General features: G+C 34.7%; 59 protein-coding genes and 2 pseudogenes (1 of these 61 running past the window's edge). 55 read left to right on the top strand and 6 right to left on the bottom strand.

Annotated features, from left to right (window positions below; translation table 11 throughout):
• The 8 genes from ATZ99_RS03750 to galU all read left to right on the top strand — a co-directional run.
• On the top strand, positions 1–1315 hold the 3' portion of the coding sequence (locus tag ATZ99_RS03750) for a sugar transferase (protein WP_068747907.1). Its footprint begins 74 nt before the window's first position; only the last 1315 of its 1389 coding nucleotides appear in the window; its start codon lies off the left edge, out of view; it ends in the stop codon at positions 1313–1315.
• 259 nt (positions 1316–1574) lie between these two features.
• Positions 1575–2723 carry a UDP-galactopyranose mutase gene (gene glf / locus ATZ99_RS03745; RefSeq protein WP_068747906.1) on the top strand — a complete coding sequence of 383 codons (1149 nt, stop codon included), beginning with the start codon at positions 1575–1577 and terminating at the stop codon, positions 2721–2723.
• A gap of 21 nt (positions 2724–2744) precedes the next feature.
• Positions 2745–3941 (top strand): O-antigen ligase family protein, encoded by a 1197-nt coding sequence (locus tag ATZ99_RS03740; protein ID WP_068747905.1) that lies wholly within the window; start codon positions 2745–2747, stop codon positions 3939–3941.
• A 44-nt stretch (positions 3942–3985) separates the two neighbouring features.
• Positions 3986–4972 (top strand): glycosyltransferase, encoded by a 987-nt coding sequence (locus ATZ99_RS03735; protein ID WP_068747904.1) that lies wholly within the window; start codon positions 3986–3988, stop codon positions 4970–4972.
• 43 nt (positions 4973–5015) lie between these two features.
• Complete coding sequence (locus tag ATZ99_RS03730; RefSeq protein ID WP_068747903.1) at positions 5016–5912, top strand: glycosyltransferase family 2 protein; 897 nt, start codon at positions 5016–5018, stop codon at positions 5910–5912.
• Between the two features lie 38 nt (positions 5913–5950).
• A complete protein-coding gene (locus ATZ99_RS03725; protein ID WP_068747902.1) occupies positions 5951–7069 on the top strand; it encodes a glycosyltransferase family 4 protein in 1119 nt (372 codons plus the stop codon).
• A gap of 18 nt (positions 7070–7087) precedes the next feature.
• Positions 7088–8602, top strand: coding sequence for a murein biosynthesis integral membrane protein MurJ (gene murJ, locus ATZ99_RS03720; RefSeq protein ID WP_083947328.1), 1515 nt, complete (start codon positions 7088–7090; stop codon positions 8600–8602).
• Positions 8599–9465 carry a UTP--glucose-1-phosphate uridylyltransferase GalU gene (galU, locus tag ATZ99_RS03715; protein WP_068747901.1) on the top strand — a complete coding sequence of 289 codons (867 nt, stop codon included), beginning with the start codon at positions 8599–8601 and terminating at the stop codon, positions 9463–9465. Before murJ ends, galU begins: the two co-directional genes overlap by 4 nt.
• Before the next feature lie 17 nt (positions 9466–9482).
• Here galU and ATZ99_RS03710 read toward each other — a convergent pair whose 3' ends face one another.
• Both ATZ99_RS03710 and ATZ99_RS03705 read right to left on the bottom strand, forming a co-directional pair.
• A complete protein-coding gene (locus ATZ99_RS03710; RefSeq protein ID WP_068747900.1) occupies positions 9483–9896 on the bottom strand; it encodes a putative toxin-antitoxin system toxin component, PIN family in 414 nt (137 codons plus the stop codon).
• Complete coding sequence (locus ATZ99_RS03705) at positions 9880–10113, bottom strand: type II toxin-antitoxin system Phd/YefM family antitoxin (RefSeq protein ID WP_068747899.1); 234 nt, start codon at positions 10111–10113, stop codon at positions 9880–9882. Before ATZ99_RS03705 ends, ATZ99_RS03710 begins: the two co-directional genes overlap by 17 nt.
• Before the next feature lie 489 nt (positions 10114–10602).
• Between ATZ99_RS03705 and ATZ99_RS03700 the strand changes: the two genes are divergently transcribed.
• The 25 genes and pseudogenes from ATZ99_RS03700 (at position 10603) to ATZ99_RS03590 (ending at position 31973) form a co-directional block, all read left to right on the top strand.
• Positions 10603–12057: an ATP-binding protein gene (locus ATZ99_RS03700; protein ID WP_068747898.1), complete on the top strand. Its 1455-nt coding sequence runs from the start codon at positions 10603–10605 to the stop codon at positions 12055–12057.
• A 229-nt stretch (positions 12058–12286) separates the two neighbouring features.
• The gene (locus tag ATZ99_RS03695; RefSeq protein ID WP_068747897.1) at positions 12287–12589 is read left to right on the top strand and encodes a hypothetical protein; all 303 of its coding nucleotides are present in this window, start codon (positions 12287–12289) and stop codon (positions 12587–12589) included.
• Between the two features lie 67 nt (positions 12590–12656).
• Positions 12657–13187 carry a nitrilase-related carbon-nitrogen hydrolase gene (locus ATZ99_RS03690; protein ID WP_068747896.1) on the top strand — a complete coding sequence of 177 codons (531 nt, stop codon included), beginning with the start codon at positions 12657–12659 and terminating at the stop codon, positions 13185–13187.
• A gap of 17 nt (positions 13188–13204) precedes the next feature.
• Positions 13205–13987 carry a mandelate racemase/muconate lactonizing enzyme family protein gene (locus ATZ99_RS03685; protein ID WP_068747895.1) on the top strand — a complete coding sequence of 261 codons (783 nt, stop codon included), beginning with the start codon at positions 13205–13207 and terminating at the stop codon, positions 13985–13987.
• A 4-nt stretch (positions 13988–13991) separates the two neighbouring features.
• Positions 13992–15161, top strand: a complete 1170-nt coding sequence (locus tag ATZ99_RS03680) for a M20 metallopeptidase family protein (RefSeq protein ID WP_068747894.1) — start codon at positions 13992–13994, stop codon at positions 15159–15161.
• Between the two features lie 191 nt (positions 15162–15352).
• Complete coding sequence (locus ATZ99_RS11795) at positions 15353–15520, top strand: hypothetical protein (RefSeq protein WP_157074700.1); 168 nt, start codon at positions 15353–15355, stop codon at positions 15518–15520.
• A 74-nt stretch (positions 15521–15594) separates the two neighbouring features.
• Positions 15595–15837, top strand: a complete 243-nt coding sequence (locus ATZ99_RS03675; protein WP_068747893.1) for a hypothetical protein — start codon at positions 15595–15597, stop codon at positions 15835–15837.
• 8 nt (positions 15838–15845) lie between these two features.
• On the top strand, positions 15846–16640 hold the full coding sequence (locus ATZ99_RS12190; protein WP_342669106.1) for a sigma 54-interacting transcriptional regulator: 795 nt from the start codon (positions 15846–15848) through the stop codon (positions 16638–16640).
• 45 nt (positions 16641–16685) lie between these two features.
• Positions 16686–17528 carry a MurR/RpiR family transcriptional regulator gene (locus ATZ99_RS03665; RefSeq protein ID WP_068747891.1) on the top strand — a complete coding sequence of 281 codons (843 nt, stop codon included), beginning with the start codon at positions 16686–16688 and terminating at the stop codon, positions 17526–17528.
• Between the two features lie 28 nt (positions 17529–17556).
• Complete coding sequence (locus ATZ99_RS03660; RefSeq protein WP_068747890.1) at positions 17557–18654, top strand: 2-hydroxyacid dehydrogenase; 1098 nt, start codon at positions 17557–17559, stop codon at positions 18652–18654.
• Positions 18651–19484: a class II fructose-bisphosphate aldolase gene (locus tag ATZ99_RS03655; RefSeq protein ID WP_068747889.1), complete on the top strand. Its 834-nt coding sequence runs from the start codon at positions 18651–18653 to the stop codon at positions 19482–19484. Before ATZ99_RS03660 ends, ATZ99_RS03655 begins: the two co-directional genes overlap by 4 nt.
• Positions 19485–19619: 135 nt before the next feature.
• Positions 19620–20984, top strand: a complete 1365-nt coding sequence (locus ATZ99_RS03650; RefSeq protein WP_068747888.1) for a GntP family permease — start codon at positions 19620–19622, stop codon at positions 20982–20984.
• Positions 20985–21020: 36 nt separating this feature from the next.
• Positions 21021–22529 (top strand): FGGY-family carbohydrate kinase, encoded by a 1509-nt coding sequence (locus tag ATZ99_RS03645; RefSeq protein WP_068747887.1) that lies wholly within the window; start codon positions 21021–21023, stop codon positions 22527–22529.
• 220 nt (positions 22530–22749) lie between these two features.
• Positions 22750–23787 (top strand): TRAP transporter substrate-binding protein, encoded by a 1038-nt coding sequence (locus ATZ99_RS03640; protein ID WP_068747886.1) that lies wholly within the window; start codon positions 22750–22752, stop codon positions 23785–23787.
• Between the two features lie 73 nt (positions 23788–23860).
• Positions 23861–24346: a TRAP transporter small permease gene (locus ATZ99_RS03635; RefSeq protein WP_068747885.1), complete on the top strand. Its 486-nt coding sequence runs from the start codon at positions 23861–23863 to the stop codon at positions 24344–24346.
• A 3-nt stretch (positions 24347–24349) separates the two neighbouring features.
• Positions 24350–25636, top strand: a complete 1287-nt coding sequence (locus ATZ99_RS03630; RefSeq protein WP_068747884.1) for a TRAP transporter large permease — start codon at positions 24350–24352, stop codon at positions 25634–25636.
• Between the two features lie 14 nt (positions 25637–25650).
• Positions 25651–26898, top strand: a complete 1248-nt coding sequence (locus tag ATZ99_RS03625; protein ID WP_068747883.1) for a nickel pincer cofactor-dependent isomerase, group 22 — start codon at positions 25651–25653, stop codon at positions 26896–26898.
• Between the two features lie 27 nt (positions 26899–26925).
• Positions 26926–27297 carry a hypothetical protein gene (locus tag ATZ99_RS03620; protein WP_245641301.1) on the top strand — a complete coding sequence of 124 codons (372 nt, stop codon included), beginning with the start codon at positions 26926–26928 and terminating at the stop codon, positions 27295–27297.
• 17 nt (positions 27298–27314) lie between these two features.
• The gene (locus tag ATZ99_RS03615) at positions 27315–28337 is read left to right on the top strand and encodes a hypothetical protein (RefSeq protein WP_068747881.1); all 1023 of its coding nucleotides are present in this window, start codon (positions 27315–27317) and stop codon (positions 28335–28337) included.
• 22 nt (positions 28338–28359) lie between these two features.
• On the top strand, positions 28360–28725 hold the full coding sequence (locus ATZ99_RS03610) for a hypothetical protein (RefSeq protein ID WP_068747880.1): 366 nt from the start codon (positions 28360–28362) through the stop codon (positions 28723–28725).
• Complete coding sequence (locus ATZ99_RS03605; RefSeq protein WP_068747879.1) at positions 28715–29230, top strand: molybdopterin-binding protein; 516 nt, start codon at positions 28715–28717, stop codon at positions 29228–29230. Before ATZ99_RS03610 ends, ATZ99_RS03605 begins: the two co-directional genes overlap by 11 nt.
• Before the next feature lie 7 nt (positions 29231–29237).
• Positions 29238–29828 (top strand): hypothetical protein, encoded by a 591-nt coding sequence (locus tag ATZ99_RS03600; RefSeq protein WP_068747878.1) that lies wholly within the window; start codon positions 29238–29240, stop codon positions 29826–29828.
• Positions 29829–29853: 25 nt separating this feature from the next.
• Positions 29854–31299 (top strand): sigma 54-interacting transcriptional regulator, encoded by a 1446-nt coding sequence (locus tag ATZ99_RS03595; RefSeq protein ID WP_245641297.1) that lies wholly within the window; start codon positions 29854–29856, stop codon positions 31297–31299.
• Between the two features lie 136 nt (positions 31300–31435).
• Positions 31436–31534 (top strand): annotated as a pseudogene (gene larC, locus ATZ99_RS11560) (nickel insertion protein); the annotation flags it as partial.
• 172 nt (positions 31535–31706) lie between these two features.
• The gene (locus ATZ99_RS03590; protein WP_068747877.1) at positions 31707–31973 is read left to right on the top strand and encodes a hypothetical protein; all 267 of its coding nucleotides are present in this window, start codon (positions 31707–31709) and stop codon (positions 31971–31973) included.
• 198 nt (positions 31974–32171) lie between these two features.
• On the opposite strand, the gene ATZ99_RS03585 is transcribed toward ATZ99_RS03590, so the two are convergent.
• Positions 32172–32585 (bottom strand): type II toxin-antitoxin system VapC family toxin, encoded by a 414-nt coding sequence (locus ATZ99_RS03585; RefSeq protein WP_068747876.1) that lies wholly within the window; start codon positions 32583–32585, stop codon positions 32172–32174.
• A gap of 132 nt (positions 32586–32717) precedes the next feature.
• On the opposite strand from ATZ99_RS03585, the gene ATZ99_RS03580 reads away from it, so the two are divergent.
• From ATZ99_RS03580 to ATZ99_RS12365, 7 genes and pseudogenes are all read left to right on the top strand, one after another.
• Entirely contained in the window at positions 32718–32873 is a 156-nt protein-coding gene (locus ATZ99_RS03580) for a hypothetical protein (RefSeq protein WP_157074699.1), read from the top strand.
• Positions 32870–34738 (top strand): transporter substrate-binding domain-containing protein, encoded by a 1869-nt coding sequence (locus ATZ99_RS03575; protein ID WP_342669105.1) that lies wholly within the window; start codon positions 32870–32872, stop codon positions 34736–34738. Before ATZ99_RS03580 ends, ATZ99_RS03575 begins: the two co-directional genes overlap by 4 nt.
• Entirely contained in the window at positions 34728–36086 is a 1359-nt protein-coding gene (locus tag ATZ99_RS03570) for a sigma-54-dependent transcriptional regulator (protein ID WP_068747873.1), read from the top strand. Before ATZ99_RS03575 ends, ATZ99_RS03570 begins: the two co-directional genes overlap by 11 nt.
• Before the next feature lie 154 nt (positions 36087–36240).
• Positions 36241–37692, top strand: a complete 1452-nt coding sequence (locus ATZ99_RS03565; protein WP_068747872.1) for a Na+/H+ antiporter NhaC family protein — start codon at positions 36241–36243, stop codon at positions 37690–37692.
• Between the two features lie 69 nt (positions 37693–37761).
• Complete coding sequence (gene ortA, locus ATZ99_RS03560) at positions 37762–38085, top strand: 2-amino-4-oxopentanoate thiolase subunit OrtA (protein ID WP_068747871.1); 324 nt, start codon at positions 37762–37764, stop codon at positions 38083–38085.
• Positions 38078–39493 (top strand): 2-amino-4-oxopentanoate thiolase subunit OrtB, encoded by a 1416-nt coding sequence (gene ortB, locus ATZ99_RS03555; protein WP_068747870.1) that lies wholly within the window; start codon positions 38078–38080, stop codon positions 39491–39493. The genes ortA and ortB overlap by 8 nt, the downstream gene beginning before the upstream one ends.
• A 336-nt stretch (positions 39494–39829) precedes the next feature.
• A pseudogene (locus tag ATZ99_RS12365) lies at positions 39830–40782 on the top strand (sodium/glutamate symporter).
• 134 nt (positions 40783–40916) lie between these two features.
• Here ATZ99_RS12365 and ATZ99_RS03540 read toward each other — a convergent pair.
• Positions 40917–42305, bottom strand: a complete 1389-nt coding sequence (locus ATZ99_RS03540) for an ATP-binding protein (protein ID WP_222927064.1) — start codon at positions 42303–42305, stop codon at positions 40917–40919.
• A gap of 135 nt (positions 42306–42440) precedes the next feature.
• On the opposite strand from ATZ99_RS03540, the gene ATZ99_RS03535 reads away from it, so the two are divergent.
• From ATZ99_RS03535 to ATZ99_RS03510, 6 genes are all read left to right on the top strand, one after another.
• Entirely contained in the window at positions 42441–42833 is a 393-nt protein-coding gene (locus ATZ99_RS03535) for a HEPN domain-containing protein (protein WP_068747866.1), read from the top strand.
• Positions 42787–43146, top strand: coding sequence for a nucleotidyltransferase domain-containing protein (locus tag ATZ99_RS03530; RefSeq protein ID WP_068747865.1), 360 nt, complete (start codon positions 42787–42789; stop codon positions 43144–43146). Before ATZ99_RS03535 ends, ATZ99_RS03530 begins: the two co-directional genes overlap by 47 nt.
• Positions 43147–43437: 291 nt before the next feature.
• Entirely contained in the window at positions 43438–44478 is a 1041-nt protein-coding gene (gene gap / locus ATZ99_RS03525; RefSeq protein ID WP_068747864.1) for a type I glyceraldehyde-3-phosphate dehydrogenase, read from the top strand.
• Between the two features lie 143 nt (positions 44479–44621).
• Positions 44622–45002, top strand: a complete 381-nt coding sequence (locus tag ATZ99_RS03520; protein ID WP_068747863.1) for a helix-turn-helix transcriptional regulator — start codon at positions 44622–44624, stop codon at positions 45000–45002.
• Positions 45003–45006: 4 nt separating this feature from the next.
• Positions 45007–45486, top strand: coding sequence for a permease (locus tag ATZ99_RS03515; RefSeq protein WP_068748029.1), 480 nt, complete (start codon positions 45007–45009; stop codon positions 45484–45486).
• A complete protein-coding gene (locus ATZ99_RS03510; RefSeq protein ID WP_068747862.1) occupies positions 45483–46022 on the top strand; it encodes a permease in 540 nt (179 codons plus the stop codon). Before ATZ99_RS03515 ends, ATZ99_RS03510 begins: the two co-directional genes overlap by 4 nt.
• Positions 46023–46027: 5 nt before the next feature.
• On the opposite strand, the gene ATZ99_RS03505 is transcribed toward ATZ99_RS03510, so the two are convergent.
• Positions 46028–47656: an HD domain-containing phosphohydrolase gene (locus ATZ99_RS03505; RefSeq protein WP_068747861.1), complete on the bottom strand. Its 1629-nt coding sequence runs from the start codon at positions 47654–47656 to the stop codon at positions 46028–46030.
• Positions 47657–47881: 225 nt separating this feature from the next.
• Between ATZ99_RS03505 and ATZ99_RS03500 the strand changes: the two genes are divergently transcribed.
• On the top strand, positions 47882–49894 hold the full coding sequence (locus ATZ99_RS03500; protein ID WP_068747860.1) for a methyl-accepting chemotaxis protein: 2013 nt from the start codon (positions 47882–47884) through the stop codon (positions 49892–49894).
• A 22-nt stretch (positions 49895–49916) separates the two neighbouring features.
• Here ATZ99_RS03500 and ATZ99_RS03495 read toward each other — a convergent pair whose 3' ends face one another.
• Entirely contained in the window at positions 49917–50873 is a 957-nt protein-coding gene (locus ATZ99_RS03495) for an aldo/keto reductase (RefSeq protein ID WP_068747859.1), read from the bottom strand.
• A 213-nt stretch (positions 50874–51086) separates the two neighbouring features.
• Here ATZ99_RS03495 and ATZ99_RS03490 point away from each other — a divergent pair, with 213 nt between their 5' ends.
• The 8 genes from ATZ99_RS03490 to ATZ99_RS03455 all read left to right on the top strand — a co-directional run bounded on the left by ATZ99_RS03490 (position 51087) and on the right by ATZ99_RS03455 (position 57531).
• Complete coding sequence (locus tag ATZ99_RS03490; protein WP_068747858.1) at positions 51087–51929, top strand: PRD domain-containing protein; 843 nt, start codon at positions 51087–51089, stop codon at positions 51927–51929.
• A 208-nt stretch (positions 51930–52137) separates the two neighbouring features.
• On the top strand, positions 52138–53514 hold the full coding sequence (gene nagE, locus ATZ99_RS03485) for an N-acetylglucosamine-specific PTS transporter subunit IIBC (protein WP_068747857.1): 1377 nt from the start codon (positions 52138–52140) through the stop codon (positions 53512–53514).
• An 18-nt stretch (positions 53515–53532) separates the two neighbouring features.
• The gene (locus ATZ99_RS03480; RefSeq protein ID WP_068747856.1) at positions 53533–54030 is read left to right on the top strand and encodes a PTS sugar transporter subunit IIA; all 498 of its coding nucleotides are present in this window, start codon (positions 53533–53535) and stop codon (positions 54028–54030) included.
• Complete coding sequence (locus ATZ99_RS03475) at positions 54027–54977, top strand: DUF7916 family protein (RefSeq protein WP_068747855.1); 951 nt, start codon at positions 54027–54029, stop codon at positions 54975–54977. Before ATZ99_RS03480 ends, ATZ99_RS03475 begins: the two co-directional genes overlap by 4 nt.
• 63 nt (positions 54978–55040) lie before the next feature.
• Positions 55041–56024, top strand: a complete 984-nt coding sequence (gene galE, locus ATZ99_RS03470; RefSeq protein WP_068747854.1) for a UDP-glucose 4-epimerase GalE — start codon at positions 55041–55043, stop codon at positions 56022–56024.
• A gap of 97 nt (positions 56025–56121) precedes the next feature.
• Complete coding sequence (locus ATZ99_RS03465; protein WP_157074698.1) at positions 56122–56577, top strand: hypothetical protein; 456 nt, start codon at positions 56122–56124, stop codon at positions 56575–56577.
• A 24-nt stretch (positions 56578–56601) separates the two neighbouring features.
• A complete protein-coding gene (locus tag ATZ99_RS03460) occupies positions 56602–57069 on the top strand; it encodes a hypothetical protein (RefSeq protein ID WP_068747852.1) in 468 nt (155 codons plus the stop codon).
• A gap of 15 nt (positions 57070–57084) precedes the next feature.
• Positions 57085–57531, top strand: a complete 447-nt coding sequence (locus ATZ99_RS03455; protein ID WP_068747851.1) for a hypothetical protein — start codon at positions 57085–57087, stop codon at positions 57529–57531.
• Positions 57532–57671 lie beyond the last annotated feature (140 nt).

Genomic DNA, 57671 nt, shown 5'->3' with positions numbered 1-57671 from the left:
TTACATAATAATATTTTCTCTATTCAAATATAAATTTACGATAGTAAACTACTCTGCATTCCTTAAAGTAATTCCCGTAATATTAGTTTCAGGATTTGCCATTTTCTACACCTACGACCTATTTAATTTGGAAAGAAAAAAGGGGATAGAGATTTTTGTATCCCTTTTCATATCCCTTATTATAGTAAACATCGTAGGCATGGCTTCGAGCTACTTTTTGCACGCTTTTGCTTTCCCGAGGAGCGTATTTGCCTTTGGCTTTTTCCTCCAGCTTTTTACAATATTTGTAGAGAAAATAGTCATTCAGCGGATATTGAAAAAATTAAACTGTTCGGAAAAGGCAATACTTTTAAGCAAAGAAGAGGAAGCGAAAAAATTATTAAATAGTTTACTAAAAATCGACGAAAGCTGGATAGATTGCAGGTACGCTGCAACTGGCGATAATATGGGGCCAATTTCGGATTTAATTAAAGATGCTGATGCTATATTGATGGATTCAAGAAATATGTTTAATTATAGAGAAGAAATAACGAAAGCCGCATTTGAAGGCAAAAAAATAATAGTTATACCCGGTATATATGAGCTATTGCTGTCAAAGAGTAAAATAACTAACTACGACGATGTGATAACCTTTGAAATTCCCGGATGGAATATGTCCAATGGAATGAAGATTGTAAAGCGTTTTATAGATATTTTGTCGTCAATTGCTGTATTGATAATAACCTCACCTTTAATTCTTTTATCCGCAGTGGCTATAAAACTTACATCCGAAGGGCCTGTTTTATTCGTCCAGGAGAGGGTAGGGGAAAAGGGCAGGGTCTTTAAACTTTACAAATTCAGGACCATGATAAAGGATGCGGAAAAATACACCGGGCCCGTAATAGCAAAAGCGGATGACCCGAGAATTACGAAGGTAGGGAAAATACTTCGTGCCTTGAGGATAGACGAGCTTCCCCAGCTTATAAATGTGTTAAAAGGGGATATGAGCCTTATAGGCCCGAGGCCCGAAAGGCCCGAGTTTGTAGAAAAGTTTTCAAAAGAAAATCCCTTCTACAAATACAGGCATTTATTGAAACCTGGGATAACCGGCCTTGCACAGGTTTTGGGAAATTACGATACGGAGTTTGAAAACAAATTGAGGCTTGATTTATATTACATTTTAAATTATTCGTTAATGCTTGATTTGAAGATAATATTTCTCACCATAAAAACCGTTCTCTTAGGTGAGGGAGTTGTAAAAAAGGAAGTTAAAGATATAGAGAAAAAGTTAAACGAAATAATGATTTCCTATGAAGCTGCAAGCTATAAGGATTGAGAAGAGAAAGAAAAATATAAAATACCTAATTTTTTATCAATTGAATGGTTCTTAAGATATTAATTTATATAAGACATTTTTTATTTTAGTATTATTAAAGTTTATTAATTGTAGTTATGCCATAAAGTAGATTTAATAATAAAATTGTTTTTTCGAATAAATTTTTTATTAAATAATTAAAGAGAATTTTTTCAAATTGGGATATTCAATGCTTCAAGATTTTTTAAAATAAATTTACTTTTTACAAGGAGGGTAAAAATTGTTTAACTATATAATAATAGGATCAGGTTTTGCAGGTTCTGTTATAGCAGAAAGAATAGCAAATGTCTTAAATCAAAATGTATTAATAATAGAAAAACGAAACCACATTGGTGGGAATTGTTATGATTACAAAGATGAAAATAACATAATTATTCATAAATACGGTCCTCATTTATTCCATACTGATTACAAAGAAGTATTTAATTATTTATCAAACTTTACTGATTGGCAACTTTTTCAACATAAAGTGTTAGCTTTTATTGATGGTAAAAAAGTTCCAATACCTTTTAATCTTAGTTCTCTTTATGAGGTTTTTCCAAAAACTTTAGCTGAAAAATTGGAGATTAAATTGCTTGGTAGATATAACTATAATTCTAAAGTTCCTATTTTAGACCTTTTAAAAGAAGAAGACCAGGATTTAAGATTTTTAGCAAATTACATATATGAAAAGGTATTTAAAAACTATACAGCAAAGCAATGGGAATTAAAACCAGAAGAATTAGATCCTCAAGTAACTGCAAGAGTTCCCATTTGTATAAGTAGAGATAATAGATATTTTACTGATAAATACCAAGCAGTGCCTAAAGAAGGATATACGAAGATATTTGAAAGAATGCTAAATCACCCTAATATAAAAATTATGCTAAATACAGATTTTAAAGAAGTGTTGAGTATAGACTTTGAGACCAAAAAGATTTATTTTATAGGAATAGAGTTTAAAGGAAAGCTAATTTTTACTGGAATGATAGATGAATTATTTAACTTTAGATATGGATACCTACCTTATAGAAGCTTAGATTTAAAATTTGAAACCGTTGATAAAGAATACTACCAGGAAGCACCAGTAGTAAACTATCCAAATGATTACGATTTCACAAGAATCACAGAATTTAAACACATACACCCAACAAAATCAGAAAAAACAATAATATTAAAAGAATACCCTAAAGCCTATCAGCCAAATAGAGATATACCATACTATCCAGTATTTACAAAAGAAAATCAAGAACTTTATAACAGATACAAAGAAGAAGCAGAGAAATTTAATAAATTAATAATCATCGGTAGGCTTGCGGAGTATAGATACTATGATATGGATGATATAATAAAAAGAGCTTTAGATTTTTTTGATTATATGATAAAGTAAATTTTAATTTGGGTGATTTAATTGAATATAATAAGTGAATTTTATCTAAAAAAGTTAATATTATTAAATACATTTTCTTTGGCTTTTGTTTTTTTTGAACCCTCATTATTTGAATATACTTTCTTGATTATATTTTTGTTACTAATATTTGATAAATATAATTTCTATAAATTTTATGAAATGGTTAAGAAAAATAAAAATTTTATTATATTCATTTTATTATATAATTTAAATTTTTTATTGAACTTAAGAAATTCAGATTTTAGATTTTTATTAATAACTAATTTTATGTTTTTAGTGTATATTATTTATACATATTTTTCTAATTATTTAAATTGCAAAAAGGCAATATTAGAATATTTTAATATAAGCGCTTTATGCAATGCTTTTTTAGCATTATTAATTTATGTATTATTAATGTTTTCTTATATAAATAATAATTCTTTGTTAACATTTGGTGGTAGAATAAAATTGTTTTTTAAAGATCCTAACGTTTTTGCATCATATATGTTAATTAGTTTTTTTCTATGTATAGAAAAAAGTTTAAAATACAAACTAAAAAAGTATTTTTATTTTACAATAATTATTTTTATAACAATTTTTATTACATTTAGCAGAGCTACCTTTTTATCTCTAATTTTTGGATTAATAATGGTATTTTTTAATTCTCATTATAAAAATAAAAAAGATATAATTAAATATTATTTAATATTTTTCATCATTATTATATTCATATCAATAGCTACTAATTGGGGCAATAATTATATTTTAAAATGTAATGTAGGGAGATTAATTCCTTTTTTAAAGCCTAATGAAAATAATACTTTATTACAAACATATGATAGTTATGGAAGATTTTATTCTTGGAGAGCGGGGTTAATATTATTAAAAAATAATTATCTATTAGGATATGGGCCAGGAAGTTATGAAAAACTTTCTGTAGATATACAAAAAAAAATTAACACAAAAATTATTACTCCTTCTGCTCATAATACTTTTTTAAGAATATTGGTAGAAAATGGTTTGATATTATTTTTAGTATTTTTATTTTTAATCTATATTCATATAAAAAATAGTTATTACAGAGGAGAAATAAATTATATTATTATTATTTCTCTTCTTATAAATATGTTATTTATCGATGGCCTCCATTTTCGTCATTTTTGGATTTTGTTGGCTCTGACAGAAAAGAATTATAGTAAAGATATTAAATTTTAAAAATGTATATTTAATATACATAATATTTTAGGATGGAGGATTTTATGGGGAAAATAGGAATTGTAGTTGTAACTTATAATAGAAAAGAATTATTAGTAAAATTTTTAGAATCAATTAATAAGCAATCATATAAACCAAATTTGGTTATTATAGTGGATAATAATTCAACTGATGGGACTAAAGATCTTTTAATAGAAAAGGGGTTCTTAAAAAATTATAAAGAAAATGGTTATAAATACTATGATGAATTAATAGAAACAAATAATGATGTTGAATATGAATTTTTTAAAGTAAAATATATTAAATTAAAATGTAACCTTGGGGGTTCATATGGATTTTATTTGGGAATAAAAATAGCTATTTGCGAAGGTATTGATTATATATGGGTATTTGATGATGATTGTGAATTAGAAAAAAATGCATTAAATGAAATCGTTAAATATATTAAAAGTAATGATAATAAAAAATATATTTATAGTAGTATTGCTGTAGATAAAAAGAACAATAATTTAATATGTTGGCCTACTATTTCAAAAAACAGAAAAAAAGTAATAACAACTGTTGAAGAGTGGTTTGAAGAATTTGGGGAATATCCTTATTCAATATTTATTGGAGGTTGTTTCCCTAAAGAAGCCATTTTAGAATGTGGTCTACCAGTTAATGATTATTTTATATATTGCGATGATACTGAATATTACTTAAGAATGAATAAAAAAGGATGGAAATTTATTGGTGTAAAAGAAAGTATAGTCTTTCATCCTATTGGGAAGTTAAAATATAAAAAATTATTAAATAAATATATTATTATCCCCGAAGCTCCTCCTTGGAAGTTTTATTATTCTATAAGGAATAGTATATTGAATAGAAAAATTTACTGGAAATATAGTTTTTTATCTATAATTATTTTTATAATGAAAAATATCTTTTTCAGGCCAAATAATAATAAGGCTTATTGGAAAGCTTTGTTATTTGGTATAAGGGATGGACTATTTAATATAAAAGGTAAACAACATCAAAATTATTCATTATAAATAAATATTACTAATGTAAAACAAAGGTTTAGGGTGAAAAGAGATGAAAAATTATAATCGTGAGCCTCTTGTAACTATTGGTATTCCATTTTATAATCCAGGTTATTTTATCATAGATGCTATAAGATCTGTTTTTGCTCAAACTTATAACAATTGGGAACTTTTTCTTATTGATGATGGATCTACTGATGGTATAATTGACATTATATCAAAAATTAAAGACCCCCGTGTACATATTTTAAGTGATGGTAAAAATAAAGGACTTATAGAGAGACTTAATCAAATTATTCAAATTAGCTCAGGGGAATATATTGCAAGAATGGATGCAGATGATATTATGCATCCAGAGCGTATAGCTAAACAAGTTGCTTTTTTAGAAAGCAACCCTAATATAGATGTAATAGATACCGGGGCTATAATATTAAATAAACAAGGATTACCTATTGGTGTAAAAGGACTTGAAGAGGAACCTTTTAGTATTGTAAAAATATTCAAATGGGGAACTTTTTTACATGCCTCTATAATGGGAAAAAGAGATTGGTTTCGAAATAATTTATATGATATTAACTATCATAGGGCTGAAGATAGAGAATTATTTATAAGGACTCTTACATTTTCAAATTTTGCGCATATTCCAGAACCTTTATATTTTTATAGATTTGAAGGTAATGTTCGTTTAAAAGCTTATCTGCAAAGTTATAAATCAGAACGGAAAGTATTATTAAAATATGGACCAAAAATGATTGGGTTAAATTACACTATATATTTATATGCAAGATCATTACTAAAGTCTTTTGTTCTAGTATTTCTGAGTTTATTGAATAAAGAAAATTTAATTAATAAAAATAAGTATCAACCTTTATGTGAAATTATACATAATAATATAAAAGAAATTTTAGAGAAAATACATAATACTGAAATTCCAGGAATAAATGAGTAATAATTATTTTTATAAATCATTATAAAAATGGTGATTTCATGAATAAAATCTTATTCATAGCTACCGTAGAAAATCATATAGTGAGTTTTCATATCCCCTTTATTAAATATTTTCAGAAAAAGGGTTATGAGGTTCATGTGGCTACTAAATTAGGGCAGAGGCACGAAGAATTAAAAGGAGCAGGGGTTATATTACATAATGTGAATTTTGAGCGTTCGCCTTATTCTCTAAGCAATATAAAGGCTCTTACTCAATTAAAAACGATAATGAGAAAAAATAAATTTTCTTTGGTGCATGTACATACTCCTGTAGGTGCATTTTTGGGAAGACTGGCAGCTAAAATTACGAATACTAAGCCTGTTCTTTATACGGCTCATGGTTTTCATTTTTATAAAGGTGCTCCTTTTAAAAATTGGATGATTTATTATAACATGGAGAAAATAGCAGCCTATTGGACGGATGGAATTATTACAATGAATGATGAAGATTATGAAATTGCTCAAAAATTACATATAAAAAATAAAGAAAATGTTTTTAAAGTTCATGGTGTAGGGGTAGAACTGGACAAATATTATAAAGATGAAACGGTAAGATTTGAAACAAGGAAAAAGCTTGGATTGAATAAAGATGACATTTGCATTTTAACCGTGGCAGAATTAATAAAAAATAAAAATCATAAACAATTAATTGATGCGATGAAAATAATAAATAAAAATAATGTTTTTGTTTTTTTTGCTGGAAATGGGGAGTATGAAAAAGTATTAAAAAAATATGCGAGTGAAAATAACTTAGATTATAAAATTAAATTTTTAGGATATAGAAAGGATATTCCGGAATTGCTTTCTGCTTCGGATATTTTTTGTTTGATGTCTTATAGAGAAGGACTCCCTAGATGCATTATGGAAGCCATGGCTGCAGGAAAGCCTGTAGTTGCTACAAATGTAAGAGGCAATAGAGATTTAGTAAAAAATGGCATAAATGGGTTTCTTGTCCCGGTTAATGATGTGAATTCCACTGCTGAAGCTATAAATAAGTTAATTTCCGATGAAAATTTAAGAAAAAAAATGGGAGTAGAGGGAAGAAAAATTATTCAGGATTATTCGATTGAAAATGTATTAAAGGAAATGGATAAAATTTATACAAAATTTATAGATTAACCTTCGAGGTGTCAACCATTGCAAAAAACCGCCTTTATATTAATGATTATATCAATACTATCCAAATTTCTTGGTTTTGCAAGGGAAACGGTGCTGTCGTATTTTTACGGGGCGTCGAATATAAGCGATGCTTATTTGATATCCCTTACCATCCCTGCGGTGGTTTTTTCTTTTTTGGGCGGTGCCCTTGGAACGAGCTATATTCCTTTAATGGGAAGTATTATTAAGGAAAAAGGGGAAAGGGAGTCCTTAAGGTTTACGAATAACATTGTAAATTTTGTTATATTAATCGCTACGGTTTTGGTATTATTTGTTTTATCCTTTACCGAGCTGGTTGTAAGGCTTTTTGCTTCGGGTTTCAAAGATGAAACTTTTAAGATGGCGGTAGCTTTTACAAGGATAGCAGTATTCGGGGTTTATTTTACCGGGCTTACGTATATTTTTAGCAGTTTTTTGCAGATTAAAGGAAATTTTGTAATCCCTGCCCTTGTGGGATTTCCTTACAGTATATTAGTTATTTTATCCATTTTTTTGAGTAAAAAATTAAATTATCTATATATTTTATCCTTCGGAAGCGTCCTTGCCATTGCATCTCAATTTATATTGGTATTTATTTTTTCATTGAAAAAGGGGTTTTTTTATAGATTTTTTTTGGATTTTAAGGATGAATATTTAAAAAAGATAATAAACCTTGCCTTACCGGTGATGCTTGGTACATCGGTAGGCCAGTTAAATGTGTTAATAGACAGGACCATTGCATCGGGAATAGTGGTGGGTGGTATTTCGGCTTTGAATTATGCCAACAGGTTAAACGGCTTTATACAGGATATTTTTGCAAATTCCATTTCTACTGTAATGTACCATTTGATTACGAAGATGGCGGCATTGGAGGATGTAAAGGGGTTTAAGAGGGTTATAGGGGAGAATATAAATTTGATAAATGTTTTCCTGGTACCTGCCACCGTCGGGCTTTTTATTTTTTCCGTTCCCATAACAAAGCTTGTTTACGGCAGGGGAGCCTTTGATGGAAGGGCATTGGTTTTAACCTCCGGGGCATTGCTTTTTTACTCTTTGGGGATGACCGGGGTTGGTGCAGGGACCATTCTTTCCAGGGCTTTTTATTCCCTGCAGGATACGAGAACCCCGATGATAAATTCGGTACATGCGGTGATTTTGAATATAATATTAAATATTACCCTTTCTAAGTTTATGGGGATAAGCGGTATAGCCCTTGCTACGAGTATTTCTAATCTTTTTTGCACCGGGCTTTTGTTTTTAAGTTTGAAAAAGAAGATAGGTCCTTACGGAATGAAGGATATGGTATATACTTTTTTAAAGGTGGTTTTTGCTTCCTTAGTTATGGGGGTAATTGCAAGGTTATTTTATATAAAATTTTACGTTATGCTGGGCGGGGTTTTTTCGCTTTTATCTGCCATTTTTGTCGGGGCGGCTGTGTATTTTATAATTATCCTTTTCATGAGGATAAAAGAGATAGATTTTATCTTATCAAAGGTGAGGGGGTATTTTAGGTGAAGATAAAAAAAGCGGTTATTCCTGCTGCGGGGCTTGGGACCAGGTTTTTGCCTGCAACCAAGGCTCAGCCAAAGGAAATGCTTCCAATTATAGACAAGCCCACGATACAGTATATTGTGGAGGAAGCGGTAAATTCGGGGATTGAAGAGATATTGATAATAACAGGGAGAAATAAAAGGGCAATTGAGGACCACTTTGACAAAAATGTGGAGCTTGAGCTGGAATTAAAGAAAAAGGGAAACGGCGAGCTTTTAAAACTCGTTGAGGATATATCAAACCTTGCGGATATCCACTACATAAGGCAAAAGGAGCCGAGGGGGCTCGGGCATGCGATTTACTGCGCAAAGGCTTTTGTAGGGAATGAACCCTTTGCGGTGCTTTTAGGAGATGATGTGATAGATTCAGATGTGCCGGTATTAAAGCAGATGATAAAGGTATATGAAAAGTATAACTGCAGCATTATAGGGGTGCAGGAGGTAAAAAGGGAAGATGTGTCAAAATACGGGATAATAGATGCAAAGCCCATAGATGAAAGGATTTATAAAGTAGAAAATTTGGTGGAAAAGCCTCCAGTAGAGGAGGCGCCTTCGAATCTGGCGATACTCGGGAGGTATATAATTACCCCGAAGATATTTGAGATCCTTGAAAATACCAAGCCCGGCAGGGGCGGGGAGATACAGCTCACCGATGCCCTAAAGGGGCTTTTGGACTATGAGGTTATTTACGCTTACAATTTTGAAGGCAAAAGATACGATGTGGGGGATAAGATGGGATACCTTGCGGCAACGGTAGAGTTTGCGCTAAAAAGAGAGGATTTAAACGGGGAATTCAGGAATTATTTAATTAATTTGCTTGAAAAGTAAAAGCCCGCTTACGCGGGCTATTTTTCATATAGTTTTAAAAACTCATCGGGAGTTATTGCTTTATTAGTTAGTTTTAAAAATCTTTCATCTCTTGTTACTATATAATCGGCTTTTATTTTTTTTGCACACTGTAACTGAAGCGCATCTTCAAGGTCGTTGAACTCTGAAAATCTAAGCGCTTTTTCTATGTCTTTTTTTGCGATGCTTACCGGCTTTGCAATTTCCATTAAGGTGTTTATTGCTTCTATACAAATTTCATGAGAGAGTTCTTTTCTTAAAAAGTAATAAATATCGGTAATGGCAAAAGAGGCTATGAAAGCCTCTATTTTTTCTTCTTCGGATAATTTAAAAATTTTATAGGCTGCCTCATCGAAAGGCTTTCTTTTTAACAGAAGGTCGAGGACTAAATTTGTGTCAATCATTATTTTCATATTTTTTTATCCTTTCATTTCGGATCTGCTTTATAGTGAGATCTTTATCTTTGAAATTTTTTAGGAGTCCATATAAAAAATCGGTTTTATTTTTTTGATTTATTGGGATGAGTTTGGCTATTTCTTTGCCATTTTTGGTGATTATAATAGGTTCTTTTTCGACAAGCTTCAAATACTTACCTGCTCGCATTTTAAATTCAGATGAGGTTACTCTCATCAATCACACCTCCAATTTTGACTAATATTATTATATGCAAATTGACTGTTTTTATCAATAATATAATAACCATTACATATAGTCTGATTTATACTATTTTATTTTCGTTAAAATTGATTATAATTAACGTGATTTACGGTAATTAGTTAGAAAGATATATCTTTGCTTTAATTCATCAAATATAATAAATATTGCTACTATGAGTGTAGATAAAACTTAAAAAAAGCAAAGAAATACCATAAAATAAGTTATTGACATTCGTGTTGGACTTAATGCCCCTGCTTTTACTTGGAGTAGGTGCATCTTTTGCTAAACCTCTTTCACATAAATAGTTAAAAATTTTTATAAGCTGCAACATTAAAGGCTACATTTTAGCAAATATATAAAATATATTTTATAAAATAAGTAAAAAAATGATAAGTATATTTTATATTTTTATTGTAAAAATTATAAATACGGTTATAATATATATATAGGAGGTGCATAATATTGGCTATTGTAACTCCTGATAACATACTTAAATTGCTTTACTCATATAACCCGTGGTGGCGAAATGGAAAGATACCCGGAGATTTTGTAAAGCCTGTAAAAAGGATAGCATATTATGAAGCTATGAAGATGTTTGTACATCCCGAATTAAGGCGGTTTGTAATTCTTTCGGGGGCGAGGCGCGTAGGGAAGACTACGATACTTTATCAAATTATAGAAACATTATTGAAAAAAGGGATCGAACCAAGAAAAATAATATATATTTCCTTTGATCATCCGCTTTTAAAGTTTTGTAGTTTAGACGATATAATTGAAATTTATGAAACAAATATATCATCATCTGAAGATGCTTATCTATTTTTTGACGAGATTCAATATGCTCCAGACTGGGGGAATTGGTTAAAGGTATATTATGACACAAAACCTAATTGGAGAGTTGTTGCGACAGGTTCTGCAAGCCCTGTATTGGTTCAAGGTGCCAGTGAAAGCGGTGTAGGAAGGTGGACCGTCCTTCATGTTCCCACGCTTTCTTTTTATGAGTATTGTGAACTTTTAAATATTGAGAGTAAGCTTACCGAGATTGTAAATGACATATTAGAATTAAATAGGCTAAGCAAGTATGAGATAAATAATATTATGAATGCTGTTTCTCCGCTGCAAAGGTATTTCAATCGTTATTTAATTGTTGGAGGATTCCCTGAATTAGCTTTGTCCAAAGATGATTTTTTTGCTCAAAGGATTTTGAGGGAGGATGTAGTTGATAAAGTTTTGAAGCGGGATATACCATCCTTATTTAATATTCGCAATGCTTCGGTATTGGAAAAGGTATTTTTATATCTTTGCTTTAATTCATCAAATATAATAAATATATCTACTATGAGCAAGGAGCTTGACAATATACCTTCAGCAACTTTATCTAATTATATAGAGTATTTAGAAAGAGCGAATCTTATATATATTAGTTATCCGGTTAGCCTTGACGGAAAGCAAATATTAAAAGCAAAACCAAAAATTTATATTGCTGACGCTGCGATAAGAAGCGCAGTTTTAATGCTTGATAATGTGCTGTTTGAACCGGAAGAGATGGGAATAATGGTTGAAACCACGGTTTATAAGCACTTAGTTTCTTATTATAACCGAGTAAGGGCGAAGATTGGATATTATAGAAAGACAGGGGGCACTCAAAAGGAAGTGGATGCCGTTGTCGAGCTTCCCCAGGGGAAGGTTCTTTTTGAGGTGAAATATAGAGAAAATCCCGTGATTAAGGAAAGCGATGCGATTATAGAAATGTCTAAGAATAGTAGTGAAGCAGTCGGATCATTTATAATTACCAAAAAGGCGGAAGATTACGGAAAGTTACCTGTAGACGCTAAAGTCCCAGTTATGCGCATACCTGCTTTTGCATTTTTATATATTTTGGGTTATTTGGAAAAAATAAAGTTTGCGTGTAATTAGTTTTGTAGTTTCTCCTAAAGGAGCGTATCCAATATGGGCATTAATGCTAAATGCGATGCGAACTGCACATAAGAAAATGTTTAAATGTTTTCTTAAAAAGAGGCTATTAAGCCTCTTTTTTTCTTTTGATGATTTCAAAATTTTATAGGTTATATATCGAAAGATTTAAGGCATATTTAAACTGTTGAAAAAAAAACCTTTAATAGATGTTGGTGGACCGAAACTGTTTATGATTATAAGCACTTTAGTCGGTGTGTTTGGAGTAACGGGTGCAGCGGTAGCTCAGGAAAAAGTTATTCATGAACTATTTTTACCGATTGTAAATCAGCTTAATTTCCCCATGCATCTATGGGCTTTGGTACTTTTGGTCGGGTCTCAAATTACATTTTTCGCATATCCTACCGGTGATATGGTCGGACAGATGGGACTTGCTAGGTCTAAAGATTTAAAGAGCATGATGAAAAATGGTATTTTAATAACCATATTTACAGTACTTTATGTTGTAATAAGAGCTTTCTTATATAAGTTTTAATTTAACTCTATAGCCCTGCCGAGAATATCGTGCAGGGCTATATAACCTAAAAATAGGAGGGTTATTCATGTTTAAGTTGGGAATTCTGCAGTTTGCTATCGAATATAAAAATCCGGAAGCTAATAGAGAAAAAGTAAAGGAATTAATATCAAAAGCAAGTAAGTTTAACCCTGATATATTGGTTTTACCTGAAACGTGGACTACAGGTTATTCGGAAGAGGTTTTTGATAATATAATGGATTATGCGGAAAAGGAAGATGGCCCTTCAGTTACATTGCTAAAGAATTTGGCAAAGGAAAGCGGAGTATATATAGTTGGAGGTTCGCTGCCGGAATTTGATGGGGAAAATACGTATAACACAATATTTTTCATAGATAAAAAAGGTGAAATTATAGGCAAATACAGGAAAATGCATCTTTATAGTGCGATGAGAGAGGATAAAGGTTTTAAAAACGGAAGTGAAATGCCGGTATTTTCAACCGAGTTTGGGAAAATAGCGTTGATGACGTGCTATGATATAAGGTTCCCTGAATTAAGCAGGACATATGCAGTTAGAGGAGCACAGATCATTATAACCGCCAGAATATTTTCGATATAGAAAAGATACACGAAATTATGGATCAAGCCATATACGGTAATTATGCCGCCAAAGCCTGTGTTTATGAATTGTTGGGAGGAAAGGTTAGAGATGATATTGAACTAACCTGGGTAGTAGGAATAAAAGAAGATTTAAAAGATGCCGTAAAAGAAGCGGAATATTATGTTAATATGGGTTATAAGGTTATAAAATTAAAAGTGGGCAATTCACCCGAGAAAGATTATCAATTGGTTGAAACTATAAGAAATTATTTTGGAGATAGAATTAAAATAAGGCTTGATGCAAATCAAGGATACGATTATCCAACCTCTCTAAAACTTTTTCAAGAATTAGAGAAATTTAATATAGAAAGCATAGAACAGCCTGTTAAAAGATGGGATATAGAAGGATTAAGGAAATTTAGAGAAAAATTAAAGACTCCGATAATGGCAGATGAGGCAGTATCCAATTTCCATGATGTGTATAATGTTGTTTCAAATAATGCTGCGGATATAGTAAATATAAAAGTTGGTAAAGTAGGTGGGCTTTTGCCTGCAAAAAAAATCAGCAATGTGATAGAATCTGCTGAATTAAGGGCAACTGCCGGGAGCAATTTGGAGTTAGGAATTGGTATAGCTGCAAGCATACATTTTGTTGCAAGTTCAAAGGTTTTATCCTATCCTCATGATTTATATATTGGCATAGATTTACATGAAAATGATATAATTAAGAGAGGATTTAATTTTGTAGATGGCAAAGTAAAATGCCCTGAACTTCCCGGATTAGGAGTGGAAGTGGATACAGAGATTTTTAGGAGTTGAAAAAATGATTAAATGTAAAATCATAGAAGATAATTTAAACAAGATATTACCTAATATAATAAATCTTAGAAAAGAAATTCATCAAAACCCGGAATTAGGATACCAGGAATATAAAACCACAGGATTAATTGTAGAATTTCTTAAAAATCTTGGAATTACAGTTGAAACTAAGTATTCAGAAACAGGTGCTGTAGGGTTGTTAAAAGTACCGGGGGCAGTTAAAACATTAGCAATTAGAGCAGATATCGATGCTTTACCTATTCAAGAAGAAACAGGAGCACAGTTTGCTTCAAAAAATGACGGAGTTATGCATGCCTGCGGACATGATGTACATAGTGCTGTAGTGATGGGTGTTGCAAACTTATTATCAAATTTAAAGGATTATTTAAAATTAAATATAAAATTCATTTTTCAACCTGCTGAAGAATGTAGCCCTGAGGGTGGAGCTAAATTAATGATTGAAAATGGGGTTTTAGACGATGTTGATGCTATTTTAGGGTTGCATGTATGGCCTGACTTACCTGTTGGTACAATAGGGACAATACTAGGAAATGCAATGGCGGCTTCAGATAGAATAAAAATATTGATTGAGGGAAAATCTTCTCATGCTGCCGAACCCCAAAATGGTATAGATTCTCTTTTTATTGCAGGACAGGTAATTAATTTAATAAGTTCTTTCAGGGCTAAATATATAGATCCTTATGAAAATGTGATTATGACTATTGGATCAATTCAATCTGAAGGTAGATATAATATTGTATGCCCCAAAATATTTATGGATGGGACTATAAGAACATTAAGTGAAAATACAAGAGTTTATATTAAAGAAAAATTACCAGTAGTAATAACTAATTTAGTAAAAAGTTTTGATGGAAATTGTAAGGTAGATATAATTAAAGGTTATGACGTATTAAAAAATGATCCAGTAATGACAGAAAAATTTGTAGAAACTTCGAAGGAAATATTAGGGATTAATAATGTTTTGACTGATATTAGACCTACTATGATTTCAGAGGATTTTTCATTTTATGCAAAAAGGATTCCTGCAGTATACTTTTTCCTTGGATGTGAAAGTAAAATACCCTTACACTCAAGCCGATTTTTACCAAATGAAAAATGTATACCTGTGGGGATAAAGGCTATATCTAACTTCGTTTTAAATGGGAATATATAAATACGATTTGACTTAATTATTTTGAGTAAATAGTTGCCTGGGGATAATATGCCCTGGGTATTTTTTATATATATTAACTTGCTGATACAATATATGTGTATATATATGTTCTAAAAAATAAGCATTATAGAAAAAATAAACCAATATTGTAAAATAGAAAATAATAATTATGGAAATAGGTGGTGTTTAATATGTTAACAAAACCCCCGGTAAAAGAAACAATAAAACACGTTGCAAAATCAATAGCTGCTGTTTTGGATGTGGAAATTTTAGTTGTGGACAAAAATTTTAATATTGTAGGAGGTACTGCCGAACATCAAGGTAGTTATAGAATATACAATAATCAGGTTTATCAATAGTTTTTAAAACATGCCAACCGATAGTTATAGAAAATCCGGGTTATCATGAGTTATGTAGGAAATGCAATTTATTTATGAAATGTTCAGAAACTGCTGAGATTGATTATCCTATTGTACTAAAAAATGAAGCTATAGGCATAATAAGCATTGTAGGTCTTACGATAAAACATAAAGAAATGATGCTCTCACGCAAAAATGATTATTTAGCATTTTTAAAAGGTATGAGCGAGTTAATATCAAGTAAAGTTTTAGAGGTGTTAGCATCTGAAGAAATGAATATGATTGCTCAAAAACTTTCACATATTAGAATTCAGTAAATGAGGGCATTATAGCGGTAGATAAAGAAGGGAATGTCACTCATATAAATAAAACAGCAGAAAAAATTTTAAAAATATCCAAGGATAAAATAATAGATAAGAATATTAATTTAGTTATTCCATCGGAACCAATTGTGGAAATTATAAAAGATAATATTGTTTATAAGGACCGGGAATTTCATATACAAACTGTTGATGGGAATATGATTCATTGTTATATATCTATAAATCCCATCGTAGAAAGTGAAAAGGATAATATTTTAGGAGCAATTGTAAGTGTAAAAGACGGACGTGATATGAGAAAATTTATCAGCAATATAATTGGAAGTTATGATAAAGAAGTAAGATTTTCGGATATTATTGGTGAAAGTAAGGTAATGGTTAATGTAAAACAACAGGCGATTAGAGCGGCAGAAAGTTTTTCCACGGTTTTGATATATGGCGAAAGTGGAACGGGGAAAGAACTTTTTGCTAGAGCGATTCACTCTGAAAGCCCAATGAGAAAAGGACCTTTTATTGCGATAAATTGTGCAGCAATTCCCGAGACACTTTTAGAAAGTGAATTATTTGGTTATGAAGGAGGAGCATTTTCTGGAGCAAAAAAAGAAGGCAAACCTGGCAAATTTGAATTAGCAGATGGAGGTACAATTTTTTTAGATGAAATAGGTGATATGTCGTTATATTTGCAAGCAAAACTTCTTAGAGTATTGCAGGATAAAAGCCCGCTTTTAAAGCGAATTTTTAGTTTTGAAAATTTTTTTATGGAAAGGAGGAATTTTAAAATATTTACAGAATATATATAGTAAAAAAATTACTATCAAATATAAAAGAAAGGAGAAAATTTACTATTGAGCATATTAGCTGAAATAAGGACAAAATATAATATACTTTCACCTACCCAGAAAAAAATTGCTGATGTTATTTTAAACAGCGGTGATAAAGTGGTTTTAATGTCTATCAGCGAACTTGCCGAAAAATGTGAAACCAGCGAAACAACAATAATGAGATTTTTAAGGAAAATGGGTTATGATTCTTATCAGGTATTCAGGGTAAGAATTGCTCAAGAATTTTCGGATAAAACTCCAAGGGCTATATACGAAGAAATTAAACCTGATGATTCGATAGAAAGTATAAAAAATAAAGTAATTCAATCTACTATAAATTCTATTAATGATTTGGAAAGGCTGATTGATGGCGAGTTACTGAACGACGTAGTAAATATGATGAAAAATGCGGGAAGGATTTATTTTTTTGGTGTAGGTGCTTCCAGTGCCATAGCATTAGATGCTTTTCATAAATTTTTGCGTTTGGGGCTGAATGTATATTACTGCAGCGATTCACACATCATGAGTATTATTGGAGCTCATACCACGAATTCAGACTTAATATTTGCTATATCTCATTCCGGTGAAAGTAAGGAGATACTTGATGCTGTGGAACTTGCAAAAGAAAACGGTACTAAAGTTATTTCTATTACAAGTTATAAAAATTCCAGTTTGACTAAGTTATCCGAAAAAGTAATTCTGAGTTCTACAAATGAGACAAAATATCGATCTGATGCTATGGTATCAAGAATAATACAGCTTGCAATAATAGATATTCTTTACGTTGCTCTGGTATTAAGATTAGGGCCGGATTCCATAGATAAGGTCAATAAATCAAGATTGGCTGTGGCCAAGAAAAAATTATAATATATTTGAAAAATGGGGGTTAAAAAACATGGTAGCAAAAATCAATACTTTACTTTTAGGGGATGCCATGATTCCCGGCAAGGATTTTGAGACAGCACTTAAAAAATATTTATCATCCTATGTGGATAAAGTGTATGTCGGTAATTGGGAGGAGAACTGGGATAATCTTCAGAAAAGAAGATTGGCTGTAGAAAAAAATGGGCCGGAAATCGAGGAAGTAGATCCTTTGATAATTGAACATGGTAAAGAAATCTCGATGCTGCTGGGGCTTTTTGTGCCGGTATCGAAAAAAGCGATGGATTTTATGCCTAATTTGAAAATAATAGGTGTTTCCCGGGCTGGAGTAGAAAATGTAAATGTAGAAGAGGCTACAAAAAAAGGGATTCTTGTTTTTAATGTGGAAGGGAGAAATGCGGAAGCGGTTTCGGATTTTGCAATCGGAATGATATTAGCTGAATGCAGGAATATAGCTAGGGCACATTATGCTATAAAAAATGGTATGTGGAGAAAAGAATTTCCAAATTCTGACTGGATTCCGGAATTGAAAGGGAAAACTGTCGGAATTATAGGGTTTGGATATATTGGAAGACTTGTAGCTAAGAAATTGTCCGGTTTTGATGTAGAAAGGCTTGTATATGATCCTTATGTGAATGAGGAAGATATTTATGCTGCAGACTGCATACCGGCGGATAAGGAAACTATTTTCAAAAAAAGCGATTTTATTACATTGCATGCTCGTTTGACGCAGGAGAACAAAAATTTTATAGGGGAAAAAGAGCTATCTTTGATGAAACCTACCGCATATATCATTAATACCGCAAGGGCAGGGCTTATAAACCAGGAAGCTCTTATCAATGCATTGAAAACTAAAAAGATAGCAGGAGCAGCTCTTGATGTTTTCTGGGAAGAGCCGTTACCTTCAGATAGTGAGCTTCTAAAACTTGATAATGTTACACTGACAAGCCATCTTGCTGGAACTACAAAAGAAGCTTTAACCAGGTCGCCGGAATTATTGGCAGAAGACATTTTGAGGTTTTTCCAGGGAAATAAAGCAAGGTTTATAGTAAATCCTTCGGTACTGGAGATTCCTGAGTTCAAAGCCTGGCTGGAAGGAGTAGTAAAATGAAATATAGTCTTTCTTCAATTTTAAATAAAGCAAAAAAAAGGAAGTACGCAATTGGTGCCTTTAATGTATATAATTATGAAACTATTAAAGGTGTAATAGAGTCAGCCGTTGAATTAAAAATCCCTGCTATTGTTGCTTTCGGTGAACGATATTTGGAAAATATGGATTTTAATACTGTAAGCGGTATAGTAAATACTATTTCGGAAGATGTGGAAGTTCCAATTGTATTACATCTTGATCATTGCAAATCCTTTGAAAATATAGTTAGAGCAATCAAGGCCGGTTTTTGTTCGGTTATGTTTGACGGATCTTCTTTGCCTTTGGAGGAAAATATAAAAAGAACAAAGGAAGTCGTCAAAATAGCCCATGCTGCAGGAGTCTCGGTAGAAGCTGAATTAGGCTCTCTTTCCAGTGGAGACTTTTCTAATGAGGAAAATAGCGATGAAATATATACTAATCCGGAAGAGGCAAAAATTTTTGTAAAAGAAACAAATGTGGACGCTTTAGCAGTATCTATCGGGACGGTACATGGTTTGTATAAAGGTGAACCCAAGATAAATATAGATATTTTAAAAAAGATAGCATCTTTAGTAGATATTCCCTTAGTGCTGCATGGAGGGTCTGGAACTCCTGAAGTTACTTTAAAAGAGTGCATAAAGAATGGAATATGCAAGATAAACGTAAATACTGAGATTTCTGTCTACACGGTGGAAAGGTTAAGGAATATACTTTCTGAGAAGAACTATCATTTATCAAGAATTTCCCTTTTAGAGGTTAATTTTGTTAAAGATGTAGTAAAAAAATACATGAAGATTTTTTACAGTGTTTGAAACAAGGGGAGCATTCCCCTTTTTACTCAAAAATATCTGAAAATTAGAAGGAGGCGTTATATTATGTAAAATAATATTATTTTAGAATAAGCTTTAAATTCAGTAATTTAAATTATTTCAACGGGGGGATTTGGGATGCTTACAGGTTCGGCTCTGCTAATTGTGTTTTTAGTGGCAATTATTTTTGTGCTGGTATCGATTATAAAATTTAAAATTAATCCTTTCCTTTCACTTTTATTGGCTTCCTTATTAACAGCATTTTTGGTGAGAATGCCCACATCTAAAATACCGTCTACAATAACTTCTGGTTTTGGGAATACCTTACAGGGAATCGGAATAGTTATAGGGTTAGGTGTTATTCTTGGCCAAATACTTTCAGAAGCGGGGGCAACTGAACAAATTGCGAATACGCTTTTGAGGTTTGTAGGAGAGAAAAATTCACCTTTGGCAGTAAACTTGACGGGATATCTTGTATCAATACCGGTATTCTTTGATGCAGCTTTTGTAATTTTGATGTCATTAATAAAACAAATTTCAAGAAAAACCGAAAGGTCGCTAATTACTTATGTTACTGCTTTGGCAGTAGGATTGATAGTAACACATGCTACTGTAATACCAACACCTGGACCGGTAGCGGTAGCTAATAATATGAACGTAAATTTGGGTATCTTTACATTATACGCAATTATCGTATCAATACCGGCTGCTTTAATAGGTGGATGGCTTTATGGTGTTTATCTAGGGAAAAAATATGATTTCGATGAAAAAGAAGTAATGGAGGCAATTAGCGAAATTGGGAAGGAAAAAAGTACAAATTCTGATAAAAAACCATCCGGCGCTCTTTCAATATTCGTTTTATTACTGCCTATTATACTAATATTATTTGGGACGGTAATGTCTATAGTTCTTCCAAAAGAATCAATAGCGAATGTAGTTTTTGGATTTCTTGGAGAGAAAAATATTGCTCTGTTAATAGGAGTAATTGTGGCAATTATAACATTAAAGCCGTATCTTAAAGATTCACTGGAAAATATTATTGCAAAAGCTGCAGGTTCTGCCGGAATGATCCTTCTAATAACCGGTGCGGGAGGATCCTTTGGGAATATGATAAACAGCAGCGGTATAGGGAAATATCTTGTTGATATATTATCTCATATGAATATCTCAATTATAGTGCTGGCATTCATATTAAGCCAGGTATTGAGAGCTGCTCAAGGGTCAACTACGGTAGCATTGGTTACCACATCGTCCATATTAGGGCCAATAGTGGCTCAACTGGGTGCTTCTCCTGTACTGGTAGCTTTAGCTATTTGTTGCGGTGGCATTGGTTTATCACTGCCCAACGATTCGGGATTTTGGGTAGTTAATAGATTTTCTAATTTTGATATTAATAAAACAATTCAATCCTGGACAATTGGTGGAACCATAGCGGGTGTTGTAGGATTTATTATGGTATTAATTTTAAGTTTATTCTCGGGGGTATTACCGGGGTTATTATAAAAAAAGTTTTAGTTTAATCTGGTCGGAGGTAAAAATATGCACTATATTGTCTCAATAGACGTAGGAACTTCAAGTTTAAGAGGGATTATTTTTGATCAAAAGGGAAGAATGATTTTTTCTTCAAAACAAGAGTACTGCCCGGAGTATAATAAACATTTAAATTATGTGGAACAAAATCCCGACACGTGGCAAAAAGCATTGATTTTTGTTTTAGAAGAAGTATCGCATTTTATAAAGGATAATGGACTTGAAATATCAGCTATTGCGGTAGCATCTCAGAGAGCATCCGTAATTCCAGTTGATAAAGAGTGTATGCCATTATTTAATGCTATAATGTGGCAGGATAAAAGGAGTTTAAAAGTATGTGATAAAATAGAAAAAATTACAGGCAAAGAAGAATTATATAAGAGAACTGGGCTTAGGCTTGACCCATACTTTTCTCTTCCCAAAATGATATGGATTAAAGAAGAGATGCCTGAAATATATAAAAATACTTATAAACTTATTGGGGTTCAGGACTTTATTATTTACCAGCTTACAAAAAAATATATTACCGATTGGACGCAGGCATCAAGGACAATGTTAATGGATATTAGAAAGTTTACTTGGGATGAAGAGATATTAAGGATATCAGGTTTAAAAGAATCTATTTTACCGGAGCTATGTCCTCCCGGTTCTATTGTAGGAAATTTAACTGATGAAATTTCTAATTTAACCGGTTTGGAAGCAGGAATACCCGTAATAATCGCCGGTGGTGATCAACAATGTGCTGCAGTTGCTCTAAATGTGATTAAAGATGGATTTGCGGAAGCAAATACCGGTACAGGATCTTTTGTTATAGCATATTCGGAAGAACCCGTTTTTGACGAAAAGATTAGGACCTTGTGTAGTGCTGCAGCAGTGCCGGGAAAATGGATTGCAGAAGCTGGGATGTTTACTACTGGAGCAATATATAGGTGGTTTAAAGAACAATTATGCGAGTTTAATAAGGATAATCAAGAAATCTTCGAAGCAATAAATGAAGAAATAGAAAATACTCCTGTAGGTTCAAATGGTATAATCATTTTACCTCATTTTGAAGGTAGTGCAGCACCCTATTGGAATCCACTGGCAAAAGGTGTAATATTCAACTTAACCCTTGGGACTAAAAGAGGAGATATAGCAAGAGCAATTTTAGAGGGAATATGCACTGAAATAGCTAAAAATATTTTATTGATAGAAAATATAAAAGGGAAAATTCATACTATAAGCGTTGCTGGAGGACTGACTAAGTTTAAACTTTTTAATCAAATGCAGGCGGATTCTTTTAATAAGAGAGTAATAAAATATCCCGAAAGTGAAGCATCTTCATTAGGTGCTGCTATTATCGCCTTTACCGCTCTCGGTATATATAAAGATTACGAAGAAGCATTTTCAAATATGGTGACTGAAGATCCGGTTGTATATGAGCCAATTGAGGATAATGTAAAGTTGTATAGAGAAATCATGAATAAAAAAGAAAGGCTTTATTATGCATTGTTAGAAAAAGGATTATATAATCTATGAAAAAAGCCCGCTTATGCGGGCTAAATTATTTCTCACAAATTCTGCATGATTTTTATCAATATAAAAGAATAAATTTATAACATATTATAACATTTTATAACATGTTATGGATAATCTCATGGTTTTTTATTTGAAAAAAATAAAATTACACATGGCATAATTATTGCTTATAATATTATTAAAAATAATAGTTTTTAATAAATTTCAAAGGAGGTACTTTATGTATAAAAAAGTTTTATCAATTATCTTAATTCTAGTTTTTGCTTTAACATTGGTAACAGGATGTGGTGGCAAACAACAGGTAAATTCAAATCAAAACGCACAAAATAATCAAAACAGTGGAGGAAATGATCAGATAACAATAAGAGTTGGACATGTTTTAGCGCCTACTCATCCTTATCAGTTAGGTTTAGAGAAATTTGCAGAATTAGTAAATCAAAAAACTAATGGCAAAGTAAAGGTAGAAGTTTTTCATAGTTCACAATTAGGTAATGAAAGGGATATGGTGGAAGGCTTACAACTAGGAACTCTTGAAATGACTCTCGTTTCAACAGCTCCCCTTTCAAGTTTTACTAAGAAGTTTTTAGTGTTTGATTTACCTTTTATTTTTAAAGATACTGTAAATGCAAGATCTGTAGTAGATGGACCAATAGGCGCTGAATTACTTGATAGTTTAAAAGATCAAGGGATTATAGGTCTTACATATTTTGAAAATGGGTTCAGACACGTGACAAACAACAAAAGACCTATAGAAAAGCCGGAAGACCTAAAAGGCTTGAAAATCAGAACTATGGAAAATCCTGTACATATGGCCACATTCAAAGTAATGGGTGCAGATCCTACACCAATGGCTTTTGGTGAATTATTTACTGCTTTACAGCAAGGAACAATAGATGGGCAGGAAAATCCCTTGCCTATTATTGAAACGTCAAAGTTTTATGAGGTGCAAAAATACTTATCATTGACTGGACATTTCTATGCCCCTGCTCCTTTGTTAATAAGTAAAAGTTTTTATGAAAAATTAAGTCCTGAGATTCAAAATGCAATAAAAGAATCAGCTATTGAAGCAAGGGATTATGAAAGAAAATTATTAGATGATATGAACGCAAAGTTAGAAGATGAATTAGCAAAAAAAGGGATGCAAATTAATAAACCTGATAAAGAACTTTTTATAAAAGCAGTTCAACCTGTTTATAAACAATTTGAGGGAGATATATCACCTGAGCTAATTCAAAAAGTAATGGGCGCGCAGAAATAATATGAAGGCAGGTGAGACCTGCCTTCATTTCTAATATAACTAATGTTTTACTATTTTTCATGGAGGTACTTTTATGAAAAAAATAATGAGATTTTTTAATAATATAGAAGAATATTTAGTAATAGTTCTTATTTTTGCAATGACAATAGTTGTAACTTTACAGGTTATATTTAGATTCATCTTAAAAGCTTCGCTTCCATGGTCGGAAGAGTTCGCAAGATATATGCTTGTATGGGCAACTTTTTTAGGTGCTAGCATAGGGGTGAAAAGAGGAGCGCATATAGGCGTTGAAGCTTTTACTATGTTGTTACCGAAAAATATCAAAAAATATATCCAATATTTTGCAATTATTTTATGCATTATTTTTTGTTTAATAGTTTTTAAAGAGAGTATAAGTATTATACAAAAACAAATTATTAATCACCAGGTTTCACCTGCAATGAGAATTCCTATGTGGTGGGCATATATGGCTATTCCTACAGGTATGCTTTTTATGGCGGTAAGATTTTTACAAGCAATCATAAAAATCTCAACAATTCAATCGAAGGAGGCGAGGTAGTTTATGACCGGAATATTATTTGGTAGCTTTGCTATATTAGTTATTTTAGGGCTACCAATAGCAGTAGTTTTAGGGCTTTCATCTATATTAGCATTGTCGATTTCTAGCAAAATACCCTTGATGGTTGTTGCCCAAAGGATGTTTACTGCGAGTGATTCTTTTCCATTGATGGCAATACCATTTTTTATGATGGCAGGATCTTTGATGGAAACAGGAGGAATTTCAAAAAGATTGATAAATTTAGCAAACAAAATAGTTGGAGGGCTTCCGGGAGGTCTTGCTTTAGTTGGGATCGTAACTTGTATGTTTTTTGCAGCGATTTCTGGTTCTGGGCCTGCTACAGTTGCAGCTATAGGTTCTATTTTGATTCCGGCAATGGTTGAAGCAGGATATGACCTTGGTTTTGCTGCCGCGGTTATGGCTGCTGCTGGTGCAATAGGGGTAATCATCCCTCCAAGTATTCCAATGGTTACATACGGTGTTGTTGGAGGGGTTTCAATAGGTTCTATATTTTTAGGAGGATTTGGTTCGGGCATAGTAGTAGGACTCAGCTTAATGATTGTAGCATATGTCATTTCAAAGGCTCGGGGATATAAAGGTAGTGAAAAAAGAACTTCATTAATTGATTTGCTTAAAGCTGTAAAGGATGCTTTTTGGGCTCTTTTGATGCCAGTTATTATCCTAGGTGGAATATACGGAGGTATTTTTACACCTACCGAAGCAGCTGCAGTAGCAGTGGTTTATGGATTTATAGTTGGATTTTTTATTTATAGAGAACTGAAAGTCAAAGATTTACCTAAAATTTTTGTTAATACAGCTGTGAGTACATCGGTAGTAATGTTCATTATTTCTACAGCTCAAGTTTTTGGATGGATTATGACAAGTCAGCGAATTCCAGAGGCAATAGCAAGGAGTTTTATCAATCTTTCTAACAATCCGTATGTAATATTGTTACTGGTAAATATTTTACTATTAATAGTTGGATGTTTCATGGAAACTAATGCTGCGATTATTATCCTTGCACCAATATTTATTCCATTAATGATTAAGATAGGGGTTGATCCGATTTTGTTTGGTATAGTAATGGTCGTTAACTTGGCAATAGGAATGATTACTCCTCCTCTCGGAGTAAATTTGTTTGTGGCATGTGGGATAGGTAAGCTGACTTTAGAACGAATATCTAAGGCAGTAGTGCCGTTTATTTTAGCAATGGTAATTGCGCTTATGTTAGTAACTTATATTCCTGACATTTCAATGTTTTTACCCAAAATGCTTATGGGAAATAAATAGGGCAGGTGTTTTTTTTGAACTTTCCAAAAGTAACTAAAATTAGACAAAAATTCAATACAGATAAGATTGAAAACATAGAAATAGAAATCTACAAGCAATTCGAAAAAATAGGTGTTAAAAATATTATAAAGCCGGGAATGAAAATAGCGGTAACAGCAGGAAGCAGGGGTATATCAAATATTGTAAAAATAATTAAAACTGTATGTGATTATCTAAAAGAATGTGGGGCAAATCCTTTTGTAGTTCCTTCAATGGGAAGTCATGGAGGGGCAACTGCAGAAGGGCAAATTAAGGTATTAGAAAAATTGGGAATTACTGAAGAGTCTGTCGGAGTGCCTATATTATCAAGTATGGAAGTAGTAGAACTGGGGGAAACTCCTAAAGGTATAAAGGTTTATATGGATAAAATAGCATATTATTCGGATGGAATAGTAGTCGTCAATAGGGTTAAACCTCACACTGATTTCAGCGGAGAGATAGAAAGCGGCTTAATGAAAATGATAGCAGTAGGCTTAGGGAAACATAAAGGATGTTCAGCAATGCATGCAGGTGGGCTTGCATCAACAATAATTGAAGCGGCCTCCTTAGCTTTAAAAAAAGCTCCAATTGTATTTGGGTTAGCTATTCTGGAAAACTCTCGAGATGAAACCTATAAATTAAAAGCTATTCTTCCCGAAAATTTTGAAATAGAAGAAAAATTATTACTAAAAGAGGCAAAGAACCTGGTACCTAAGCTGCCGATTAACGAGTTAGATATACTTATTGTTGAAAAAATAGGTAAAGTCTATAGTGGTACAGGAATGGATACAAAAGTAATTGGTAGATTAAAGGTATTTGGTGAAAAAGAACCGGAAACTCCAAGAATAAATAAAATAGTGGTACTTGACTTAGATGAAAAATCTTATGGTAATGCTTTGGGGATAGGTTTAGCTGATATTACTACGCGTCGCTTGTTTGATAAGATTGATTTAAATGTAACCTATGCAAATACAATTCCCACGACTTATCTAGAACGAGGTAAAATACCCATAATAATGGCGAATGATAAGGAAGCTATTTCAACAGCATTAAATACTATTGGCAACGTTCCTGTTGAAAAAGTAAAACTTGCAATTATTAAAAATACTTTACATCTCGAGGAGCTTTTATTAACTAAACCTGCTATTAATTCAATAATTGACAAATCATCTATAGAAATTGTAGAAGAAGATTTAGAAATTTCTTTTGATGAAAATAATTGTTTAAAAATTATTTCATTTTAATGTAGGGAGGAGATAATTATGAGATTGATGCATACTAGCTTACCTGAATTTAAGCTTAAATTACAGTCTGCAGTAATTAAACAATCACCGAGAAAAGGAATAGAAATAAAGGGAATAGAAAATTTAAAATCTGCAAAAATGCAATCTTTAAGGACGGGCAGGATTGAACTAGCTGTTCAGGAGATTGCTCAGGATAAGGATATTGATAAAGTAGAAGTAATTGTTATGCCCAGGGTTCCTGAAACAATGCATACAGTTATAGTGAAAGGTATAGATAAAAACGGTAATGCTAAGAAGGCTATACTTGAGGTCATCAATATTATTCATCCAACTGAAGAAGTAGAATTAGCAGGAATTAAAGAAATTGATGATAGAAGGCCAACAATTGGTAGACATTAAGGTATGGAGGTAATGATATGGGAGAGCTTTTGGTTAGATTAATTGAACAGGGAAATGGACCGAAATATGGAGTCCCTATAAATATAGCTTTTCTTGATAAAAAAGATATTGAAAATGCTGGAGTAACAATCGAACATGCTGTGCATGTGGTTGCAGAGATAGTTGATGGACCTGTTGGAATTAACGTGTTTGATATGGAAGCGGTTACGACAACAAGTGATGGTCTTATGGTTGAGGGAGCAATTATTGCAATGGCAGCTGGTGATATAGGGAAAGTTCATAAAGAATTTGGACTGCTTTTTATGGAAGAAATTCCTGTTGTACCCGATTTAATAAAAGAAGAACCGCATTTATTACAATGGGAAAAATTTTATAAAGGGAGAAAGTTTTTCCGAGGACCAAATCCTGCTAAAAAATTAATACCTGTTCATAATGTTGTAATGACTGGAAGAGCTGTAAATAATAATTCTGCAACTGAAATGATGAATGCAGTTACAATGGAGGAAATATTACTACCTATTCTGGGACAACTACAGATTATGAAAGATGAACCCATTGTTTTTGGTTTGACTGGGGAAGTAATATCAGTAGGTATAGGGATGACGGTTGCAGAGTTATTTGGGAGGGTATTTCCCACAAGGCAATTTAGAGCTGGGGATACTGCTCACGGATCTGGAGAATATGCAAAGACATTGAAAGCGAATATACCCTGCATTGTAGCACCTAAAAAAGTACTTGCAAAATACATTTTACAAGCATTAAAAATCGGTATGATTCCAGGACTACATTTGGGGTGTTCTCCTGCAGTATTGGCAATTGCTAAGGTCTTTGGGTCACCAATTGCTGTGGATAATATTACTGAAAGAGCAAAAATAGAATTAAAAAGTGTTGGAATTGATGTAGAAAAGTTAAGAAATAATGAAAAAGAGTTAGATGAGGAGACAATTATAGAAAAAGCTGATGAAATAATACCAGGTGTAGTAGATCCTGTTTTAGTTGATTCTAAAGAGATTGTAAAAAAATTACAAATAAAAATTTAAGTATTTAAGAGGTGAAAATTATTTGGGAAATACTCGGGTAATAGTTTATGTTGACAAAACAATCGTAAAGATCACTGGAATAGAAGTGAAAGGGTTAAAACCATTTGAACTGGAGATGACATTGAAAAATTTACTTGGAAGATCAGTAAGGGTAATTGGAGTAACTGCTGAATCCATAGAAATGGATGTTTATGGATTATCCCCAGAATCAATTTATAGAAATGAAGAAGGGATAATAAAAGTTATTTCTATGGTAGAGGGTATTACAGCAAAGGATGTAATGAGAATTGCTTCTGCAGAAAAGTCTGTTGAAGTTTCGGTCGAAGAATTACCTAAAGGTGAATATTATGGTTGTTCAAGAGAGAGGTGGCTTAAATTTGATAAATAAAGTTGTAATAATACCTACTGGGGATGAGATTTTAAATGGTACTGTAGCAGATACGAATAGCCCTGCAATAATGAGTATAATACTAGAAAAATTTCCAGCCTGCGAGGTAAAACGAGTAAGGCCTGTCATTGATGATGAAGAAAATATTATTGAGAGTATAGAAATTGCTTTAGAAAAAAATCCTGAATTGATAATTTTAATTGGCGGAACAGGAGGAGGGCACAGATATATAGCTACATTAGCTAAAGATTATACTCACTGTGCTTTAATAAAAATATTACCTGAAATTGTATTTAAAGAATTATACGGTTCAAATGGGCATTTATGGTCAAAACTTGTATGCGGCAGGAAAAATCAAACACTGGTAGTAAATGTTCCGGGTCCTTACGCTGAGGCAACTGAAGCGGTAAGAGTTTTAATAAAGTGCATTTTTGATGGGATAATGGATATTAATTATATTATTAATGAAATAGCAGCAGCAGTTAAAAAACAATATGGTGTGTGATGATAAAATGAATCTTTCAAGTTTTGCCTTAAAATCAAGAATTTATGACGGGTTTCAAATTATAATTGCAGGAATATGTCCAATTGAGGAAATTTTAGAGACAAAAAGAATTTTAAATGAGATAGGAAGAGATTTTTCTGCGAAGGGAATAAAAGATGGATTTGAATTAGATTATAAGTTGGCAAAACACTTTTGTAACGAAACCCCCAAAAATCTTTTTGCTTTGGGGGTATCAATTTTTGTTCCTTGGATAAAGGAAGCCTCTGGAGGAATAATTGGTAGCCCGCGCGAAAAAATTTCTTCAGCACAGGGGATTATTGAAAACATAGGTAATAACTTAAGTCTTATAGCTTTTCCTGGAGGGCCTGGTATTGTAATAGAGGGATCAATAGAAAAAGCTATGAAAATACTACAATTTATTGAGTTTAATAAAACTAATAATGACCTTGAAAAAATCTATCAAATTGCATTAAATGTAATGACTGAATCAATTCCCAATGCTATAATTATTTCTGATGGGTGCGGTATTAATAGGACAGGGTGCGCTGCAGCTATAACAGGAAATAGAATTGAATTATATTCATTGAAAGATTATTAATATTAAATTTAAGAGGTGGGACGAGGTGATAAAAACTAAGTTTAGTGATAGCGAAGAACGTATTATGCTTTATACAATTCTTGAAAACTTGCGTGAAGGTGTAAATGTAGTAGATGAAAAAGGCAATTTGCTATTTGTAAATAAAGCCTCCGCCTCTTATGCTCGTTCAACGGTTGAACGCATGTTAGGAGAACATATTAGTAAGTATTATCCGAAAGCTGCACTGTTAGATGTGCTAAAAACCAAAAAGCCGATTCTTGATGTCAGAATTGAACATGATGATGGAAGAAAGTATATAGTGAATGCTGTACCTTTAATAATAGACAATGAATTTAGAGGGGGAGTAGCGACCTTCCGCGATGTGACTGAAATTGAAGAACTGAGCCAAAAGCTAGAAATTTTGGAAATGGAGCTTTACTTAAGCAAAGTTGATTATGCCTTTGATGCGATAATAGGCAAAGATGGAAGTTTGAAGGAAGCTATATTAAAAGCCCAGAGGGCTATAGGATCACCAGGTGGTCCAAGGCATTCAATAATTGTAGGTGAATCGGGTACAGGCAAGACTATGTTTGCTAAAGCCATGTATTTTTTTGCAAGAAAAATAGGTGTAATAGATAAAGAAGCACCTTTTATAGAGATAAATTGTGCTCAATTTACTAACCCGGATATAGCTGCTATAGAAATATTTGGTTCGGAAAAAGGAGCTTTTACTGGAGCTCTTGAGAAGAAAGGCTTGATGGAGTTAGCTAATGGGGGTATTCTTTTCTTAGATGAAGCCCATGCTTTGGAGCATTATCAAACAATGTTATTAAAAGTAATAGAAACGGGAAAATTGAGGAGAATAGGTGGACGTAAGGAAATAGATGTAAATGTAATAATAATAGCAGCTTCTACTAAGAACCTGAGAAATGTTTTATTGCCCGAACTTTACCAGAGATTGGCTCAATACGAAATAAAACTACCACCATTACGGGAAAGGCCGTTGTGTGAAAAAGAACAGCTTCTAAAAGTTTTTAAAGAAAATTACGAAAAAAATGCCAATGATAGGTATAAAATAAAGGTAAAAGTTAATTTCTCCAATGCTGCTAAAGAAATATTACTTAATGCTTATTATCCACGGAATATCAGGCAGTTTAGAGACATAATAAATACAGCGATTGATGCTTCTTTACCTATAATAAGTGAAATAAATAAAAATTCCGAGGTACATTCGTTAGTTGATATAGAAAATATACCTTATGACCTTTTAGGAACTGAAAATTTATCTGAATCTAATACATTTGAACAAGAAGGTATTATTTCTGAAATTGTTGAAAATCAGGAGGATGTTCTTAAAAAAATTATCTTGCGCTTAAGAGAAAAAGGCATGGGGCCAAGGAAAATATCAAATATTTTAAAAGAAAAAGGTTTCAAAATTGAATATTACAAAGTTGCTTATTTATTAAAAAAATTGAATTCTCAAAGAAAGTAATTTTATATTACTTTATTAAAAATAGGACAGGGAATAAGATTTTGAAATAGTTTTAGTTAGAATAAATTAAGATGAAATTAAATTTCTAAAAAATATTATGGCTTTGATAAAGGCTTTTTATTAGGAGGAATAAAAAATGATACTTTATCTTGACTGTTTTTCCGGAATAAGCGGCGATATGTTTTTGGGGGCGCTACTTGACCTTGTTATAGATGAAGAAGAATTCATAAAACAGTAATGTTAGAAGACGCTAAAAGATAATTGATATTTATTTATGTAGGATACCTCTTACATTTGTACTTTTAGAGAAAAGAATAGAAGAAATGAAATAAAATTTTATAAAAAGATTGCGAGTAATATATTATGGAAATTAAGTTTATTCACAAATCAATGTGGTGGTGTAGTTTATGATATGTACAAAAGTAAAAATTCCTAAAGAAGCTATTGTTTATGATTATGACAACAATTACGATATATTAAATATATATATTGATAAACCTATTCCTGCAGTTGCTGAAGAAATATATCCGGGTGTGTATCTTTTTATAGATGATCCTACTGATAATGTAATTGGAGCTTCAATATTAGATTACAGTAAGCGTGATAAAAAATATATACGAAAGATATTACCTTTTGATATTGATTTTAATTATATTAATTCTAAAATAATATAATAAATATTAATAATGATATATAAAAAGCTGCGCATATAAAATGCGTGGCTTTTTTGTATACAATATAAGTGATATAGGGGATAAAATGGCATCCTTTAAGCGACAGTGGAATTTGTCTTTAAAAAACAGGAGGATAAACTGGGACTTCAGGGATTATTTGATCAATCTGCTTTGTAAAAATAAGCCCGCTTACGCGGGCTATTTTTCATATAGTTTAAAAAACTCATCGGGAGTAATTGCTTTATTGGTTAGTTTTAAAAATCTTTCATTTATTGTTACTATATAATCTGCTTTTATTTTTTTTGCACACTGTAACTGAAGCGCATCTTCAAGGTCGTTGAACTCTGAAAATCTAAGCGCTTTTTCTATGTCTTTTTTTGCGATGCTTACCGGCTTTGCAATTTCCATTAAGGTGTTTATTGCTTCTATACAAATTTCATGAGAGAGTTCTTTTCTTAAAAAGTAATAAATATCGGTAATGGCAAAAGAGGCTATGAAAGCCTCTATTTTTTCTTCTTCGGATAATTTAAAAATTTTATAGGCTGCCTCATCGAAAGGCTTTCTTTTTAACAGAAGGTCGAGGACTAAATTATGGGTAATGCCCTGGCTCAATTGAAGGAAAAAAGATATTTTGAGAAGTATTTGGCTGAATATGAGGAGATATACATTTAAATTCCATACACCATGGCTTTCAGATATGATAAAATATTAAATATAATTTTACTTTATATAAAGGTGGATATTATGTTTAAGCCAAAAATAAAGATTCTCAATATTTATGTAATTTTATTTATATTTTTAATTTCTGTATTAATATGGCAGATACTGAAGATAACGGGTGGAGAATATAACAATTTGAGCGTGGAAGAAAGAAATTATTTAAAGAACAAGGGGAAATAATTTACGGGGCTGACATAAATGCTCCGCCTCTTAGGTTCCTTGATAAGGAGGATGGGCAATATAAAGGTCTTGTTTTGGACTATCTTCACGCTTTGTCATTGGAACTTGGTGTAAATATAGAGACCAAGCCTTTTGTCTGGGCAACTGCACTGGAAAAATTGTCTGAGGGCGAAACGGATTTATGTGATATGTTTGAGAGCCCGGAACGAGCTAAAAAGTACCTTTTTACGAAACCCATATATAATTTAAGGGGTACCGTTGCGGTATTGAGAAATTCTAATATAAATGATTTAAAAGATATTGAAGGAAAGAAAATAGCCCTCCAAAAAGGAGATTATACTAACGAATACTTTAATCAGAATTATAAAGATGTAAAGATTGTTTTTGTTAATGATTTGAGCGAAGCCTTGAATTTGCTTATTAATAATAAGGTTGAAGTGGTTGCTGGGGATGAACCCGTTTTACTTTATTTTATAAATAAAATGAAGCTTTCTGGTTATGTTGAAATTTTGGAGACCCCCTTATACGAGAAACCCGTGGTTTTTGCAGTGCCGAAAAGTAACCCGGAATTGGTCTTTATTTTAAACAAGGGTATAGAAAAAATAAATCAGAAAAATGTTTTGGAAAAGATACAGCAAAAATGGTTCGGGCTTTCCACAACCATTATAATAAGAAAGGACTTAAACAGCCGGCTAAAAAATTACATTTTACTTTTAATTTTATTTTTTGCAATAATAGTTTCGTTTTTGGGTCTATTAAATTATTCTCTAAAAAAAGAGGTTGAAATTCGAACAAAAGAAATAGAAGATGGCAAAAATCAGTTGAAGACTATAATAGATGGTATAGAGCAAATGCTTTTTGTAGTTGACGAGGATTTAAGTATAAAAGAAGGGAATAAAAGATTTAAAGAGTATGTTTTATCTAATTTTTCTTTCTCCAATTTTGATAATATAAAACTGTGTGATGCACTTTCACTTTTCTGTAAAAAAAATTGTGATAGCTGTATTTTTATGGCGGCTATTAATGAGCCTGTAAAAAATCATGAAATTAAGATAGGGGATTATATCTATCTTTTAAATACCTATTTTCTTAAAGAAAACTTGGACAAGAAGAAAATTTTATTTATTATCGATGATATTACTTTAAGGAGATTAAATGAAATACAACTTTTACAGGCAAACAAGATGATGGCTGTTGGGCAACTGGCAGCGGGAGTAGCGCATGAGATAAGAAATCCTTTGGGTATAATCCGTACTTATTCATATATACTTGAGCAGTCAATTTTTAATAAAGAAATATTTGAGAAAGCTTTAGAAGAAATAAATAAAGCTGTTCAAAGGGCAGATAGGATTGTAAACAATTTATTAAACTTTTCCCGTATTTCTGGAGAAAATTATGAATTTGTAAATTTGGAAAAATTTATCAGGGATATCCTTGAAGTGCTTTATACTTATATAAAGAGAAATAACATTAATGTAGAAATTACTAACGAAACAAAACATGATTATTTAACGAACCCCGACAGCTTAAATCATATATTGACCAATATAATCAAGAATGCTTTAGATGCAATGAGCGATAAGGGAGGTAAAATAAGTATCGCAATTAAGGAAGCAGATAATGGATTTAAAGTTTACGTCAAAGATACAGGTAAAGGGATCAAAAAAGAACATATGGAACATATTTTTAACCCTTTTTTCACTACAAAATCTCCCGGGAAAGGGACTGGGCTTGGGCTTTTTATTACTTATACGGAAATTAAAAAATTGAACGGGAGTATCAATATAAAAAGCGAAGAGAATATAGGGACTGAAGTGGAAATATTTATACCGGCAAAAGGAAGGGAAATAAAAAATGGAATTTAAAGTGCTTATAGTTGATGATGAAAAGGAATTCGTTGAGGTATATACCTTGCTGTTAAAGCAAAAGGGTTATAAGGTGAAGGGCGTAACTTCTCCGATTGAAGCTATTGATATTTTAAATGATGAGTATTATCCTCTGATAATGGTGGATTTGGTTATGCCGGAAATGGATGGCATTGAATTTTTGAAAAAGGTAAAATCCCGGTTTGGAAATAGTGTAGAGGTAATAATCGTAACTGGGTTTGGTACAATCGAAAATGCCGTTAACGCAATAAAACTGGGGGCCTTTTCGTATTATATTAAAAGTTCAAATCCCGAGTCATTGATTTATGAAATTGAAAAAGCAAAAAAAATATTTGAATTGAAGGAAGAAAATTTTACCCTTAAGAGCGGACTTTCGGAGGATGATGTCCTTTTAAAAACCACCGACCCTAAGATGATAGAAATTTATAATATTATAGATAAGGTGGCAAATAGTGACTGCAGCGTACTTATAACAGGAGAATCGGGGACGGGCAAGGAGGTTATTGCAAAGTATATTCATAAAAAAAGCAAGAGAAGTATAATGCCTTTCGTACCCATAAACTGTAAGGCCTATCCGGTGACATTATTAGAATCCGAGCTTTTTGGTTATGAAAAAGGTGCTTTTACCGGGGCTTTAGCCTGCAAAGAGGGAAAAATTGAAGAAGCCAATGGAGGAACACTTTTTATCGATGAAATAGGGGAATTGGATCAGGAAATTCAAGTTAAGCTATTGAGGGTTATCGAAACGAAAACTGTGGAGAGATTGGGGGCTAATAAAAAAAAGGAAATTGATTTCAGGCTAATCAGCGCTACGAATAGAGATTTAGAAAAAGCAATAGAAGAAGGAAATTTCAGGCTCGATTTTTATTATCGTATAAACACCGTATCTATAAGTTTACCTCCGTTAAGGGAAAGGAAAAAGGACTTGCCGAATTTTATAAATTTTTTTATAGAGAAATTTTCAAAAAAAATGAATAAATTTTTAGATTTTAACAATGATGCTTTTGATTTATTGATGAATTATGAATATCCGGGAAACATTCGGGAATTAAAAAATATAATAGAGCGGATATTTGTCCTATGCGAAGAAAATGTTTCAAAGGATGATGTATTAAGGTGCTTTCAAAGTAAAAACCAAAATAAAATAAAAGATTTTGCTGAGAAAAAAGAGATACTAACCTTTGAAGAGGCAAAAGAAAATTTTGAAAGGGAATATTTCAAAAGGCTTTACGAATATACAAAGGGGAATCTAAATGCAATTTCAAAGCTTTCGGGATTGAGCAGGAGGCAGGTATTCAATAAAGTAAAAAAGTTTTCGCTAAAATAAGATTTAGGAAATTTATTTCCAATAGTATGAAATATATTTCCTATTCATAAAATTTAATTTTAACCGAAAGACCGCATTTTTGCGGTTTTTTATTTTGGCATAATTATTGCTTAATTGGATTTAACAAAAATTAAACAAAAGGAGGGGCTAAAAATTGTCTAACGGGCCAAAAAAACTGGAATTTTATGGTGGTGAGTGGGTCTCTTTTCTTCCCTTTGCCGTTTTTATCGCATTAATTATTCTTACAACCTTTGTTTTTGGTTCGATTTCCGATGGTGCTCTATGGGTGCCTGCTTTCACAGCATTAGTGGTAGCGTTTTTCTTTGCAAAGGACAAGTTTCTTTATGCCGAGACAATAATTAACGGTATGGCAAGCAAAGAAGCAATAATTCCTGTTGTGTGCTGGATTTTTGCTGGTGTGTTTTCAAGGATACTTAGAGCCTCCGGTTTGGCAGCTGGAATTGCAGGCCTTGCTGCTTCAATGGGTATCAGCGGTACACTTTTTATAGTTATATCCTTTATAGCTTCTGCTTTATTTGCAACTGCATCCGGTACCGGATTTGGTACTATAGCGGCAGGAATGGGAGTGCTCTATCCTGCAGGAATTGCTCTTGGAGCGCATCCGGGCCTGTTGGCCGGAGCAATAGTTTCCGGTGGAGCTTTTGGTGACAACTTAGCTCCCGTTTCTGACACAACAATATGTTCGGCAACATCCCAGGGAGTCGATGTTCCTGGCGTGGTGCGCTCGCGTTTTAAATATGCCGCTGCAGCAGGAATCTTAACAATAATAGGTATAATTATAATCGGTATGGGATATTCCGGACAAGGACAGGTCGGAGCGGTTCAGAACATTTCATATAATCCCAACACTTTATTCATGCTTATCCCCGTTGCGATAACGGTGTGGATTGCAATAAAAACAGGAGATATTATAATTGCTACTACTATAGGTTCGGTTATTGCAGGGGCTACAGCAGTTGCCGCAGGATTAATTGATTTTATACAAATTGACCCGGGGCAAGATGTAGTTAAAGATGCTCTTATAAAGGTTACGGGCTCCGGTCTTGACAGAACTGTGGGCGGTGTTATCTATACCGGTATTAACAGCATGATTCAGGTTAGCGTACTTGCACTTTTGCTCTTTGGTTCCATAGCCATTATGAGAGCAGGTCATGGTGATGTAAAACTTCTAAATGCCCTTGAAAAGGTAGCAAAAGGACCGATTGGCACTGAAATAGTTATATCGATAATGGTAATTATACTGTCTTCCCTTATGGGACTTAACGCCCCGGCCATACTTGCAGTAGGTGCATCTTTTGCTAAACCTCTTTCACAAAAATATGGTATAAGTCCTTATAGAACGGCAAACCTTCTTGATGCTACCTCCTGTACACTGGTTTACTCGTTGCCGTGGACGCCGGCTGTTATATTTACAATAGGATTTGCAAGGGATAGTGCACATCCTCTTGCAGCGTTAGATGTAACTCCGTATGTGTTGTACGCCTATGCAATGTTAGCTGTAATGTTTATAAGTATAATTTTTGGAATAGGAAGATACGATAATATGGAAAAAGCAAAGGGAAATAAAGCGATTAAAACAGCTTAAGACGGAAAAACTCTCCTCTATTTTGCGGGGAGAGTTTTTCTGATAAATTTTGCAAAGGGGGTAAAAGAATTGGAGGCTAAAAAGGGAATGTGGGTAGAAATAGAAAATACTGTTTTGACACCTGAGGAGAGGGCACCTCATCTGCCGGAAGATACAAAGAGGGTTCCATTGAAAATGTGGGTCAGGGGATTTTTGATTGACGAACAAGCCAGAATTGGCGACGAAGTGATGATAAAGACCTTGACTGATAGACTTGTTAAAGGAACCCTTGTCGAGGTGAATCCCAGGCATATTCATGATTTTGGAAATTGTGTAGAAGAGCTTTTGATCTCAGGATACAATGTAAAAAAAGAGCTTTCAGAGGTTGTGAAGGGGGCAGGGGATAATGAATAAATCCTATCAAGCGGTTATGGGCAGAAAAAATGAAATAATGAAAAAATCTGTAGGTATAGATTACAAAGTATTAGAGTATGGGAGAATTTCCTTTGACTACGAAGGGCTGATGAAAAATGTCCCTTATGACCTCGAAGATATTGCAAAAATTCAATCGGAAACCAAGGTTGGTAAAACACCGCTTTTCGAACTGAAAAATTTAACGGCTCTTGTGAGAAAATATGCTCCCAAAGGTAAGGGCGCAAGGATCTTTATAAAAGATGAAGCGGCAAACTGTTCGGGATCTTTTAAGGACAGAAGAGCGTCCTTATCCGTATACCATGCTAAAAAGATTGGTTTTAAAGGTGTTATAGCTGCAACTTCAGGAAATTACGGTGCTACGGTAGCAGCTCAGGCTGCCCAAAGGGGAATAAAATGTATAGTTGTGCAAGAAGTATACGATTCTAGGAAAGTTGGGCAGCCGGAAATCCTTGAGAAGGCGAGAAAATGTGAGGCATATGGTGCCGAAGTTGTTCAGCTTACTGTAGGGCCCGAGCTTTTTTATGTATTCTTGACCCTTCTTGAAGAAACCGGGTATTTTAACGCTTCCCTATATACCCCTTACAGTATAGCAGGTATTGAGACCTTAGGTTACGAGGTAGCTGCTGAGATTAAGGAAAGGGAAGGGAAATTTCCCGATGCGGTAGTGATCACACATGCGGGTGGAGGAAATGTAACGGGGACGGCAAGGGGTGTATTAAAAGCAGGAGCGAAGGATACTAAGATTATAGGAGCTTCTGTGGATTTGACCGGTCTTCATATGGCATCCGATAATGATTTTAATAAAAAGTCATTTACCACCGGGCATACGGGATTTGGCGTGCCTTTTGCCGTTTGGCCCGATAGGTCTGATGTGCCGAGAAATGCGGCAAGGCCTTTAAGGTACCTTGATAGATATGTTACAGTAACTCAAGGAGAGGTATTTTATACTACTGAACTTTTAGCTCAACTGGAGGGGCTGGAAAGAGGGCCTGCTGGCAATACTTCGCTTGCTGCGGCAATTGCCTTGGCAAAAGAAATGGATGAAGATCAAATTATCGTAGTGCAGGAGACCGAATATACAGGAGCGGGGAAGCACCCCCTTGCGCAGCTTAGTTTTGCAAGGGAAAACGGGATTGAAGTAAAAATCGGAAACCCTGAAGAAAACATCCCGGGGAAGACGATAGTAATACCCGAGAACTTAGGGCAGATGGGGTATAAGGAAATCGACCTTGATGATCTCAGGAAATCCTATATAAAAAATGCAGTGAATACCTATAATGTAAAGGAAGTAGAAGACGTAGACGTAGAATTTTTAGCTGAGGATATAAAGTGGACAAAAGAAAATGTTGCAAAAACATTAAAGGAATTTGGAGTGAAAGTAATGTAAATTGATTAATTATAAATATTAGCTTTGATTATAAAAGTATAAATATTGTAAAGAAAGTCCGCCCATAAAAGTGGGCTTTTTTTTATGTGCGCGACATGCTAACGATCTAAAACTTCAGTTTAATTTTTGAAGGAATTATTTTTGAAAAATAGAAGATATATTTATATATAACTTTCAATAACGGAGGAAAATTTGGTGGGTGGATATAAATTTAAAAGCTTTTTTCTTTTTAGTTTGCTTTTATTAATTATATTATATGGAATCTGTTTTTTTGATTGTACTGCTAAAGCGGATGAACAGGGTTTTAGCTTTGATACCACTCTCCAGTCGCCATTGATGATAGCATTTTTTACTACGGTAGGACTTGCGGGAAGTCTGGGACTTGTTAAAAAGGGCGGCAAAACCCTTATAGTGTATCTGGTTGGATGTTGGATACTGGCAATTTCGCAATACTTGATAGGATCTACAGTAGCCAAATTTACTGGGATACATCCTGTCTTAGGCGTAATGGCTGGGGCAGTTTCGCTGGAAGGAGGTCACGGAGCGGCATCGGCATTTGGCCCTACTGTAGAAAATATGGGTGTTAATGGAGCATTTGTCGTTGCTATTGCCTCAGCGACTTACGGATTAATAGCAGGAGGACTCTTGGGTGGACCTCTCGCAAAGTGGTTAATAGAGCGCTTTAATCTTGAAATCAAAACTGACGAGGAAGAAGGAATTTCTTATGAAATTGACAAAGGTGAATCCGAACCCGTCACGAGCAACAGCCTAATTAACATGTCGGGCCTAATATTGGTTATTATGGTACTGGGAGAGTTGATAGCAGGATATATTAAAAACATTACCAATTTTGTACTTCCAGGCTATATTGGCGCAATGTTCATTGCGGTGATATTCAGGAATATAAACGATGTTTTGAAATTAGTAATATTAAATGGAATACGGTAGATGTTATTTCTGACTTTTCTTTGGGGATCTTCCTTTCAATGGCCATGATGTCCTTAAAAATCTGGGAGCTTGCTTCATTAGCACTGCCTCTAGTAATAATCCTTGTGGTTCAAACTATATTTATCTTACTTTATGCAGCATTTTTGCTATTCCCCTTGATTGGTAGAAATTACGATGCAGCAGTAATGTGTTCTGGTTTAGTAGGTCACGGTTTAGGAGCTACGCCGAATGCATTAGCAAATATGAATGCGGTTTGCGAAAGATATGGGGTTGTATCTAAAAAGGCTTTCTTAATTGTGCCCCCTTGCGGTGCAGCTCTTATTGCCCTTGTTAGTTATTAGAATTAGGGAATTATTTGATCAATTTGCTTTGTAAAAAATAGCCCGCTTTGGCGGGCTATTAAACTACTTTAAAAAAGTATGAATAATCCCTTTGGCTTTTTCCGAATCTTCTGAGGGGGTGAATGAAATAAATTTTAATTAATATCATCTATTGTAAAAAGATGTATATTCTTATTTTCCTTGGCGTAATCGATAAAATCTTTTGTGAAACCGCTTTTTGAGAAAAAGGCAAAATGAGTATTAAAGTTTATTATGTTTTTGCCGTTTATTTTAATTTTTTTTGCCTTTTCTTTTAAGTGAAAAAATAATTCAAGGCTTACGGGTTTTACGGTAAATTTACATTCTCCTACCAGGTAATTTTTATCTTCTTGGTTAATACCAACTATGTCTATTTCTTCATCCCCGTCCCACCATTTGCCTATTTTAGAGAATACAAAAGGGGACTTATAAAGTAAATATTGTCTGCAAATTTCTTCAAAAACCAGTGATACATGGTTTTCATAAAACCTTTCTTTTATCATTTTTAACACATAATCTGTTTTATCTATTTCCAAATAGGACTTATAAGGAAATACAAATTTAAACCAAAAATTAAGAAAATTATCTTTTATATAATATAAGCCTTTTTTATTTTTTTCTGGATTTTCTTCAGTTACAGGGACAATTCTTTCGACAATATCCAATTTTTGGAGAGTATCCAGGTATTTTGATATGGACGATACCGGAAGGGAAAGTGTCGATGCTATTTTACCTATTTTGTGATTACCGAGGGCAATTGTTTTTAATATAGAAAAATAAGTAATATTTTTTTCCACTTCTTTTTCCAGTAAAAATTCAGCTTCTTCGTAAAAAAAACTTCCTTTTTTCAGGATGTTTTCCGATATTGCAGAAAATAGATCCGGACTTTTGACATCAAACATCTCAATATATTTAGGTGTTCCACCGGTTATGCTGTATAAAAGAATATTTTTTTCATTATTTTCCTGATTATATAGTAACTTGGCTTCAAAAAAGTTAAGGGGATCTAATTTTATTTGAGCCGTCCTTCGCCCAAACAGAGGGCTATTGTAGGATAATGTTAGGTCTTCCATCATGCTTATATAGGAGCCGCAAAGTATAAGCATAATATTTTTTTTACTTAATATTTCATCCCAAATTTTCTGAAAAATACTGGTTACCGCTTTATTAACGAAAGCCAAGTATTGAAATTCATCTATTACTAATATTAATTTATCTTTGGTATCTGGAATTAGTTGAAAAATTTTTTCCCAGTTTTTTAATGTTATATCTTTGAAAAGGTCTAAATTAAAATATTCGACGATTTTCCATTGAAAGTTTTTCATGTTTTCTTCTTCTATTTCTTCGGTTGCAAGGAAGTATAAAGAAGGCTTATTTTTTATAAATTCTTTTATAAGGGAAGTTTTTCCCACCCTTCTTCGGCCATAGATTATTACAAAAGATGTCCCTTCCCTTTTATATTCTCTTTCAAGAAGCTCTAACTCCCTTTCCCTTCCAACAAACATAATTTCACCTCAAAATATTATTCTATATATAATTATACCCAAAATTATTATAATTTAAAGTATAGTCCTGTGCATTGACCCATTTAACTTTAAAATGGTAAAATTATACTGATAATAATAATTGGAGTGGATATTATGCCCAATCGAGCAAAAGATTGGTACAAACAGGCTCTAAAAGATTTAGAGCATGCAAAATTTTCAAGGGAAAATAAAGATCATGAGTGGGCATGTTTTGCAGCTCATCAGGCAGCAGAAAAAGCTTTAAAAGCCTTGCATTTACATTTAGGGCAGGAGGCATGGGGGCATGTTCTTTCAAGGCTTTTGAAAGATTTACCCGAAAGTATCCCGGTAAGTGAAGAGTTAATAGCAAAGGCAAAGGTGCTTGATAATTTTTATATACCGGCGAGGTATCCTGATAGTCACCCGGAAGGTGCGCCTTTTGAACATTATAGTTTTTTGCAAAGTGAGGAGGCTGTAAAATATGCCGGTGAGATCCTTGAATTCGTCCGTACTCAAATGGCCCGATGAAAAAAGTGTGGTTAATTCATTAAAGGAATGGGTAGAAGAGATTGCAAAAAGCCAGCGAGATATAAAAAAAGTAGGATATTTTGGTTCTTACTCTCGAGGCGATTGGGGAGTAGGAAGCGATTTGGATGTTATTATAGTTATGAAAAATACCGCAATTCCTTTTGATAAGCGATCAGAAAAATGGGATTTAAGCAAAATACCTGTTCCGGTTGATTTGCTGATATATACCGAGGACGAAATTGAAAAAATGAAAAACAGCAATGCGAAATTTTATAAAATTGTAGAGGAAGAAATAAAATGGATATATCCTTGAGCTTTTCTGACCCTCTGATAGTTGAGGAAGAAGATGTAGTAAAAAGTATCCAAATAGCCGAAAGGATTATGAACTAATAGATTCTATAATTGAATAGAAAAATCAAGAAACCCGCATCTGCGGGTTTTTTATTTTTGAGATTATGTTCCTTAATATATCATAAAAATAAAAAAATTCATATATATCGTAACACATTATAATGATAAATAAAATATAATATAGCACAATAGATTAATATATGATATAATATTTTCGTTTATAAGAATACATTGTACAAGGAGGTTACTTTTAATGAAGATAAAGGTTGCTATAAATGGTTTCGGAAGGATTGGTAAAAATGCTTTAAGAATCTGGCTGGAAGGAAAAGCAAAGGATGTGGAAATAGTAGCAATAAACAGCACCAGCGGGCCGAGGCCTCATGCCCACCTTTTTAAATACGATTCCATTTACGGAATCTACCCGGGAACGGTAGATGCCTCTGATGACAGGCTGATTATAGATGGGAAGGAAATTCCGTTTTTCGCCGAAAAGGACCCGGAGAAATTGCCCTGGAAGGAACTTGATGTGGATGTGGTCCTTGAATCCACCGGCAAGATAAAAAATAGAAGCGATGCACAAAAGCATTTGAAAGCCGGCGCAAAAAGGGTGATTATCACAGCTCCGGCGGATGATGCTGACAGGACAATAGTAATGGGGGTGAACGAAAAGGATTTTGACCCTGCAAAAGATTACATAATTTCCAATGCTTCTTGCACCACTAATTGCTTAGCACCCATTGTAAAGGTCCTTGACGAAAATTTTAATATTATCAACGGCTCCATGGTTACAGTTCATTCCTATACCGCTGATCAGAACCTGGTGGATAAACCTCATAAGGATTTAAGGAGAGCCCGGGCTGCTGCCATGTCGATCATTCCCACCACCACTGGTGCGGCAAAGGCCATAGGTCTTGTGATTCCTCGCTTAAAAGGAAGGCTAAACGGATGCGCTTACAGAGTGCCAACTTCTGCGGTTTCCATAATAGATTTTACCGCGAGCGTGGAAATTCCGACTGCAAAGGAAGAAGTAAATAAAGCCTTTAAAAAAGCAGCGGAAGGAAAACTAAAAGGGATTCTGGATTATATAGAGGAGCCTCTCGTTTCCACCGATTTTGTCAAAAACCCGCATTCTTCTATTGTAGATGGGCTTTCTACAATGGTGATAGACAATAAGCTTGTTAAGGTGGTCGCCTGGTATGATAACGAATACGGCTACACCATGAGGGCGCTGGAACTTGCGCAGTTAGTGGGAAAATACATCGTTGAATGTAAAAATAATGAGGTAATGGTATAATAAATGATAAAAACCGCTTTTAGGATATAAAACCTGAAGGCGGTTTTTTTAATCTTCTTGAAAATTTATATTTTTAAGGTATAATTAAGTTAAACATATATATGTTATAGACATATATATGAAAATATAAGTGGGGTGAAATTATGTGCGATGAAGAAAGGCACCATGAAAAACGAGGATGTCCCGGCTTCAAACTGGAAAGATTCATGATGCCCTGCCTTTTGCTGTTATTAAAGGAAAGACCTTCCCACGGTTATGAATTGATGGAAAGGCTTTTGGACTTTGGCTTTAACGAATGTATTGACCCCGGTGCGGTATACAGGAACTTAAGGAGGATGGAAGAAGAAGGGCTTATAATCTCCGAATGGGATACTGAAGGCAAGGGCCCTGCCAAAAGACTTTACAAACTTACCGATGAGGGTGAGGAAGTCCTTTTTACCTGGGCTGAACACGTTAAAAGGCAGATAAAACGGATGGAATATTTTTTAAAGCGTTTTGATGAAAATTTCGGTGAAGGAAGGTGAAATATTGTTTACGGTAGTTATGTACATCCTTGCTGTAATATTTCTGATTGTTTCCTTTTTTAAAGACAGGAAAAAAACGAAAATGGCTCTTAAAAAAGCATGGAAATCCTTTGAAAATATTTTGCCCGCCTTTGCGGGAGTGCTCGCTTTAATAGGGCTTGTTTTGACTGTGCTTACTCCGGATATCATTTCAAAGATAATTGGTGCCAATACGGGTTTTTTGGGAATGTTTTTAACATCAATTATTGGTTCTATAACCCTGATACCCGGATTTGTTGCCTTTCCCCTCGCTGCTTCCCTTCTTCAAAAGGGAGCCGGTGTTATGCAGATAGCGGTGTTTATTTCTACATTAATGATGGTGGGGTTTGTAACATTGCCCCTTGAAATAAGCTATTTCGGGAAAAGGGTTGCATTTTTGAGGAATGTCTTAAGTTATATATTTTCCTTTATCGTAGCATTAATAATAGGGATGGTGGTAAGATGAATTTCATAAAAAAATACGCATTGTTTATATTTATAATGATTATTGATATTGCTATTTTTATCATGGATAAAAAACTCGGTACAAAGATTTTTATAAGCACTAAAAACAACTTTTTAAATATGTTAGCCGTGATACCGCCAATATTCCTTCTTCTGGGTCTTCTCGATACCTGGGTACCCAGAGAGACTATTATAAAACTCCTTGGAGAGGGGTCGGGAATAAAGGGAATAATGCTCAGCATATTCTTAGGCTCCGCTGCCGCAGGGCCCCTTTACGGTGCCTTTCCGGTTGCGGAGGTAATGATGAAAAAAGGTGCAAAGTTTTCCAATATATTGATATTTTTAGGTGCATGGTCAACCCTTAAAATTCCCATGTTTTTGTTTGAAATGACCTCTCTTGGAAGCAAATTTGCCGTGACAAGATGGATTGTAGATGTGGTGGGGATAATATTAATCGCCGCTTTTATAGATAGGATTATAAGCGATGAGGAGAAAACGAGGATTTATGAAAAATATGAAAGTAACAGGCAGGCTTAAAAAGCCTACCTTTCTTCTTCTTCCATCACTTGCTTAAATACCTCGAAAATTTTCTCGTCAAACTTTTTCCCCACATCCTGTTCCATTATATTTAGCGCTTCTTCTTTTGTGTATGCTTTTCGGTAGGGCCTGTCCGTCGTAAGGGCATCGAATACGTCTGCGACTGAAATTATTTTTGACTCCAAGGGAATATCTTCTCCTTTGATGCCTTTGGGATAGCCCGTGCCATCAATGTTTTCGTGGTGGTAAAGGACGATTTTTGCAATGTGCTCGAAGGTCTGGTTCTCGTTTAATATATGAAAGCCATAAGCGGTGTGTAATTTTATTATCTCATATTCATCCCTGGAAAGTTTACCGGTTTTGTTTAATATGTTTTCAGGGATGATTATCTTGCCTATGTCGTGTAAAAGTCCTGCTATTTTAAGATTTTCCCGAGCGGAAAGTGAAATTCCGAGCTTTTCGCCTATTTTTACGGCTATTTTACTTACCCTTTCAGCATGGCCTTTGGTGTAAAGGTCTTTTAATTCTACTATTGAGACAAGCATTTTTATAGTGTCTTCAAATTGCCTTTTTTCTGATTCGTAAAGGGATAGGAGCCTTTTTCTTTGTGCCTCCAGCACCGCTATTTTTTCCCTGAGTTCCTTTGAGAGAATATCGATTACCATAGAGACCCTTTCAAAAGGGTTTTTGACATTTTGGGCAATTATTCCCGAGATGCGTCCAGTGCTATTTATAGATAAACTTTTCAAAGCGAAATCTTCGAGATTTTGAAACTGCCTGGCAAAATATGAAGAAAAGGAAATGGCAAACAATACTCCTGACGAAAAGATAAATATGCAAAAGATTATAAAGAAAAGGAAGAAATTGCGGTATATGGTTCGTAAAACTCCCAGGTTGAAATAAGAGATAAATCGCCCCAAAGGATGACCCCAAATGTCAAAAACAGGGATTTCTCTTTTTAAAAAACCTTTTATTAATGGAGGATGCTCTTTATCTTCATTGCAGAAAATTAAAGGGGATTCAATATATGAATTTATCTTTCCAAGAAAATTTTCATTAATTTCACGCCCTATCAGCAGTATTCCCATGGGAGGTTTAGAAAAATCTCTGTCGTCGAGGATGGGAGAAATCCCGAAGGCGTAAATATAATTGTTTAACTTTATATATCCTGATTTTATAGCGGCATCCAACCCGACAATTTTTAAATCTTCCAAGGTTTTCTTAAAAAGGACCTCTATTTCTTTATTTTGAAGAAGGGAATCAACGGAATAAGGCTGATCGGAATAAAAATCAAAGGGGTTTTTATTTAAATCCACTGCCAGTATTAACGAAAGGTTGTAGGGTTCATCAGGGAGGTAACCGCTGTAGTTTCTTTTAATGTATTCTAAATCTCTTATTTGAAAGGCTTCGTACATATCGCTCCAGACCGAATAATCCCGGGCGGTTATTTTTAAATCTTCCAGGTTTTTGCCGATGATTTTTTCTAAATTTTTTTGGGTTTCAACCAAATGATAATTGGTAATTGCCCTTTCATATCCGGGGATAAGTATTTTTACAACGTATAAAAACATAAAAAACATGGGTAATATGCATAAAATGACGGTTGAAATTATATAAAACCTTTTGAAATTCACCTTATCACCGCCGCTTATAAGTAAAAAATAGCTTTTATATAATTCTATATATTATGACAAATATCCTTCAAATTTTATGTAGAAAAACTAAAATGTTGATTTTTTGTCGAATTTTGTAATATAATTATTACATATTAAAAAATAACAAAATTAGTTAAATTTTAACAAAAAAACGAACCCAAATATTGTATATAATTCACAAAAAGATTTAGTTGGAGGGATATTATGGACATAAGAAAACAAATAACAGTACCCGTTGCGATTATCGTTATACTTTCAACGGTGATACTTACGGCAATTTCCTATCAATTTACTAAAAATATGGTGTCAGGGCAGATGGATGAATTTGCCACGCAGAAAGTACAGGAAGTGGAGAATTATGTAAAAGATCAGGATGAAAGAATAAAGGAATTGAAGAAAGAATTGAACGAACTTTATATTACCAAAGCACGGACGTTGGCCCTTATTATCGCTGAAAAACCGGAAATTATTAACTCCCGGGAAAAGCTTATTAATCTGGCAAAGAGCATGGATGTGGAAGAAATCCATGTAATTGATTCAGATGGGATTTTAAAATGGGGAACTGTACCGGAGTTTTACGGTTTTGATTTTAATACTTCGGAACAGACTAAACCTTTTTTACAGGGTTTAAGAGATAAAAATTTTGAGCTGGCTCAGGAGCCCCAGCAGAGGGGAACAGATAAGGTGCTTTTTCAGTACATAGGAGTATCCCGTATAGATAAGCCTGGAATAGTTCAGATTGGGGTAAAGCCCGAGCGATTGCAAAAAGAACTTGAAAAGGCTGATATAAAGAAAGTATCGGAAATTTACAGATTTGGCAAAAACGGATTTATTTTGGTTGTGGATAAAAATACCCGTGTTATCCTAAGCCACAGAGATTCTAATATGGTTGGTAAAAACCTCGATGAACTTTACTGGGGCAAACAATTAACAGGGGAAGAAGGAAGGTTTAAATATAATTACGATAATGCCCTTTATTTTATGAGGTACAAAACTTCGGGAAGGTATATAATTGGCGCTACGGTACCTGTAAGTGATTTTACCGGGGTTCTGCAGGGTATGCTTTTTAGCTCGTTAATTTATACTGTATTAATGATTTTGCTTTCAGTTATTCTGCTTTCCTTTGTAGTAAAAAGGATTTCAAACCCTCTTAAACTTGCGGTGCAAAGGTTAAAAAGCGTAGCAAGAGGAGAGCTAAACTTTGATGTAGATAAAAGGTACCTTAATAGAGAAGATGAAATAGGCGATATTGCCAGAGCGATGAATGAGATGAAAAGTTCCCTCGGATATCTTATCGGTAACCTATCTCAAAGGGCCAAAGAGCTTGCCTCTCACTCGGAAAGTCTTTCGGCGGTTTCTGAAGAAATGGCAGCTTCTTCCCAGGAAGTAGCAAAAACCATTCAACAGGTAGCGGAAGGAGCTACCTCTCAAGCCAATGACCTGATGGAAATAGTGAAACTTATGGATATTTTAAGTAATAACATCGAAAATGCTTTTAAAGAATTAAGCAGCGTAAAGTACGAAACCGAAAACACTTACGGTAAGGCGGACCTCGGAAAAAAGGAAATGGAAAAATTAATAAAAACTATAGAGGATGTAAAAAATGCTTTTAAAGTGGTTACACAAAAAATCGATGCTCTGACAAACAGCATAAAGGGCATAGAATCTTTTACCGGGACTATTAGCGAAATTTCTGCACAAACAAATCTTCTTGCACTGAATGCTGCAATTGAAGCAGCAAGAGCGGGAGAAGCAGGCAAGGGTTTTGCGGTAGTAGCGGAAGAAGTGAGAAAACTTGCAGAAGAAGCGAGAAAATCCACGGAGGAAATAAATAAACTGGTGGGTGCAGTTCAAAAGGAAACGCAAGAAGTTATTACAACCGTAAAGAATGTGGATGACTTTATCGAGGTACAGACAAATTCGGTTAATAGTACGGTACAATCATTTAATGAAATTTTGGAATCAGCTTTGAAAGTAGCTCCTCTGATTGAGAGAGTTTATGAAGCTATGAACAGCATAACAAGGTCCAAGGATGATGTTCTCGATAAGGTGGAAAAAGTAGGCACCGTGGCGGAAGAAAATTCTGCAGCATCGGAAGAAGTTTCCGCATCTTCCGAGGAACTTTCTGCTTCTTCGGAAGAAGTGGCGGCATCTGCTCAAACCTTAAATTCCATTGCAAATGACTTAATTGAAAATGTAAAGAAGTTTAAAATATAAAAAGGCGGATAAAACCGCCTTTTTATATTACCCTTATGGCAAATTCCCTGCAGGCTGAAGTGCAGTAACCGCAGGTTAGGCATTTTTCCTGAACGATATAGGCCTTTTTTCTTTCTTCGTCGAATTCCATGGCCATTCCCGGACATACCGCTACGCAGGACCTGCACCCTTTGCAGAGGACATCTACTACCGAATACCTTTTGGAATACCCGGAGAGGGATGGGGTTCTTTTTTCGTCAAATAGACCGTTAAAGTAGTCCACGTTAAAGTCCACTTCTTCCTTGCTCACCATTCCGATCGCTATAGAATGGTAACCCTCGATGCTCCTGGCAAATTTAAGGGATTCGTTAAATTCGTTGATCATTATTCCGCCGCCCAGGACCTTCATCAGCATAACGCCTTTTCCTTTTTGATTGCATAGTTTTATTGCCTCGATCATTTCTCCAACCGTGCCCTGAAGGATGCCTATCCCCTTTTTATTCACTATGGGGAAGACCACATCGATATCATCCCTTAAAGCAGCAAGTTCCACTACTTTGACATTGTGGGTGGAAATTCCTACTGCCTTAATTATACCCTTCTTTTTGTAATCCAGAAGACATTCTAAGGCTCCTTTTCTGACTTCGAATACATCGGTCTCAGCTCTTGCGGCATGTAAAAAGAAAATATCTATGTATTTTCTATCAAGCTTTTCTAAGGCCTCCTTCACAGCATTATCCATTTCTTCATAAGTAGAGGCGGTGGACTTGGTGGAAATTACAGGCTCAATTCCGGTTTGTTTTATGGCTTCTCTTATAGGGTCGTAGGTCCTGTACATTTGAGCGGTATCGATAAAATTAATGCCCTTCTTCAAAGCATGGGCTATCACTTCGGTGCATTCCTTAACATCCATGTTTTTCTGCAGTGGGCCCATTGGCAGGGCTCCGAAACAAAGTTCCGTAACTTCCAAACCCGTATTTCCAAGTATATTCTTCTTCATCTCTTTGCCACCTTCCATTACAGAATTGTATATTATGATATTTTATTTATATATTCTATTTTTTCAAGGTATTTCCTTTTAAAATAAAATATTTTCTTAAGGAAAATATTTCTGAGTCTAAGGTATTTGTAAAAATACATTGAGGAAAGGGTAATAAAAAAGTATAATGAAAATTGATTGGAAAATGTTATCTAAAAAACAAGGTGTGGTGATATGGGCTTTAAAATACTCAAGGTATTGAATAACAACGCAGTTATGGCAAAAGACGAAGAAAAGGATAGGGAAGCGGTGTTGCTGGGAAAGGGAATAGGATTTGAAAAGAAAGCCGGAGAAGAGATTACAGAAGAAAAGATTGAGAAAATATTTTATTTTTACGACAGGGGGGAATTTAAAAAATACGAAGAGCTTTCGGAAAGAGTGGATAAGAGGGTCCTTGAAGTGGTGCAGGAAATTATAAAGATGATTTCCGAAAGCAGCTGCGAGCCTTTGAGTGACCATATCCACGTAGCCCTGACGGACCACATTAATTTCACATTGCACAGACTTTCGTTGAAATTAGAGGTAAAAAATCCATTTTTAAATGAAATTAGAGTTTTATACCCGAAGGAATATGGCATAGCCCTGATAGCTTTGGAGATGATAAAAAAAAGACTGGGAGTAAGCGTCCCGGAAGATGAGGCGGGATTCATAGCAATGCATATTCACGCTGCTATGGTTAACGCAAAATTATCAAAGACGGTAAGATATGCTAACATGATTGAGGATATGGTGGAGATTATAGAAAAAATGTTACAAATTAAAATAAATAAGGAAGATATAAATTATGGTAGGCTGGTTGTACATCTCAGGTTTGTGCTGGAAAGGGCGGATAAGGGAAATTTCATCAAAAATCCGCTTTTGAAATCGGTTAAAAGAAATTTCAAAAAAAGTTTTCAGGTGGCCGGGAAAATATGTAAATATATAGAAGAAAAATTCAACGTAAAAGTTCCCGAGGACGAACTTGCCTATATCGCTTTGCATATCGAGAGGATAAAGGAAGAAAATCAACAAAAATGAAAATTTATGGTAAATATTGCAATATTTCCAAATTACTGTTATAATTTAAATTGAAAACCGGCGTGTTACCGAAAGAACGGGCAAGAGCCGGGAAAGGATTTATATTCCTTTCCCGGCTCTTTTAATTTTACAAAGGGGGTGAAAGGAAAGTTTTAGAGTTTTATATTTTGCAGTATACTTTATTTTAATTTATCGAGGGGGGTTTTTGATGAACGATAAGCTTGGAAGTCTGCAAAAGCTCGGGAGAGCACTAATGGCTCCGGTAGCTGTACTGCCGGCAGCGGCTTTACTTTTGAGGCTTGGAGCACCCGATGTCTTTAATATTCCGGTAATGATGGCGGGAGGCCAGGCGGTTTTTGACAACCTTCCCATGATTTTTGCTCTGGGAGTTTCAATGGGTCTTGCGGAAGGAGCAGGAGCAGCTGCTTTAGCCGGAGGTGTAGGATACTACGTATTGACCAGCGTACTCGGGGCTATCAATAAGGATATTAACATGGGAGTTTTGGGTGGTATAATTACTGGTGTCGTAGCAGCATATTTATATAACAGGTATAAAGATATAAAACTTCCAGATTTTTTGGGATTTTTCGGAGGAAAAAGGTTCGTACCAATAGTTACTGCCGCAGCCATGCTCATCCTTGGAATCATATTTGGATTTATCTGGCCACCGGTTCAGAAGGGGATTTATGCTGCCGGTCAGTGGATAATCGGTGCGGGCGCCCTTGGGGTTTTTGTATACGGCATTTTAAACCGGTTTTTAATACCTTTTGGACTGCATCATGTGGTAAACAGCCTTGTATGGTTTGTGTTTGGTCAGTATACAAATGCACAGGGACAGGTTATTACAGGAGACCTTCACAGGTTCTTTGCCGGAGATCCTACGGCGGGTATTTTTATGACGGGATTTTTCCCCATATTTATGTTCGGCCTTCCCGCAGCCTGTCTTGCAATGCTTCATGAAGCAAAGGAATCTCAAAGAAAAGCTGTGAGCGGTGTCCTGATCAGCGCTGCTTTAACTTCGCTACTTACGGGGATCACCGAACCCATAGAATTTGCCTTTATGTTTCTGGCACCGGTGTTGTACCTTATTCACGCGGTGTTGACAGGACTTTCCTTAGCTTTGACTTATATAATGGGGTTGAAACACGGGTTTGGATTTTCTGCAGGGCTTATAGATTATGTGTTGAACTATGGTCTTGCGACAAAACCATTGATGCTGATTCCCATAGGTGTTATATATGGTATTGCATATTACGCTATTTTCAGGTATTTTATAAGAAAATATGATTTACCCACTCCCGGGAGGATAGAAGGAGAAGCTACGGGAAGCGCAAAAGAGGTGAGGATCGGAGAAAGGGCAAGGATGATTTTAAATGGTATCGGAGGAAAGGAAAATATTAATGCTCTCGATGCTTGTATAACCAGGATAAGGGTTACCTTAAAAGATGAGAGTAAAATTGATGAGGACATAATAAAAAGCGCAGGAGCCACTGGTTTAATGAAGCTCGGAGGAGGAAATATTCAAATAGTTGTGGGTACCGATGCGGAGTTAATTGTTGAAGAAATGAGGAATGCAATGCGGTAGACTACGAGGAGGCATATTATGTTTTTTAATATTTTTAAAGAAAAAAAAGAAGCAAAAAACGAAAAATTACTGGTATTTGCACCATTAACCGGAAGGGTTTTGGGTATTGAAATGGTTCCCGATGAGGTTTTTTCGAAAAAAATGTTGGGAGATGGTATTGCCTTAGAACCGTCAGAAGGGGAGCTCGTCTCCCCTTTTGACGGCAGGGTAAAACAGGTTTTTTCCACCGGGCATGCCATTGTACTGGAATCTATGGGGATTCCTCTGCTGATACACGTGGGAATGGATACCGTAAATTTAAAAGGGGAAGGATTTATACTTTACGCGAGGGAAGGGGAAAATGTAAAAAAAGGGCAGGTTCTTTTGAGATTCGACAGGGAATTTATAAAGAAAAAGGGATTTAGTCTTGTTACACCCATTATTGTGCCGGATGTAAAAGGCGCGGAAAGGATTATTAAGACGGAACTGGAAGAGGTAAAAAGGGGAGAAAACGTGATTTTAGAGGTGATCCTATGAAAAGGATTTTTGAACTTGCATTTAACGATTTTTTTAACATGAAAAAGAGGGAAATCCTTGAAACCATAAGACATTCGGAAGGCAGAACGGTGGTGGCGGAGTGTGTGATATCGTGCCCGCCATTAATTTACGGTGTGAGCAATGCTGAACTTGCTGCCTCCTTTGGAGCGGATATGATAACATTAAACACCTTTGATTTTGAAAAGCCCTTTATTTTCGGCATAGACGATGAAGGAACATCGCTTTCCGAAACGGAGAATTTTATCAAGAATTATTTTAAAAAAATTGAAGAAAACAGGGTCAACGCCGATTACATAAAAAAAGTAAAAAGTATAACAGGCAGGTTCATAGGCGTAAATTTGGAGCCTGTGCCCGAAAGCGTTAAAAATTTCCCTAAAGGTAGAAGGGTATCAAAGGAGAATCTGGAAAAAGCAAGATTTTACGGATTTGATTATGTGGTAATAGCTGCCAATCCTAATACGGGTGTTTCATCCGAAGATATAGTAAAAAGCCTGGAGTTATGCCGGGAAATTCTCGAGGAGGACATGATCATAATCGCGGGTAAAATGCATGCGGCGGGAAGGGAAAACGTTTTCGACCCTCAGGTGGTAAAAGGGTTTGCGATAAACGGTGCGGATGTGGTATTAATTCCGGCACCCGGCACCGTTCCCGGCATGGATATGGATACGGCAAAAAGGCTAATACGGGAAATCCACAGCGAGGGAGCCCTTGCCATGACCGCCATAGGCACCTCCCAGGAAAGTGCGGGTAGAGAGACCATACGGGATATAGCGATGTTATCAAAGATGGCCGGTGCGGATATACAGCATATAGGCGATGCGGGTTTTTCCGGAATGGCCTTTCCTGAAAATATCATGGAGCTTTCCATAACCATCAGGGGGAAAAGGCACACCTACAGGAGAATGGGATATTCCTCGAGAAAGTAAAGAAATTATTGTAAAAATATGTTAAAATGATTTTAAAGAAAATAGTTTCAAGGGAGAGGTGTTATGGCAAGGGTTTTTGTGACCGGAGGAGCGGGGTACATTGGGAGCCATGCGGTTAAACTCCTAGGGGAAAAGGGTTTTGAAGTGGCGGTTTTCGATAATCTTTCTACCGGTAATTCTTCTTCTGTGCTTTACGGCATGCTGATTAAAGGGGATATTTTGGACTACGAAACTCTAAAGAAAGCTATGATGGATTTCAAGCCCGATGCGGTAATGCATTTTGCAGCAAAGATCATTGTCCCTGAGTCGGTAGAAAAACCGCTTTTATACTATGAGAACAATACGGCAGGGGCCATAAATGTTTTAAAAGCTATGCGGGAAACCGGAGTTAAAAACTTTATTTTTTCTTCTACCGCAGCCGTTTACGGTCAACCGGAAAAAATGCCAATAAAAGAGGATTTTCCCCTTTCCCCTATTAATCCCTACGGCAGATCCAAGGCTTTTGTAGAAACCATTCTGAAGGACCTTTCTTTTGCCGGGGATTTTAGCTACGTATCTTTAAGGTATTTCAATGTAGCGGGTGCGGATCCGGAGGGAAAAATAGGAGAAACAAAAAAGGACGCTACCCATCTTATCACCATGTGCGTGAGAACCGCCTGCGGTAAAAGGGATAAACTTTTTGTCTTCGGCACGGATTACCCCACTAAGGACGGTACCTGTATTAGGGATTACATTCATGTCATGGACTTAGCGGAGGCTCATATAAAGGCTTTGGATTACCTTTTAGAAGGCGGCAAAAGTGAGATTTTAAACTGCGGATACGGCAGGGGTTTTTCGGTTTTAGAGGTGGTAAACGAAGCAAAAAAAGTGACGGGGATAGACTTTCCTGTGGAATACAGGGAAAGAAGACCCGGTGATCCTGCCCGGCTGGTGGCAGACGCCGAAAAGATAAAGAGGGTGTTAAACTGGGTTCCCAAATACGATGATTTATCCTTTATTATTAAAACGGCTTTCGAATGGGAGAAAAAATTAGGCTCGCAAAGCTAAGGCTTTACGGGCCTTAATTTTTTCCTAATGTAACAACAAAATTCATAGGAAAATATTATATAATGCAATAAAAATTAAGGGGAAAGGGGAGTTAATTTTGTTTACGCACGATTACGTTCGTATGACGGAGTTTCAATTCAGCGAACCTGTATCCATTCCCGTAACCGCTCCTTTGAGCCTTTTGAATGCGACGCTGGCCCAGGCTACGATAAAAATAAATAATATAAAGGACAGGGTGCTTATAAGCGCTACCGTAGGATGGTTTAATAATTTTTACAGTCCCGGTGTGGTAGGGGCTACCTTTACAATAAGGCGAAACGGCATACCCATTGCCTCCGTGGTCCAAACGGTATCAAACCCATGCCACAAGGCAAACAGCGTTTATAATGTGGCCAGAATCCTTTTTGTGGATAAACCGCTGGCGGAAGTCTTATCCGCGGGGAGCAGCGGTTCTGCCGGGATTCAGGTCACCTATACCCTTACTTCCGATGCCACCGAACACACTGCATTTACCGCAGGGCCGATTACCCTTACTCTTGCGGAAATTGAATAATACCGAATGGAAAGGAGATTGAAAATGACCGAGAATAACGGAAGTCAACAGGGATTTATTGAAAAGGGGATATTAACGGATTTTCAGGTAAGCGAGCCCGCATCTACTTTTGGAAGCATCGTTCCACCGGTTTCAATAGCTTCCAACCCCAATTTTTCGAATCTGGCAACGGTAAGCATAGAAATAGATGATCTGACGGATAAAGTATGGCTTAATGCTTCGGTAGGTCTTGTGGCACAGTTTTCTAATGCCCATACCGTAGATGTGACCCTTCAAATCCTTAGAGGAACTACCTTAATTTATCAGACGGTCAAGAGCCTTTCCTCCACTTCTTCCGGTACCGTACGGGATACCGTTTATTTGGAGCACGTAGATACCACACCGCTGACGGGAAGCCCTTCAGCAGTTAATTATACTCTCAGGGCTCAGGCTAATGATTCCATTGTAACTACCAGCGGGCCGATAACCTTTACGGCTGCCGAGATTGAATAGAGAGGGGTTAAAAGAATGGTGGAAAAGGGAATTTTAACCGGGTTTTCTTTCAGGGAAAGTTTTATAACACCTCTTTTTATAATTAATACTCCCGTATTGCTTGCAGAAATGAATTTGAGGATTGACGATGCAGAAGATAGAGTGTGGCTCAATGGGATGGTGAACTGGGCGGTAGTTGCCCCTGAAGCAGCCGGCACCGTGGATTTACTTTTTGAAATACTGCGGGAAAACACCCTCATTTATTCCATCGCCCAAAGTGCTTCTTATTATCCTGGAGGGGTACTGCTTTTAAATGCACAATTGCAGCACGTGGACGATAATCCCCTTGCCGGAGGCGGCGTAATACCTGCACCGGTGAGATACCAGCTGAGAGTTACACCCTTATCAGTTCCTTCGGGGGTCCAAGTGGCAACGGTCTCTCAAACCTTTGTAGCTTCCGAATTAAAAGCCACGGAGCTGTAAAAGTTGCGGAGTAGATAGTGTAAAATATTTTTAGGTCGAAAAGGAGGAAAAAGCAGAAAAAATGTAGAAAAAAGACCTCACCATCCTCCCAAAGGATGAGTTAAAAAACTCAACAGGAAGGTGAGGTCTTTATGGAAATA

Origin of the sequence: Thermovenabulum gondwanense (assembly GCF_001601575.1) — a bacterium.
GTDB classification, from domain to species: Bacteria; Bacillota; Thermosediminibacteria; order Thermosediminibacterales; family Thermosediminibacteraceae; genus Thermovenabulum; species Thermovenabulum gondwanense.
This window is presented reverse-complemented; position numbering and strand designations above follow the sequence as displayed.

Bases quoted from the DNA above. Each gene is read 5' to 3' on its own strand.
- ATZ99_RS03510 (WP_068747862.1), top strand. From the start codon at position 45,483: ATGAATTTCATAAAAAAATACGCATTGTTTATATTTATAATGATTATT.
- ATZ99_RS11795 (WP_157074700.1), top strand. From the start codon at position 15,353: ATGTTAACAAAACCCCCGGTAAAAGAAACAATAAAACACGTTGCAAAA.
- ATZ99_RS03480 (WP_068747856.1), top strand. From the start codon at position 53,533: ATGTTTTTTAATATTTTTAAAGAAAAAAAAGAAGCAAAAAACGAAAAA.
- ATZ99_RS03600 (WP_068747878.1), top strand. From the start codon at position 29,238: ATGAATCTTTCAAGTTTTGCCTTAAAATCAAGAATTTATGACGGGTTT.
- gap (WP_068747864.1), top strand. From the start codon at position 43,438: ATGAAGATAAAGGTTGCTATAAATGGTTTCGGAAGGATTGGTAAAAAT.
- ATZ99_RS03500 (WP_068747860.1), top strand. From the start codon at position 47,882: ATGGACATAAGAAAACAAATAACAGTACCCGTTGCGATTATCGTTATA.
- ATZ99_RS03620 (WP_245641301.1), top strand. From the start codon at position 26,926: ATGCATACTAGCTTACCTGAATTTAAGCTTAAATTACAGTCTGCAGTA.
- ATZ99_RS03645 (WP_068747887.1), top strand. From the start codon at position 21,021: ATGCACTATATTGTCTCAATAGACGTAGGAACTTCAAGTTTAAGAGGG.
- ATZ99_RS03580 (WP_157074699.1), top strand. From the start codon at position 32,718: ATGTTTAAGCCAAAAATAAAGATTCTCAATATTTATGTAATTTTATTT.
- ATZ99_RS03730 (WP_068747903.1), top strand. From the start codon at position 5,016: ATGAAAAATTATAATCGTGAGCCTCTTGTAACTATTGGTATTCCATTT.
- ATZ99_RS03735 (WP_068747904.1), top strand. From the start codon at position 3,986: ATGGGGAAAATAGGAATTGTAGTTGTAACTTATAATAGAAAAGAATTA.
- ATZ99_RS03535 (WP_068747866.1), top strand. From the start codon at position 42,441: ATGCCCAATCGAGCAAAAGATTGGTACAAACAGGCTCTAAAAGATTTA.
- galE (WP_068747854.1), top strand. From the start codon at position 55,041: ATGGCAAGGGTTTTTGTGACCGGAGGAGCGGGGTACATTGGGAGCCAT.
- ATZ99_RS03630 (WP_068747884.1), top strand. From the start codon at position 24,350: ATGACCGGAATATTATTTGGTAGCTTTGCTATATTAGTTATTTTAGGG.
- ATZ99_RS03570 (WP_068747873.1), top strand. From the start codon at position 34,728: ATGGAATTTAAAGTGCTTATAGTTGATGATGAAAAGGAATTCGTTGAG.
- ATZ99_RS03710 (WP_068747900.1), bottom strand. From the start codon at position 9,896: ATGAAAATAATGATTGACACAAATTTAGTCCTCGACCTTCTGTTAAAA.
- ortB (WP_068747870.1), top strand. From the start codon at position 38,078: ATGAATAAATCCTATCAAGCGGTTATGGGCAGAAAAAATGAAATAATG.
- ATZ99_RS03475 (WP_068747855.1), top strand. From the start codon at position 54,027: ATGAAAAGGATTTTTGAACTTGCATTTAACGATTTTTTTAACATGAAA.
- ATZ99_RS03725 (WP_068747902.1), top strand. From the start codon at position 5,951: ATGAATAAAATCTTATTCATAGCTACCGTAGAAAATCATATAGTGAGT.
- ATZ99_RS03455 (WP_068747851.1), top strand. From the start codon at position 57,085: ATGGTGGAAAAGGGAATTTTAACCGGGTTTTCTTTCAGGGAAAGTTTT.
- ATZ99_RS03520 (WP_068747863.1), top strand. From the start codon at position 44,622: ATGTGCGATGAAGAAAGGCACCATGAAAAACGAGGATGTCCCGGCTTC.
- ATZ99_RS03650 (WP_068747888.1), top strand. From the start codon at position 19,620: ATGCTTACAGGTTCGGCTCTGCTAATTGTGTTTTTAGTGGCAATTATT.
- ATZ99_RS03615 (WP_068747881.1), top strand. From the start codon at position 27,315: ATGGGAGAGCTTTTGGTTAGATTAATTGAACAGGGAAATGGACCGAAA.
- ATZ99_RS03590 (WP_068747877.1), top strand. From the start codon at position 31,707: ATGATATGTACAAAAGTAAAAATTCCTAAAGAAGCTATTGTTTATGAT.
- ATZ99_RS03705 (WP_068747899.1), bottom strand. From the start codon at position 10,113: ATGAGAGTAACCTCATCTGAATTTAAAATGCGAGCAGGTAAGTATTTG.
- nagE (WP_068747857.1), top strand. From the start codon at position 52,138: ATGAACGATAAGCTTGGAAGTCTGCAAAAGCTCGGGAGAGCACTAATG.
- ATZ99_RS03530 (WP_068747865.1), top strand. From the start codon at position 42,787: ATGCCGGTGAGATCCTTGAATTCGTCCGTACTCAAATGGCCCGATGAA.
- ATZ99_RS03640 (WP_068747886.1), top strand. From the start codon at position 22,750: ATGTATAAAAAAGTTTTATCAATTATCTTAATTCTAGTTTTTGCTTTA.
- ATZ99_RS03490 (WP_068747858.1), top strand. From the start codon at position 51,087: ATGGGCTTTAAAATACTCAAGGTATTGAATAACAACGCAGTTATGGCA.
- ATZ99_RS03660 (WP_068747890.1), top strand. From the start codon at position 17,557: ATGGTAGCAAAAATCAATACTTTACTTTTAGGGGATGCCATGATTCCC.
- ATZ99_RS03690 (WP_068747896.1), top strand. From the start codon at position 12,657: ATGTTTAAGTTGGGAATTCTGCAGTTTGCTATCGAATATAAAAATCCG.
- ATZ99_RS03685 (WP_068747895.1), top strand. From the start codon at position 13,205: ATGGATCAAGCCATATACGGTAATTATGCCGCCAAAGCCTGTGTTTAT.
- ATZ99_RS03695 (WP_068747897.1), top strand. From the start codon at position 12,287: ATGATTATAAGCACTTTAGTCGGTGTGTTTGGAGTAACGGGTGCAGCG.
- ATZ99_RS03540 (WP_222927064.1), bottom strand. From the start codon at position 42,305: ATGTTTGTTGGAAGGGAAAGGGAGTTAGAGCTTCTTGAAAGAGAATAT.
- ATZ99_RS03635 (WP_068747885.1), top strand. From the start codon at position 23,861: ATGAAAAAAATAATGAGATTTTTTAATAATATAGAAGAATATTTAGTA.
- ATZ99_RS03460 (WP_068747852.1), top strand. From the start codon at position 56,602: ATGACCGAGAATAACGGAAGTCAACAGGGATTTATTGAAAAGGGGATA.
- ATZ99_RS03680 (WP_068747894.1), top strand. From the start codon at position 13,992: ATGATTAAATGTAAAATCATAGAAGATAATTTAAACAAGATATTACCT.
- ATZ99_RS03675 (WP_068747893.1), top strand. From the start codon at position 15,595: ATGAAATGTTCAGAAACTGCTGAGATTGATTATCCTATTGTACTAAAA.
- ATZ99_RS03495 (WP_068747859.1), bottom strand. From the start codon at position 50,873: ATGAAGAAGAATATACTTGGAAATACGGGTTTGGAAGTTACGGAACTT.
- ATZ99_RS03655 (WP_068747889.1), top strand. From the start codon at position 18,651: ATGAAATATAGTCTTTCTTCAATTTTAAATAAAGCAAAAAAAAGGAAG.